This window comes from Rathayibacter tanaceti (assembly GCF_009834165.1).
GTDB classification, from domain to species: Bacteria; Actinomycetota; Actinomycetes; order Actinomycetales; family Microbacteriaceae; genus Rathayibacter; species Rathayibacter tanaceti.
The window spans coordinates 3,131,608-3,185,475 of sequence record NZ_CP047186.1 but is presented as its reverse complement, the minus strand read 5'-3'; the positions used below and the strand labels follow the sequence as shown (position 1 = coordinate 3,185,475).

The window sequence follows — 53,868 nt, the reverse complement described above, 5'->3', positions numbered from 1 at the left end:
CACGATGCACGGCCGCGGTGACCTGGCGGAGCAGTGGCGCCTCTGGGGCTACGACGGCTTCCACCTGCTGCGCAATGGCGGCAGCGCGCTGCGGCCCGTGGCCTACGCCGAGACCATCGGAGCGCTCGGCGAGGACGTGCACATCGCGCACGGCATCTACGTGGATGCGGAGGACCGGGCGACGCTGCGGCGGGCGGGCACCTCCGTCGCGCTCTGCCCGCGATCGAACGCGGTGATCGGGCTCGACGAGGCCCCGGTGGCCGACTACCTGCGTGAGGGCAATGCGATCTCGGTGGGCACGGACTCGCTCTCGTCCACTCCCTCGCTCGACCTGCTCGGAGACGTCGCCGAGCTGCACCGGATCGCACGGGCCCAGGGGTACACCGCGCGCGATCTGCACGCGCGGCTCCTGCACGCGGCGACGCTCGGCGGGGCGATCGCGATGGGCTCGGCGGACTCGTTCGGCGCTCTGACCGCAGGTTCCCTCGCGGACCTCGCGGTGCTCGATCTCGGCGGCTCGACCGCGCACGACGTGGTCGCTGCGATCGTCGAAAGCGGCGAGGGATCGGCCCTCGCCACGATCATCTCGGGGGAGGTCCGATGGACGCGAAGCTGACGGGCGGGCTGGTGGAGCGGCGGAGCGTGGACGGGCGCGTGCTCGAACGTGTGCGACGACCGGCGCTCGCCGCGGCGATGGGGCTGGAACCGCATCCGGAGGGTGGCTGGTACCGGCGCACATGGACCTCACCGGAGCGGTTGTCGCTCACGGGAGACGACGGAACGGTGCGGGAGCGGCCCGCGGCCACGCTGATCGTGTTCCTGCTTCCGGCGGGAGAGACGTCGGCCTGGCATCGGGTCGCCTCGCCCGAGACCTGGATCTGGAACGGGCTGGGCCGCGTGGCGGTGCAGTACGGCGGAGTCGGCGACCGGCCCGTGGACGCCGAGACGGTGCTGCTCGGGTCGCCGGTCGACGGCCTCGCGGTGCAGGCACTCGTGCCGGGAGACGTGTGGCAGCGGACGCTGCCGTCGGCGGAGGACGCGGTGGTGAGCTGCTTGGTGTCGCCGGGGTTCGACTTCGCGGACTTCTCGATGCCGGAGGCGTGAGGGGCTGTGGCGACGCCCCCACGACGAAGGCTGAGCGGCCCGAATCCCACCCCCTAGGGGCGGGCCGGGCCGCTCAGCCTTCGTTGCGCGGTCAGACGCCGCGGCTTGCCCAGACCGGGCGGCCGAGTCCGTCGTACTCGACCAGGTTGCCGTCGTCCTGCATCACGAGGCGGAAGGGCTGGACCTGACCGTTCGGGCCGGAGGAGAAGGTCGTCTTGGGTCCGTTGCCCCAGATGCCCTCGCCCTCGCCCGAGCCGGGCGCGTAGACGACGAGGTCGCCGAAGAGATCCAGCGCGATGACGCTGTCCGGCACCGAGGTGCCCGTGAACCAGTCGGCACCGCGGGCGCCGTAGACGACGAAGTTGCCGTCGTACTGCATCTCGGCGCGCCATGCGCCGCTGGCCGAGGTGAGCTGCTCACCCGCAACAAGGGAGTCCTCCTGCTGCAGGGTGTCGCGTCGGAGCTGACCGCTGCTGCTCCAGAGCGGCTCCGTCTGGCTCCCCCCGATGACGAGGACTCCGCGCGGGGTGAGAGTCATCTGGGCGCCGGGGTTGCCGGCCGTTCCTGACGACCACTTCACCGAGCCGTCGGCGCCGTAGATCACGGCGTTGCCGTCGCGCTGCATCTCGAGCCGGTTTCCGGCGCCCGTCGTCTCCGTCGACCACTGCGGCTGGCCGGAGGTGTAGATCACGAAGTTGCCGTCGGACTGCATCGTCGCACGGCTCGCGTCTGCGGTCAGCTGCTGCCCGGCGGTCAGCGACTGTCCGGGTTCGAGGACGACGACATCGGGTGCAGTGATGCGGCTGTTCACGCTGCTCGCCCACGCGGGCGAGCCGCTAGCGCGGTAGACGACGAGGTTGCCGTCGTCCTGGATCCGGAGAACGGAACCGGGCTCGCCGTCGGTGCCGGTCGACCAGACCGGGCGGTTCGCGGCGTCGTAGACGACGACGTTCCCGTCCGTCTGCACGACCAGGCGATCACCGCGGCCCTGCGTCCCCGTGTTCCAGCCGCCGCGGACAGCGCCGGAGGAGTAGACCACGGCGTTCCCATCGTCCTGCATGCGGAAGGTGGCCGTGGCGGACTGGATCGACTGCCCCCGCTTGAGCTCCTCGCCGCCGACCAGGACGTTCGAGGACGCCGCGGTGGGCTGAGCTGACGAGTCCTGAGCAGACGTCGTCGGAGCGATGTCCTGCGCGAACGCGCTGGGCGAGCCCAGGAGCAGGACGCCCGTCATCGCGATCGCAGCGAGCCCTGTGGCGAACGGACGGGAGGGGGGAGGTGTCATGGAGGTTCTCTTTCGAATGGTGGTGAGTCGTCATCGGGCGTCTCCGAGTGCCGATCGGCAGTCGTCTCGCCTCTCGTGGCGACCGCTGGCGATCAGCCAGGGTCACGCCCTCGAGATTTTTACCAGAACGGAGCCTGCCTCACTATTCGTTCCGATACCGATCACATCTCGAAGTGGCGGGGATCGAATCCCGTCGCCCGCCGCGGCACACCTCCTGCTCGTCGCGTAGGGAGCCCCTATGCCGTGATGCGGGCGTTCGACAGCGCGAGCAGCCTCACCGAGCGCAGGCGCGCCTCCGTCTGCAGCGATGCGTGCGCGACGATGACCTCGTCGGCATCGGCCGAGCGGGCGAAGCCGGTGACGTAGTCGGCGACCTGGTCGCCGGTGCCGACGCCGGTGTAGTGGGTCATGCTCGCGACGTGCGCGCCGATCGGGGCGCTGAGCAGGGCATCGAGCTCCTCGTCGTCGAAGGTGCGGTCGAGCGGGATCTGCCCGCTCTGGCGCAGCAGCATCATCAGGCGGGCCCGCTTCATCTGCGCGAACTGCTCGCGCGCGTCCTCCTCGGTGTCCGAGGCGATGGCGTTCACTCCGGCGATCACGTGGGGGGCGTCGAGCTGCTCGGAGGGGCGGAAGCCGCGCCGGTACTCGGCGACGGCCTGGTGCAGCGCCTCCGGGGCGAAGTGCGAGGCGAAGGCGTAGGGCAGGCCGAGCGAGGCGGCGAGCTGCGCGCCGAACAGCGACGAACCGAGGATGTACAGCGGCACGCCGGTGCCCGCGCCGGGGGTGGCGCTGACGCCGGGGACGCGCGACCGCCCGGCCAGGAACGCCTGCAGCTCGAGCACGTCCTGCGGGAAGCGGTCCGACGACTCCGGATCGCGGCGCAGCGCGCGGAAGGTGGCCTGGTCGCTTCCGGGAGCGCGGCCCAGCCCGAGATCGATGCGTCCCGGATGCAGGCTCTCGAGGGTGCCGAACTGCTCGGCGATCGTGAGCGGTGAGTGGTTCGGGAGCATGACGCCACCGGAGCCGAGGCGGATGGTCGACGTCTGCGAGGCGACGTGGGCGATCAGCACCGAGGTCGCGCTGGAGGCGATGCTGGCCATGTTGTGGTGCTCGGCGTACCAGACCCGGCGGTAGCCGGCGCGCTCCGCCTCCTGCGCCAGGGCGACCGACGCCGCGAAGCTCTCGCGGGCGGTCTCTCCGGGGGCGATGGGGGCGAGGTCGAGGATCGAGAGGGGAACGCTCATGCAGGGGTGAACGTTCGCGGAGGCCGCGGTGTTCCCGTGGCGGACGCCTTCCTCACGCTTCGGGGATGTCGCGGCCGTAGGCCTCCAGCGTGACGGCCTCGGGGTCCGGCCCGCCGCGCACGCCGGCCTCGAGGGCGTCGATGCGGGCGAGCTCCGAGCCGGAGAGCGCGAAGTCGAAGACGTCGATGTTCTCGGCGATCCGCTCGGGTCTGGTCGACTTCGGGATGACCTGGCGGCCCTCCTGCAGGTGCCAGCGCAGCATAACCTGCGCCGCCGTCTTGCCGTGTGCGGCGCCGAGCTCGAGGAGCACCGGGTCGTCGAAGCTGCGGCGAGGGGAGTCGCGGTAGGCGGTGATCCCGCCGATCGGCGACCAGGCCTGAGTGAGGATGTCGTTCTCGCAGCCGAAGCGCTCGACGCGCCGCTGCTGGAAGTACGGGTGCACCTCGAGCTGGTTCACCGCGGGGACGACGTCGGTCTCGGCGATCACTCGGGTGAGGTGCTCGACCAGGAAGTTGCTCACTCCGATCGCCCGCACCCGCCCGTCGGCGAGCAGCCGCTCGAGCGCCCGGTAGGCGTCGAGGGTGCGCTCGAAGGCGCCCGGCAGGGCCTGGTGAAGGATCAGCAGGTCGATCCGTTCGACGCCGAGCTTGCCGGCGCTCTTGTCGAAGGCGTGCAGCGTCTCGGCGTAGCCGTAGTCGCTGATCCACACCTTCGTCTCAAGGAACACGTCGTCGCGGCCGGCGATCGCCTCGCCGACCTCGCGCTCGTTTCCGTAGGCGGCCGCCGTGTCGATGTGCCGGTAGCCCGCGTCGAGCGCGGCGGTGACGGCGGCGCGGGTCTCGTCGGGCGGAGTCTGGAAGACGCCGAGTCCGAGGGCGGGGATCTCGACACCGTTGTGGAGAGTGAACGTGTTCATGGGGCCACGCTACGTCCGCGGGCGCCGAGTCGCCCGAGAATTGCGGCGGGGCTCCGGCGGCGGCCGGATCGTCCGGTCTAGCGTGACGGGATGCATCCGAAGCGGGAGTCGACGACCGTCGAGCGTTCCGCGCTCGTCCGCCATGCTCGCGGGTTCCTGGTGACCCCGCTGGAGAGCGGCCGTGGTGAGGCCTGAAGCGGGGGCCGAGTGCCCCGGCCTCGATGAGCTGGCCCGGCGCGCCCTCGCGCTGACCGGGCCGGGCCGCCGCGCGATCGTCGCGATCGCAGGCAGCCCCGGAGCCGGCAAGACCACGCTCGCCCGCGCCGTCGTCGCCCGGGCGAACGAACTCGCGGAGGAGGGGACCGCCACCGTCGTGCCGATGGACGGCTTCCACCTCGCCAACGCGATGCTGGACGAGCTCGGCCGCCGCGACCGCAAGGGCGCGCTCGACACCTTCGACGGCTGGGGCTTCCTCGCTCTGGTCCGGCGGCTCCGGATCGAGACCGACCATGTCGTCTATGCGCCGACCTTCGAGCGCACGGTCGATGAGGGAGTGGCGGGGGCGCTCGCCGTGCACCCCGCCGCCTCGCTCGTGGTGCTGGAGGGCAACTACCTCCTCGTCGATGAGGGTCCGTGGGCGCTGCTGCGCGCCGAGTTCGACGAGGCCTGGTTCTGCGCGACGCCCGAGACCGAGCGCTTCGAGCGCCTCGTCGACCGGCACGTCTCCTTCGGCCGGGCCCCGGAGGCGGCGTCCGCCTGGGCCTCCGAGGTCGACGGCGCGAACGCGGTGCTGATCGAGGCGACCCGCGGGCGGGCCGACCTGATCGTGTCGGGAACGGCGGCGGGAGTCGTCTGACGCTCGACGTCGGCTTCACGAGGGCCTCGTCCACGACGTGGAGGAGGTTTCTCATCCGATGACCTGCCCGTGCGCGCCGTGCCCCGCGGACGGTGCCCCGGGGAGCCGCCGCTGAGGACGGAATATGGTCCCGCGCTCGTCCGCTCACAACTGTCGCGTGGTGGAGTCTCGTGTGCATCGCCAGGAGCACCTCCGATTGCCCGAGTGGTTTTCTTCTCCAGCACAGTTCTTCCTGAGGTAGATAGTGCAGTCGTTCTTCAGATCTCCCGGAACTCCGCGATGTGCTCGCTCGACGGGGGATCGGAAGATCTCCAGGAGGGGAAAGGATAAGTCGATGACGCAGAGGTCGGTCGCCGGCGTTTCGAGTAAGAATGCCGCACTCATCACGCTCATCATCGCTACCTTCGTGCTCGTCGGGAGCATCTTCTTGACGACCTCGGGCGATGTCCCGCTCGGTGCCGTCGCCGCGGTGGTGGGCATAGCGCTGCTGATCGCCGGGTTCATGCAGATGTCGAGGACACGCTCCCAGCGGTAGTCGGCGCGGCGCATCCGGCTCCGGGCGCACTGATGTCTGTCGTTCTCGTGAGCGTTGGCAAGCGTTCCGCCTGCTGTTCGGCGAACCCGCGTCCACCGCGCCGGTACCGCGTGATCGCGCCGATGCTCTCCAGCCGTTCGAGAGCCAGAGAGGCGGTCGAGGTCGGCGCGCCCGCGTCGGAGGCGATGTCACCGACGTTGTTCCAACGCCGACGCCCCTCGAGCGCCTGGTCGGCCAGGGTGCGCCACGCCAGTTCGTTGCCCTTCACGCGCGGCGTCCTTCCGCAGGTTTTCCTGTACTCGAGGTTCCAGTAAATCCTGCAACCGCGATGCCAGGATGTCCTGAAGACCCCCCGCGCCCCCGGGGACAGCAGTGGCTGGAGCCTGAAAAGGGGGTCGGCGCGGGGATCGCGACGCGCGGTCCGTCGAACCGCGTCGTCGCCACCGCATCCCGATCGGTCACGAGGAGCCCTGCCACTCCGGGCGCGCTTCCTCAACCCCTCCGTGCTCCCGGCCGGAGGCCCGGGCCCGTCGCGTACCGTGATTGCCGAGTCACGACGCCCACGAGGGAGACACCATGACGGAGCAGATCGGAATCCCCGAGGCCACGGCGCTGGGGAGCGAGCAGCGGAGCATCGCGATCCTCGGGGCGGGCGGCGACCTCACCGAGCGGCTGCTGCTGCCGGGCCTGGGCCGGGTGGCCGAGCTCGCGCGTGATCTCGAGCTGACGATGATCGGGGCGGCGCGCACGCCGCAGAGCGACGAGGAGTGGCAGGGGCTCGTCCGCCGCAGCCTCGAGGAGGCGGGAGTCGCCGCGCACACGGTCGAGGCGCTCGCGTCGCGGGCGCGCTTCGTCGCCACTGACGCCTCCGACCCGGAGCAGCTGAAGGCCCTCCTCGACGCGTGCCCGTCGACTCCGGTGCTCTACGTTGCTCTGCCGCCGGCGATGGGGCACGTGGTGGCCGCGTCGCTCGCCGAGCTCGACCTGCCCGAGGAGCTGGTGGTCGCGATCGAGAAGCCGTTCGGCGAGGACCTCGACGACGCGATCGCTCTTAACGCGGCGTTCGCGAGGGTCCTCCCCGAGAGACGCCTCTGGCGCATCGACCACTTCCTCGGCAACGCGACCGTGCTGGGCATGCTGGGCCTGCGCTTCGGGAACCGCCTGCTCGAGGCGAGCTGGAGTGCCGAGCAGATCGAGAAGGTCGAGATCGTCTACGACGAGACGCTCGGGATCGAGGGGCGTGCGGCCTTCTACGAGAAGACCGGCGCGCTGCGCGACATGCTGCAGAGTCACCTCCTGATGGTGCTCGCGCTGACCGCGATGGAGCGCCCCGACGAGGTCACCCCGGAGGAGGTCCACGCGCGGATGGCCGAGGTGCTCGGCACCGTGCGGCTCTGGCGGGACGACCCCTCCTCCGCTCGCCGCGCCCGCTACACCGAGGGGCGCGTCGACGGCCGCTTCCTCCCCTCCTACGCGGACGAGCCCGATGTCGACTCCGAGACCGGCACCGAGACGCTCGCGCAGCTGCTGCTCCAGGTCGACACCCCGCGCTGGGCGGGCGTCCCGTTCGTCCTGCGCTCCGGCAAGGGGATCGGCGACCCGCGCCAGGAGGTGGCGATCCACTTCCGGGCGGCCACGCCGCCGCGCGGACTCCGCGGGGCCGAGGCGGGAACGGTCCTTCGGATCGGCCTCACCGCCGGCGACGTGCAGTTGGATGTCGTCGTGAACAGCGCCGATGAGCTGACCGACCTTGAGCGCACCACTCTGGCGGCCGAGCCCGGCGCGGCCACGCTGGACCCCTACGCGCAGGTCCTCGCCGGCCTCCTGCAGGGCGACACCCTGCTCTCGGTCCCGGGCGATGTGGCTGAGCAGTGCTGGCGCATTGTGAGTCCGGTGCTCGCGCACTGGGCCGGCGGTGATGCTCCGCTGGACGAGTATGAGGCGGGGACCGCTGGGCCGGAGGGGTGGTGAGGAGCGGTCCAGCGACGGCAGGTAGCCGGAATGTAACGGGAGTCTCGTTAGAGATGAGCATTTCCTGAGGATTTATACTCGCCTTATGGAACTGCTCGAAATATATTCGAGGTGACACTATGACCGACGACATGCACGCTGACACGACCCTTATGTGCATGATGTCCATCGTGCTCGATACGGCATCCCTGGGCCGCCATACCTACACCGGCATCGCCCAGGCCGGCGGATCAGCCACGCAGCGCCGAATCTTCGTCGACCCCCTCATCACCCGCTGGCGGTCCGAAGAAGCGGACGGCACGGTCGTCTGGGACTACGCACCCGACACTCGCACGCTGACAGGCCCCGACGGCGCCCGCGTGCTCGAGTTCGCTCCGAGACCGCGCATCCCCGAGCCGGCCGCGAGACTCGCTTTTCCCCTCGCCTTGGACATCTGGGGCCGCGCCGGCGACAGCCTCCGCCCCGTCCGTGTCGAGGACGTTCGCGAGGACGTCGCGACGGTGCTGTTGCGGCACGTCAGCGACTTCTCGCAGTTCGGATCCGTCACCATCGATATCACGCAACGCCTTATCACCGGTCTCACGACGCCGACTCAGGTCCTCCGCGCCCTCGACATCGCCCGACATCCCGCTACGTTCTGATCGGACAGTCCCTCGGTGCTGCCGCCCAGTCCGCCGCCGGGGACGATCACGCCCCGGGGACCTGTCGAGGATGTGATCGCCCGCCGCGGTGATTCAGGCCCGCGAGAACTTCGGCAAGGCCGCGGCGATCGCCTGGCTGCTGTTCCTCCTGATCGTGCTGCTCGGGCTGCTGAACTTCGCGGTCTCGCGGCGGATCGCCTCCGTCGAGAACCGCGTAGCCGCTCGCCGCTCGCCGCCGGCCCGCCTCCGCCGACACCGGCAGCTGATCGCGGGGATCAGGAGCGGAGCGGTCAAGGGCTGAGCGGAGCCCTCGGGCGGTGGGGGCGGAGGGCGGCCGATCTCCGATCCGGCGGCCCGGGAGGCGCTGCCAGCCGGCACGCCGAGCGCTCGGCTAGCCTCGGACCCACACACTCCGAGAGGCCTTCATGACTGACGACACCTCCTCGGCCGCGCCGACGCTCGAAGCCGTCGCCGCACTCGCCGGAGTCTCCCGCGCCACGGTCAGCCGAGTCGTCAACGACTCCCCCCGCGTGAAGGACGGCGCCCGTGCCGCCGTGCTCGACGCGATCGAGCAGCTCGGCTACGTGCCCAACCGTGCCGCACGTTCCCTCGCCAGCCGGCGCACCCAGACCGTGGCGCTCGTGGTCCCGGAGTCGGCGGCGAAGGTGTTCGCCGACCCGTTCCTCGCCTCGGTCGTGCAGGGCGCGGCGATGGCGCTCGCCGACACCGAGTACACGCTGACCCTCGTGATCGCGTCGGAGGCGACTCCCGAGAAGACCCGCCGCTACCTGCTCGGCGGCAACGTCGACGGCGCCCTCGTGGTCTCGCACCACAGCGGCGACCACTCCTACGCGCACCTCGGCGCCTCCCTCCCGATGGTCTTCGGCGGGCGCCCGCTGACGGAGGCGGCGGGCAGCTACGTCGTCGACGTCGACAACACCGGAGCCGCGCGCGAGGTCACCGAGCACCTGCTGGGCCTGGGGAGGCGCGCCCCGGCGATGATCGCCAGCCGCCAGGACATGCCGGCGGCCATCGACCGGCTCTCCGGCTGGCGGGCGGCGGTCGAGGCGGCCGGCCTCGACGCCTCGCTGGTGGAGTTGGGCGACTACTCGCCCGAGGACGGCGCGTCCGCAATGCGGCGCCTCCTCGACTCGGGACGCCCGATCGACGCCGTGTTCGCCTCGAACGACCAGATGGCCGCCGGCGCGCTGACCGCGCTGCGCGAGCGTGGGCTCTCGGTGCCGGGCGATGTGGCCCTCGCGGGTTTCGACGGCGACTACTTCGCGGAGGCGAGCGAGCCGCGCCTCACGACTGTGCGGCAGCCGACGAACGGCCTCGGCGAGGCGATGGTCGACGTGTTGGTGCGCCTCCTCGCCGGCGAGGAGGTCGACCGCCTGACGTTGCTGCCGACGCAGCTCCTGATCCGCGGCTCCACCGTCGCGGGAGCCTGACCGCCGCCTCGCCGTGAGGCCGGCGGAGGGTGCTCAGAACTCCTCGTAGTCGTACGGCTCAGGGTCCTCGTCGAAGAGGGGGCGGGCGATGGTGGCACGGTTGCTCTTGATGCGCGAGCGGATGTCCTCGACGGCGGCATCGACGGCGTCGGTCGTCGACTCCTCGTCCTTGATCGCGACCTCGACGGGCACGGCCACCAGCTCGCTGCTCGCGTCGAGGGTCATCTTCGCCTCGATGAGCTCGCCGTCCTCGGTGAAGGCCGGGACCGTCACCGCCTCGGAGTGATCCTGGCGGTCGATCGCGGTGACCAGGTCGAGGAGCGCCTCGGTCACGGCATCGGTCGTCACGAAGCTCTTCGAGGCGTAGGTCAGCTGCTGCATGCCCTCCACTCTCGCGAACCGCGGCGACGGATTCGCGGGCTTGCGCGGCGGGCGAGGAGCGCCTAGCTGTACTGAGCCGTGACGTCGGTGGCGCTTCGGGTCGTGTGACGCGGTCAGGCCTCCTGGCTTCATGGAGCGGTCTCGTTCAACCACCGCCAGGAGGCCTCGATGTCCCACGCTAACGCGCGATTGACGGTTCACGGGAGGCTGCTGCTCGTCTCGCGTGTGCTCGACGACCGCCGGCCGGTCGCTCACGTCGCGAAGGAGCCCGGGGTGTCGAAGGAGTTCGGGGTGTCCCCTTTCTTCGTGGATGGTCAGAAGGGTCCGGCCTCTTCGCGCTCCTGCCGTGGATCTAGACTTCGTGCAACACCTACCGATGGGAAGAGAGGCAGATCCTCTGCTGGAATTCGTCTCCCGCCTCGAGAGAGTGCGGTCGTGGAACGCCGACACTTCTTACGGGGTCATGGCTGCCCGGTCTCTGACAGATCTCACAGAGGTGAGCCTTGCTTCGGTGGGGTTCGTGGAGAGTCCCTATCCGGAGGGCCTGGCCGGTCAAGAAGTTCTCGAATCCGGTGTTGATCCAGAGGTTGTAGACGAGTATGCGGCCCTTCCCGCTGTTCTGACTGTCCTCGACGGACATGTCGAGGGACTCCGAACAAGCGGTGGATATCAGCGCCACCTGTCGCAGCGGCGCAATCCGTCGGAGTTCGAAGCACACGACATGGACTCGACAAGGTGGGGCAACAAACCGAGGGGTGCGATAGTCACCTCGACGGCCGATGATCATTTTCCCGGCATGTGGTTCGCGCATCGTGCTGCACGGGACACTCTCGATGGCGTCGACGCATGGCGGGTAGAAGCGGACATCGGCCCTGGATTGGTTATCGGCTCCGCCGTGGAATGGTGTGATTGTTCGATTCGATTTGCGGCGGAGGACGGTGGGATTCGCTGGCAGAACGTGGCCCACGAATACTCGCGAGTGTCTGTGACGGCTCTCGCTGTAGCCAGAATCGATTGTTGTGAGTTCTCGTACCGCGGAGCGGTCGTATCACCGGGGTTCTGGGGGGGGTGGAGACGACGGTGTGGCTTCGAGCGGGTGTCGCCCTGAAACGCGAACGGACCACCTCCTAAGAGGTGATCCGTTCACGTAGCGTCGCTGCGGGTCGGCATCAGTGCTCGGCGCGGCCCGAGTCCTCGACGAGGCGGACCTTCACGTTCACGGCGAAGGGGCCAGGGACCGTGGGATCCGCGGCGAGCAGCGCGTGCATCCGCTCGCCCACGAGGCGGAGGGTCTCGGGCGCGGGCAGGGCGGCGGAAGCGGCGATGTGCGCGGTCACGGTGGTGAACCCCTCTGACCGGTCGATGTCGACCAGGACGTCGGGCAGACGCAGGGCCAGCGACACCGCGACCGCGTCGGCGGCCGCCTCGACGATCGGCTGCGCGGGGTAGACGCCGGTCACTCCCTCGGTGTCGCGGATCTCGTCGGTCAGCCGCCGCGAGAGCGCGGTGTCGTCGGTCACTTCTGCTCCTCCCGCCGGGGGTAGACGTCGTCCACGGTCACGTCGATCGCGCCGATGGTGAGCTCGGTGTGGCGTTCGAGGGCGTAGCGGATGCGCTCGCGCAGGCGATCGGCCGCGGCGTCGACCGGCAGGCCGAACTCGAGAGCGCAGGTCACGTCGATCCGCACCACGGCACCCGGAGTCGAGACGTCGCCGTCGAGCGTGCACCGGCCCATGATGACGCCGCCCATGGTGTCGCCGGCCCGGCGGACCATCCCGCGCACGGCCGCCTCCGTCAGGGCCAGGCGGAGGGTCGGGTCGGGGTGCTGGACCGGGATGTCGCGGCCTGAGCGCACCTCGGAGCGGATCGCCTCGAGGAGCCCGGCGATCCAGATCTCGTCGCGGTCCGGCTCGCGATCGGCCTCGCGGCGCAGTGCACGCGCCGAGACCTCGGCGAGCCGGGTCAGGTTCGCGAGCGCGAGTCGGCAGGCGGCCGAGCCCTCGATCGAGGGGTCGTAGGGCTCGCGGCCGCGGTCGAGGTACTCGCTCAGCTCCTCGAGGGTGTGGCCGTCGAGGTCGTCCGCGGGCACAGTGTCGTCGACGGTCATCGCCATGCCTCCAATTCGTGGAGCAGGAATCGTCGTGCCCGGGCGAGGAGCCCGCGGACCGTCGAGACGGGGAGTTCGAGAGCGTCGGCGATCTCCTGGTAGCTGTAGCCTGCGGTCTCGCGGAGTAGCCAACAGCGTCGCTGATCGGCAGGCAATCGGTCCAGCGCCTGCCAGACGGCGTCCAGTTGGAGGCGCGCTTCGACGATGCGCTCGGGCGAGCGTTCCGGAGGCGCGGGAGGGTCCCAGTCGTCGATGTCGTCGTGGCGGCGGCGGACGCGGATCCGGTCGATCGCCTTGTTCGAGACGATGCGCATCAGCCAGTTGCGGATGTGCGCGGGGCTGTCGAGGTCGGCGAGGCGGCGCCAGCCGGTGAGGAACGCCTCCTGCACCACATCCTCCGACTCGGCCTCCGAGCCGAGGAGCTTCGCCGCATAGACCCGCATCAGCGCGCCGTGCCGGCGGGCGAGCTGCTCGAACGCCTGCACGTCGCCGTCGACCGCTCGGGAGGCGAGGGTCGCGTCGGACGCGCTCAGCAGCGGGTTGTCGTCGATGAGCGCCTCCTCCGCTGCTCGGGCGCGCGTCGGGACGCGCACAGTGCCCTCAGTGTGGGCGCCGCCCGGCATGACTACCAGCCTTGACAACCGGCCGCCGAATCCGGTGGCCGGATTCCGAGTGCCGCCGATCTGTGACGATCCGCCGCTCCGACCCGTCTTGATGACGTACGAACCTGTCGCGCGACCTGCGTGGCTCCCGATCCGGAAGAAGAACCGCCATGCACTGCTCCCTCCGTCGTCGCCCCGGGCGGATGTCATGAGCGAGTCGACCTTCACCCTCGGCAGTCCCTTCGTCGGTGACGAGCGCGCCGACCGGCGCTACGAGGTCTCGGGGGACGACCCGGCCGCCGCCTCCGCGGTCTACGCCCAGGCGTACGGGGGAGGCGAGTTCCGCGTTGCGCCGGCGCAACGCGCCTTCTCGTACCGCTACGCCGTCCGCGGAAGCGAACGGGTGACCCTGCGGACCTCCGACTGCGCGGGCGCGCTCACCGGTCACGTCCCGCACCTGAAGGAGTACGTGGTCGGCTGGTTCCGCGCCGGCGGCGGTCGACTGGACGTGCCGCCGTTCACCCGGACCGGCTCGCTCTCGAAGCCGTTCCTCTTCCCGGCGGAGCGGCACTTCGGGCTCGAGTTCGAGCCGCACCGGCAGAACCTCATCCACTTCGCCCCGGGGTTCCTCGAGGACGTCGCAACCGAGACCCACTCCGGCCCCCGGCAGCCCGTGTCGTTCGACCACGGGGCCGACGCCGACCCCGGCGTCCTCGCGCGCTGGCGGGCCGCAGTGACGGAGGCGAGCGCCGCACTCGCGACGGCCGCGATCACTCCGCTCGTGCGCTTCACCGCCGAGCTGGACCTCGCCCGCGCGCTGCTGCTGCTGTTCCCGTGGCGCGCGTGGGACGTGCCCGCCGTGCTGCGCCGCCCGTCCGCCTCCCGCACCCGGGTGGCGCTCGACTTCCTCCAGCACCACGCTCACGAGCCGATCACCCCGGCCGACGCGGCCCGCGCGGCCGGCCTGCACACCCGCACGCTGCAGCAGGCGACCAAGCGGCACCTCGGCGTGTCTCCGTCGGTCTACCTGCGCGACGTGCGCCTGGACCGCGCCCGCTCGGACCTGGTCGCCGGCGACCCCTGCTCCACCACCGTCGCGGCCGTCGCCCGCGAGTGGGGCTTCGGCAACCTCGGCCGGTTCGCGAGCGCCTACCAGGTGCGCTTCGACGAGAAGCCGAGCCATACGCTGCGGCGGTGACACGCGGAGTCCGTCCGCTGGCGCACCCGCACGTCCTGCTCGTCACGCCGCACACCACGGCGTCCTTCTTCACGGCCGACCGGCGTCTCCGCGGTCACACCCAGCGCACCCCGCTGCCGGGATCGAGCCCGGCCCGTTCGTCGGCCGCTGCGTCCTCGACGCCTCCGCCGGTCGGGTCCGAGACATCGTCTGTGAAGGCGATGTCGGCGAGCCGTTCGGGTGAGGAGCCGACGTCGAACAGGGCCGCATAGTCCTGAAGGCGGTAGCGGCGCCCCACCACGGGACCGCCGGGGCTCTCGCGGTAGAGGATGACCGCGTCGCCGTCCGCGTTCTCCACCCCACGGACCCACACGAGCTGCGCCGAGCGGGGATCGAGGTTGTCCTCGACTCGCGAACGCAGATGTCTGACGAAGCGGGCGACTGCTGTGGAGTCCATGCCCTCCTCCTCCTCATGTCGACACGTCAGGCCCGAGGCGAGTAGCTCATGTCTGCTGTGGTGGTAGTCGCGGATTCGCCGTCGAGAGAATTCGTCGACGAGCTCGTCTCGGCGAAGGCCAGATCTACCCAATCGGGACAGTCGCCCGCCCGATCGTCCGAGATGCAGTAGCTGGTTTTCACTCCGAGCGTACCGTTGATGTCAACGCCGTAGTACGTGGTCACGTACTCGAAGGCCATGACGAGTCTGACGGGAATGCTCTCCGTATATGTACACTTCCCGTCTGTGCACACCTTCTTATTGGCGTAAGCACTCATACAGTGCATCAGACCCTTGAAAGATCGCGCCCTTCGGGTTGTTCGAGATGAAGCGGAGGGTTTCGAACTTGTGGATGTTGTGCTTGGTTTGAATCTTCACCCAGCCGAAGCCCTTATTGCCGTTCCATGCACCTGATCGAACAAAAAGGTTTCGTTTCTCTGAATTCTTCCACTGAAAGACTATTGTGCTTCCGTCGCCTGTAGAGGCCGTCGCGGGTGGCGCGATGCAGCCCGTCACAATTGAGAGTAGTAAGGAGACGAGAAGAACTCCGTACCTCACACTTTTGGAGTTATTCTGTGCCACTTCGAAGCCTCCATTTCATGAGCAGTGCTCGTCTTCTACGAGAGGGACTCCAGGGGTCACCTCCCCGAATTGGCGCAAAACTTCTTCTAGGAGGCGTCTTCGACTCTGATCGCCGGGGATCTGTGGTCGAATGCGGCCGCGCGCGAGCGGGGCTGGGCGACCCGACCGTTTCGCGAGCGCCTACCAGGTGCGCTTCGACGAGAAGTCGAGCCATACGCTGCGGCGGTGACGGGAGGGGCGGGCGGGTGTCGAGTTAAAGGCGAAACCGCCGTGATCGATGATCTACGGCGGTTTCCGAAACCCGCTACGGCCTCTGCCGGGGGAATATGAGCACGACTGTACCCTTACCGGTGTGATTCCACAACTCAGCCCCGCCGAGCAGGCCGCCTTGATCCACAGCCTCGCGAAGCAGCGGTTGCGGCGCTTCCGCGCGGCCACAGCGGGGGACCGAGACGCTATCGCCCTGTACCTTCTCGACTCGGAACTCGCGGCGAACCTCCACGCTGCGGTGCGTTTCGCCGAAGTCGCCCTTCGTGAGGCCATCCACCGCTCCCTCGCGGCCACGTACGGCGAGCGCTGGTTCCAGACCCATCGAAACCGGCTCATCGCATTTGACGGTGTAGCCGTACGGGTGTGAGGTTGGCGCGTCGGAGTCGGAAACGAGGTCGAGGTCTTCCCAAGATGGAAGTTCTCACACTCACCGTCCGGAAGACCTCGACATGCCCCACGCTACCTTCACTGACCCTGACCTCACGACCTTTTGCCGCCTCGACGAGCTTGGTCTGCGTGCTGTTGGCCAGCGCCTGGAACCCGACCGGGCGGTGCTGGAGTGCCGCGTCGTCGACGCCGATCGGTGGTGTCAGAAGTGCGGCGCGCTGGGCGTCGCGCGTGACACGGTCACGCGGCGTCTCGCGCACGAGCCGCTCGGTTGGCGTCCCACGATCCTGCTGATCCGCGTGCGCCGCTACCGCTGCACCGGCTGCGACCGGATCTGGCGGCAAGACACCACCGCGGCGGCAGAACCTCGAGCGAAGATCTCCCGCCGCGGGCTGCGGTGGGCGTTGGAGGGCCTCGTCGTTGGCCACCTCACCGTCGCCCGCGTCGCAGCCGGGCTTGGAGTGTCCTGGCACACCGCGAACGACGCCATCCTCACCGAAGGGCGACGGATCCTGATCGATGACCCGACCCGGTTCGATGGGGTCACCACGATCGGGGTCGACGAGCATGTCTGGCGTCACACCCGCCACGGTGAGAAGTACGTCACCGTGATCATCGATCTCACCCCGATCCGCGCCGAGTCGGGCCCAGCCAGGCTGTTGGACATGGTCGAGGGGCGTTCGAAGGCCGTGTTCAAGCGGTGGCTCTCTGACCGTGCGGACACCTGGCGCGCCGGAGTGGAGGTCGTCGCGATGGACGGCTTCACCGGCTTCAAGACCGCCGCCGCGGAAGAGCTGCCCGACGCAGTCCCCGTGATGGATCCCTTCCACGTCGTCCGGCTCGCCGGCGACGCCCTGGACCGCTGCCGGCAACGCATCCAACAAGCCACGATGGGGCACCGCGGCCGCTCCGGCGACCCGCTTTACTCCGCCCGGCGCACCCTGCACACCGGCGCGAACCTCCTCACCGACAAAAAACGCGCCCGCCTCGAAGCAGTCTTCGCCGCCGACGACCACGTTGAGGTCGAAGCGACCTGGGGGATCTACCAACGCATGATCGCGGCCTACCGCGACCCCGACCGGGCCAGCGGTAAAACCGCAATGCAAACCCTGATCGACTCAATCAGCAGCGGCGTCCCACGGGCCCTGAAAGAGCTCGTCACCCTCGGCCGGACGATGAAAGCCCGCACTGCGGATGTTCTCGCCTACTTCGACCGCCCTGGCACCAGCAACGGGCCGACCGAAGCGATCAACGGCCGCCTCGAACACCTCCGCGGCTCCGCCCTGGGCTTTCGCAACCTGACCAACTACATCACCCGATCACTGCTCGAAGCCGGCGGCTTCAGGCCCCGGCTACACCCTGGATTGCGATGAGCCTCGAAACCTCTTGGACAACGAGGCTTATGCAAAACCCTCAGCACACCCCACGAAAGGCCTGGTCGGGGGCGCCATCCGGGTCGACAAATCGGAGTTTTGCATAAGCCTCAACAAAGCGAACGAGGCGTTCGCGAATGCAGAGGGGGCTGTAGGAATCGGAGCTCCCGCCGGGAAGATCGTGGCTCAAGTCATGCTCGGGACATGGGTGAACCTTCTCGGGAAAGGTGGGGAGAGGTTCGACGGCACTCGATCCTCTTACGTCGCCGACCTCTGGGAGCCGGCGTTGAAGCAGTGCTTCTCTGCGCCACGGAAGGACGTCGCCCGGCTCGCACAAAGGATGAATTGGGCGCGCAATCGGATCAGTCACTGCGAACCGGTCGTCTTCGGCCTGCCGATGCCCGGGCTGGGAACGCCTGTCATTCAAGTCCGGCGAGCTCCGCAGCTCATCTTCGAGGACACTCAAGAGCTGCTGCGGGTCGTTTCCCCGCTCTTGGCCAGTTGGCTCGACCGGTGGGGTGGCACCCGGGCACTCTGCGCACACCGTCTCGCTCTGCGGGCCCTGGACCACATCGCCCAGGACGCGACAATTCAGCTCGACCGTTGATCGCCCCTGGATTCGTTCTTCTTTGCGAGCGATCGTGCGAATCGGGTCTACCGGCCCGCCTGCTCCCGCGCGACGGGCGCTGCCGCGACCTCGGACGTTTCGAGAGCGCCGGCGCGATTTTCGCACGGTGAGGCATCGGTGCCGCGGTGCTGACCGCAGCTGCACGGCAGCTCCTCCGACCCTGTGCACACCTCTGGCCGCGAAACGCATCCGTGCGCGGTGTTCCCTGCACCTTGGCTGAACCAGCGGGACGTCCGGGCCCCGGGCCACGTCTTCATCATGTGCCACGGATCGTGAGCACCGCGGCCGAAGGGCCGCGACCACTGCCCTCAGGAGAAGACCATGACCACCGTCACCCCCACCAGCATCGCCAACGGCTCCTCCGCCAAGCACGGCACCGCCACCTCGGCCGGCAAGAACACCATCGCCGACGGCGTCGTCGAGAAGGTCGCCGGCATCGCCGCCCGCGAGGTCCCCGGCGTGCACGACCTCGGCAACGGAGCGGCCCGCGCGATCGGCGCGATCCGCAGCGCGATCAACGCGCAGGACCGCGGCCAGGGCATCTCGGTCGAGGTCGGCGAGAAGCAGGTCGCCGCCGACATCACCGTCGTCGCCGAGTACCCCGTCGCGCTCCAGAAGCTCGCTGACAGCATCCGCTCCGCCGTGTCCGAGGCCATCTCCTCGGTCGTCGGCATGGAGGTCACCGAGGTGAACGTCACCGTCTCCGACGTGTACATCCCCTCGGACGACAAGGACAAGGACGACGAGACCGAGAGCCGCGTCAAGTGACTCCGTCCCACCTCGGCCTGGTCCTCGGCGCTGTCCTCGCGCTGACGGCCCTCGTCTTCGGCTTCTGGGCGCTCCTGTGGGTCGCCCTCGCGATGGCGATCGGCTACGGCGTCGGGAGGGTCGTCGAGGGCAAGCTCGATCTGCGCTCGCTCGGCGACACCCTCCGCGGGCGGCGGTCGTCATGACCGCGGCGGTGATGGCCGACGACGCCCGCCGCGGCCGCACGACGATCAGCTCGCGCGCTGTGCGCCGGGTCGTCTCGGTCGTCACCGCGGAGGCGCTGGACGTGGCCGCGTCCGATGTCGCGGTCGAGCTCGACGACGACGGAGGACGCCTCCACGTCCTCGCGCAGGCACCCATCCGCGTCACGCCGCTCGGTGAGACGGGCCGCCGCTCCTCCGGGACGCTGCTCGAGCGCCTCAGCACGGCGCAGACGACCATCCGCTCGCGGTGCCTCGCACTCACGGGCTCCACGATCGGCCGCGTCGACCTCCGGATCACCGGTGCCGACCTCCGAGAACGAAGGAGAGTGTCGTGACGACTCCCAGCACTGCCGGCCGGGCGCTCTACCCGCGCCTGGTGCGGCGCGAGACCCACTCGTCCCGCTCCGGATCGGCGATCGTCCTCGCCGTCCTGCTCATCCTCCTGTTCGCGTGGCTCGGCACGGAGGCGGTCCTCGCCGTCCTCGCCCAGCCGGCGCTGCTGGTGGCTCCGCAGGACGGAGCGTCGGCGCTGCTCACCGCGGCATCCGCTCCCATCGCGCTCACCGCGGCGGCGGGCGCCGTGCTCGCGCTGATCGGGCTCGCCCTGGTCGTCGTGTCGTTCGCCCCCGGCCGTCGCGGCCGTCGCGCGGTCGGCATCGACCGCACGGCCGCTGTGGTCGACGACCGCGTGATCGCCCAGGCCGTCGCCAGGACGGCGAGCCACGCCGGCGACATCGACCCCGATCAGGTGTCGGTGTCGGTGGGCGCCCGCACCGTGGGAGTCACCGTGTCGCGCACCTCCGGCCGCAGCACCGACGTCGGCAGCATCCGCGAGGCCGTCGACGCCGAGCTCGCCACCTACGACTGCACCCCGCGCCTGCGCTCGCGGGTGCGCCTGTCCGAGAAGGGGACCGTCCGCTGATGACCACCACGAACCGATTCCTGAACCGGCTGCTCCTGTTCGTCGTGGGCCTCGTGCTCCTGGTCGCCGGTGGTGCCGTCGCTGCGGGGTCGCTGCTCCCGCAGATCCAGGAGTCCGTCTCCGCTGCCGCGCAGGACGCCGTCGATCCCACCGGCGAGGCCCTCTCGGGCGGCGCACCGTGGATCCTCTGGGGGATCGCGGCCGCCGCGATCGTCCTGATCCTGCTGCTGGTGCGCTTCATCGTCCGTCAGGGACGGGGCCGCACCGGGACGCTGATCCGCGTCGGCTCTGGTGAGGGAGCGGGGACGCCCACGGGCGGCTCCGTGAGCATCGACGCGGCCGTCGCCGAGCAGGTCCTCGAGGAGGCGCTCGCGCACGATCCGGCGATCGTCGCGGTCGACGTGACCGCGTTCGACATCCGCCACCAGAAGGTGCTGCGTGTCACCGCGCACACCCGCCGTGGCGCCTCCCCGGTCCGCGCCCGGAAGACGGTCGACGAGGCCGTCCGCCGCTGGGACGCCCTGCTCGGTCAGGAGATCCCCGTCGTCATCCAGATCGTCAGCGGTCTGCGCACCAGGATGAGCGGCACCGCCCGCGTGCAGTAGCCGCGGCACCACCGTTCGGCCCTCTCGATCGGGAGGGCCGGAGAGCGCCCGCCCCGGCGGGTCGACAGCTGAAGGAGCATCCCATGTCCGATCCGATCCAGCTCGGCACCGTCGAGCGCACCCGTCCCCGGGGCGAGTCCACCGAGCCCGAGTCGACCGAGCTCCGCGTGGCCACGGCCGCCGCCGAGAGCGCTGCCCGCGTCGAGGGCGTCCACCAGCTCGGCGGCGCCGTCGCCCGGGGCCTCGACCGCGCCTCCCGCCGGGTGCTGGGCACCAGCACGCGCCCCGGCGTCACGGTCTCGACGCCCGACGGCGTGCTCACCGTCGACATCGACCTCGTCATCGAGTACCCGCACCCGGTCCGCGCGGTGCTGGACGCCGTGCGCGAGCAGGTGCAGCGTGTCGCCGAGCCGGTCGCCGGGGGTCACGTGGTCGTGAACGTCGCGGCGACCGACGTGCTCGGTCCATTCGACCCGGTCGAATCGGAGGAGGACGAAGCCGAGCCGCTGATCGACACCGCGAGGAGAGCGGCGGCCGATGCGCGCGACTCCGCGTCGGAGGCGGTCGCCTCGGCCCGCTATCGGGTCTCGGGAACGGTCGCCTCGGCCCGCGGAACGCTCGCGGACGCCGCGGACGACGCCGCGGACGCGCTGGATCGCGCGGCGGACGAGCGCGTCGAGCGTGCCGCTGACCGCGAGGAGGAGCGGGAGCACGACGGCGTTGACGAGGCCGAGGACGGCGGGCCGAGGCGCTCCGTCCCGGTGCCGGCCGCCGTCGAGACGACCGAGTTCGTCGTCCGGGTGAAGGTCGAGCCCGTCGACCAGGAGGCGGACCCGCGCACGACCAGCGTCGAGATCGCGCCAGCGGAGGATGCCGGCGACTCGAACGCCGCCGCCGATTCGCAGGAGGGCGACCTGGACGACGCCGACGCTCGCGCCGATCGACCCGCCCCGGCCCCCGCCTCCGGTCGGGAGTAGCGCCGTGCGCACCCGCTCGTCCGGCGGTGCGCGACGCAGGCCGCGCGCCGCCTGGGCCGCGCTCGCCACGGGTGTCGTGCTCTGCGTCGTGGTCGTCGTCGCCGTCCTCCTGCCCGTGCTCGGACTGATCGGCGCGGCCGACGGCAGCACGGCGGGCGCGCTCGACGTCCCGGTCGGCGCGATCGTCTTCTCCATCGTCGTCGGCTACGCCGTCGGCCTGGCCTTCCTCGGTCTCGCGCTCCTCTCGCGGAACGCGCCCCTCGCCTGGGTGTTCGCGGTCGCCGCGGTCGTCGCCACACTCGTCGGCTCCGTCTGGCCGCTGTTCGCGACCGCCTTCGCGAGCGTCGACCAGGCGCGGGACGCGATCCCCTTCATCCAGGATCTGATCGCCCGCGTGACAGGTTGACCGCCTCCCGCTAGCCTGTGCCGGATGAGCACCGACGGCCTCCGGGCGATCGACTACCTCCGCGCCTACGACGAGCAACTGCGGTCCGACGCCGAGACCCCGAGCGCCGTCTCCGTGACGCGCGAGGGGCCTCTGCGTCTGGTGACCTTCGCGGGCGGCCGCGGCTTCGTCACCTACCGCGACCTCGGCGGAGCCTGCACCGCGCGCGTCACCGAGCTGGTCGCCGCCGCCCGCGCCCACTTCGAGGCCGACCCGGGCATCCTCAAGGTGGAGTGGAAGACCCGCGGCCACGACGTCGCTCCCGGCCTGCACGACGCGCTCGTGGCCTGCGGCTTCGCCCCGGAGGAGCCCGAATCGATCATGATCGGGCCGGTCGAGGCACTCCTCTCTGACCACCCGGTCCCGGAGGGGGTCGAGCTGCGACGGGTCGTCGACGAGCCGGACGTCCGGGCCTTCAGCGCCATGATCGACGACGCCTTCGAGGAGGAGGTCGACGTGGCGATCGCCGATTCCCTCGTCGCCCGTCTGGCGCGCGGCGACGGTATGGAGCTGTGGGTCGCCGAGGTCGACGGCCGCATGGTTTCTGGTGGCCGGCTTGAGCCGGTCCCCGGCACCGACTTCGCGGGCATCTGGGGCGGAGCGACGCTGCCGGCCTTCCGCGGACGCGGGCTCTACGGCCTGGTCACCGCCGCACGCGCCGCCTCCGCCCAGAGCATGGGGAAAACCCTCGTGCACAGCGACTCGACCGAGTACTCGCGGCCCATCCTTGAGCGCGCCGGCCTGGTCCGCGTCTCGACCACGACCCCGTACCGTTGGCGCCGCCTGCACAACGAAGGCTGAGAGCCTGGATGCGCGTCTTTCCGGCGCCTGGCGGTCCCTCAGCCTTCGTTGTGACGGCCGATCAGCTCGGCGACGTGATCTCGAGCGCGATGTTGTCGGGGTCGCGGAACTCCAGGATGCTCGCGCCGCCCGTGTCCTTGATCGGCTCGTGCTCGATGCCGAGGTCGTCGAGGACGGCTGCGGCCGCCTTCAGCGCATCGAGGTCGGGGACCGCGAAGCTGACGTGATCGAGTCCGATGCGGTCCTCGTCGAAGTGGTCTCCACCCTCGGCGACGGGGCGCAGGCCGAGCAGCCCGCCCGGGAACTCGTAGATCACTCCACCGAAGACGAAGGCCAGCTTCTCCTTCTCCTCCTGAGGCGCATCCGCGGCCGGCGCCTCGAAGGCGACGTCGAAACCGAAGACGGAGTCGTAGAAGGGTCGCGAGACGGCGATGTCGCGGACGGTGAGCCGGATGTGGTTGTAGTCGACAGCGGGGATGGGCACGGGGTTCCTCTCGGAGGGACGGGCGGAAAGTGCCCGTCATCAATGATTCGGAGGCGGTGGTCGGCCGGTTCGGGGCTGGCGCTGCTCCCGCTGGTCGGCTAGTGCCCGCAGGCCGGCTCACGCTCGCCCCGATCGGCTCACGCCCGCCCGGGTCGCCCGTCCCTCACTCGAGCTCAGCGGCCCGCGCCGGCTCCGCCAGCAGCGCGCGCGCTGCCATCCCGATGACCGCGCTGTACGTCGGGTACGCGAAGCGGACGTTCGCGAGGGTCGCGAGGTCGACTCCCGCGGCCATCGCGGTGGTCACCGACTGCACCACCTCGATCGCGTTCTCACCGACGGCGTGCGCACCGAGCAGCAGTTCGCGGCGGCGGTCCGCGATGAGCGTGAGGAAGCCGCTCTCGCGGTCGTCGATCACAGCGCGGTCGAGGTGCGAGAACGGCACGGAGGCGACGACGCAGAGCGGATCGCGCTCGCGCGCCTGCTCCTGCGTGAAGCCGACGCCGGCGTAGTCCGGATCGGTGAAGCCTCCGGCGGGGAGCAGGTGCTGCGGGGTGCGCCGGTTCGCGCCGAGCACGGCGTTCTCGGCCGCCGCCTCCGCCTCGAACTGCGCCGCCTGCACGAGCATGTCGCGTCCGTTCGCGTCGCCGACCGCGAAGATGTGCGGCACGACCGTGCGGAAGTACTGGTCGGCGGGGATGGCCGAGCGGACGACCTCGATGCCCGCGTTCTCGAGCCCGAGGTCCTCGACGTCGGCGGGCCAGCCGGTCGCCATGATCACGGCGTCGACCTCAGTGCGCTGTTGCTCACCGCCGTCGCGCCAGGTCAGCCCGAGCGAGCCGTCGTCCTGCCGCTCGATGCCCGACACCGTCTCGATCCCGGTGCGCACGCGGACGCCCTGGCGGTCGAAGGCCTCTGCCACGTGCTTCGACACGCTGGAGTCGGAGGTCATCAGGATGCGCGGCGCCACGTCGAGCAGCGTCACCTCCGAGCCGAACGCGTTGAACACGGTGACGAGCTGCGCGCCCGTGTTGCCGCCTCCGATCACGGCGACTCGGCGGGGCAGCTCGGCCAGCCCGAGCACGTCCTCGGGCACTGTCGCGAGCTCGGCCCCGGGGATCGGCAGCCGGCGTGAGTGCCCGCCGACGCAGATCAGGATCGAGCGGGCTCGGATCCTGCGGTCGCTGTCGAGCACCAGGGTGCTCTCGTCGACGAAGCGTGCGCGCCCCTCGTGGATCAGGTCGACCCCCGCCTCCTCGAAGCGCTGTGCCTCGCGCTTGATCGAGCGCACCAGGTCGACGCGCTCGTGCACGTGCCGCACCGTGGCGGTCCAGTCGAGGGAGGGCGTGCCCACGTCGATCCCGTAGTCGCCGGCGGAGCGGGTCTCGCGCATCATCCGCGCGGTCTTCGCGAGCACGCGGGTGGGCACGCAGCCGGTGTTGACGCAGGTGCCGCCGACCCGAGCCGCCTCGAGCACGACGACGCGGGCCCCGAGTTCGGCGGCGCGCAGGGCCGCCGCCGTCCCCGCCGGTCCCGCGCCGATGATGGCGACGTCGTAGTCGAGCTGCTCTGGGGTGCTGACGGGCACGGGATCCTCCGGTGATCGATGTCCCTGCATCCTGCCGGGCGGGGCCGGGCTCCGCTCGGAGGCGCCCCGGCCGTGGCGCGCGAGTGGGCCCCGTGCTCGCGCCTCCGTCGCTGACGATCGGCCGATGGTGCTTGCCCCGCGGGTCCGCGGCGCGATGGGATGACCGGGTGGGCTGCAGCGCGACCGGGCGACGACTCCTCCGACGAGGGACGGGGCGCTGATCGTGCGCACGTTCGGGGTCGAGGAGGAGTACCTCCTGGTCGACGCCTCGACGTTCGTCCCCTCGCCCGTCGCGCCGCTGCTGCTCCGGTCGGCGCGCGCCTCGGCGGCGGTGACTCTGGCCGCCGAGCTGAAGGTCGAGCAGATCGAGGCCGTGGGTGCTCCGGCCACGACCCACGACGAGCTGCTGGCGGGTCTGGTCGACGGGAGGAGGCTGGCCGACGACTCCGCGGGTGCGGCGGGCGCCCGCGCCGTCGCCGTCGGCACGAGCCCCGCCGCCTTCGTGCCGCACCTCTCGGCCGACGAGCGCTACACCCGCATCGCCGAGCGCTTCGGCCTGGTGGCGCGCGAGCAGTTCACCTGTGGGCTGCACGTGCACGTCGGAGTCACGTCGCCGGAGGAGGGGATCGCGGTACTCGATCGCCTCCGCGGCTGGCTGCCCGCCCTGCTCGCCCTCAGCGCCAACTCCCCGTTCTGCGCCGGAGCCGACACCGGCTTCCAGAGCTGGCGCTACCAGTCGTGGGGGCGCTGGCCCACCGCGGGACCGGCCGAGGTCTGGGGCGACGTCGACCGCTACCGCAGCGTCGTCGCTGCTCTCACCTCGTGCGGCGTCCTGCTCGACGAGGGGATGCTCTACTTCGACGCGCGGCTCTCGAGGGCCCACCCCACCGTCGAGGTGCGGATCGCGGACGTGCCACTGCACGCCGAGGACGCCGCGCTGATCGCGGTGCTCACCCGGGCGCTCGCTGAGACCGCGGTCCGTGACCAGAGCGTGGGAGTCGCGCCGGCGCCGCTGCCGACGCCGGTCATCGCCGCCTCCTCCTGGCTCGCCAGCCGCCACGGGACGACCGGGGATCTCGTCGACCCGCTCGACGGCCGCCCGGCGCCGGCGCGGGCGGTGCTGGCGCGCCTCCTCGACCACGCGGGCGATGCACTGGAGGAGGCGGGGGATCGCGACGTCGCCGTGCTCGGCATCGAGCGGGTGCTGTCCCGCGGGACCGGCGCCGAGCGGCAGCGTGCGGTCTGGGAGCGCACGGGCGAGGTGGCCGCGGTGCTCGCCGACGCGGCGCAGGCCACCCGCGCGTGAGGCCGCTGCTCGCGGCCGCCGGTCGGAGCTGCCGCGACAGCGCGTCGGAGCGGGTGAGCGCATCCAGTCGACGCTGCCCCCGTCCTCGGTCGCCTCACCGCGCCGTCGTCACGGCTCTCCGTTCGTCGGGACGACCTGGTACCCGCCCTCGATCGAGCCGTCGGGGTGGAGCGTGATCTGCGTGTACACGGGCGAGCCGTCGACGAGCGCGGTGCCGCTGACCCGCAGAGGCTCTCCTGCCCAGAAGGCGTCCGCGCCCGTGCATCCGGCGATGAAGGTCGCGTCCGGGCGCTGCACCGCGAGGCAGACCTGCGTCTGGTCGGGCGCGGTGATCAAGAGGCGGTCGTCCTGCGCGGTGTCGAAGCCGGATGCGTAGACAGGAGCATCGCCCGCGAGGAGGGCGAGGCCGGCCGGGACATCGGTCGTCGGCTCCCAGGTCTCGACGAGGGCCGCGAAACGGTCGGCGGGAGAGGCGGAGGGAGAGGCGGAGGGGGCCGTGACCGGGTCAGCGGTCGGCGGGAGGAGGAGGGCGGTGGCGGCGAGGGCGCCGAGCGCGACGCCTCCGACAGCGGCGAGGGCGATCACGGGAGTCCGGCGTCGGCGAGACGGAGGCGTCTGCGCTGCGGCGGGCGGGCCGGCCTGCACAGGAGCGGCCCGCGTCGGAGCTGCCTCTGGGGGACTGACCGGCGCGGGAGCGTCCTCGCCGTCGGCTGCGGTGCCGGCGGGGGCCTCGTCCAGGTCGCGGAGCCGTCGCAGGGCCCTGCGCCGCTCCTCCCGGTCGTCGCCGTCGTCGCGGGGCCGGGCCGACAGGATCCGCTCGAGGTCCCTGCGCTCGTCGTCCTCGGCCTGCACTCCGCCAGTATGGCGGCGCCGGACACGGGAACGGCCCACCGCCTCCCGAGACGCCGCGGTCTCAGCGGCGTCCCGGCAGCAGCGGGCCGTTCTGTGGCCGGGCTCAGCCCGACGGGTTCTCGACCGGGTCGCCCTCGGGGTCGGTGGCCGTCTCGGGATCCACGTGCTCGGGATCGGTGGTCTGCGGGTCCTCGGGAGTGTTCTTCTCGGTCATCAGATCCTCCTTGTCGCTGGATGCGGAACGTGCGGACGTCTCCCACGCTACGACCCCCGGCCGGCGGCCGCGCCCGGTTGACTCCGCCGCCCGCACCGCCCCACCCAGCCGGCCACCTGCCAGGACGGCGTGGTCACCGCAAGGCCTGGCAGCGGTCGCGCCCGGTTCGTAGGGTGAGCGCACCGAGCCGAGGAGCCGCAGCGCCACATGATCCGCACCACTGTCACCATCGAAGGGAAGACCTACGGCCTGTCCCAGGGGACCGACGTCGACGATCTGAAGCAGTCGGCGACCCGGGCCACTCAGGCCGGAGGCGGTCTGATCGACTTCGTCATCGTCGGGAACCGCCAGGTCAGCGTGCTGATCTCGTCCGGCGTCCCCGTGATTTTCGAGGAACTCGAGGTCCTGGACGACGACCGCGATACCGGCGATGTCCACCGGCCGTGGGACGATATCGACTACCTCGACTGAGTGGTCTTCCCGTCGGCGCTCTCGCGTGGACGGGGCGCAGACGCCTGAGGGACGCCGCCGGCTGGACCCGGCGTCTCTCGGGCACCTTCTCCGACGCGAACGGGAGGCAGGCCAGAAGGCTGGCCCGCCTCGCCCGCGACGAGGGCGCGCGCCGTGGCGGAGAGGGCCGAGCGCACCTGCTCGTGGCGCCGATGCGTGCGCAGGGAGATCTCGCCCTCCAGGAGCGTCGGGGGGAGGAGAAGCGCTCTCACTCCCGGGCGGAGAGGATGCAGAACTCGTTGCCCTCCGGGTCGGCCAGCACGACCCACGAGCGCTCGCCCTGACCCACGTCGACCCGCGTCGCCCCGAGGCCGACCAGCCGCGCCACCTCCGCCTCCTGGTCGTCCGGCACGAAGTCGAGGTGCAGCCGGTTCTTCAGCGTCTTGCGCTCGGGGACGTCGAGGAACAGCAGGCTCGGGCCGCGGCCGGAGGGAGCGAGTAGCTCGATCCCGTCGTCGTCCTCGTCCACGACGTCCCAGCCGAGCGCCTCCTGCCACCAGTGGCCGACGGTGCGGAAGTCGATGCAGTCGACGATGATCTCTTCGAGTCGGAGGCCCATGTGCCGACGCTAACCGGCGCGAGCGGCGCTGGGGAAGTGGCTCCGTGCCGGAACGGCACGATCAGTGGCGTGCCGGCCGATCGAGCGGCATCCTCGACGCGGGCGCCGTCCCGCCCGAGACGAGGAACCGCATGAGCACCGCACGCGAGCATTGGGAGGCGCGCTACTCGGACGCCGACCGGATCTGGTCGGGCCGCCCCAACGCCACCCTGGTCGACCTGGTCGGCGAGCTGCCGCCTGCCAGTGCCCTCGACCTCGGCGCGGGCGAGGGCGCCGATGCGCTCTGGCTCGCCTCGCGCGGCTGGCGGGTGACGGGCCTCGACCTCTCCGAGACGGCCCTGGGTCGGGCCAGGGCGGCGGCCGCCGAGCAGAACGCCGACATGGCCTTCGTGCAGGCCGACCTCGCCGACCCATGGCCGATCGAGGGCGGGTTCGAGCTGGTCACGGCCGGCTTCCTGCACTCGATGGTCGAGTTCCCGCGGATCGACGTGCTGCGTCGCGCTGCCGGAGTCGTCGTGCCGGGCGGGCACCTGGCCATCGTCTCGCACGTCGCCCCTCCGCCCTGGGCGAGCGGCGAGGAGCACCGCCACGGCGCGGTGCGCCTGCTCGGCCCGGAGGAGGAGTTCGAGGCCCTCGCGCTGGACCCGGCCGAGTGGCTCCCCCGCATCGTCGAGACGCGGGAGCGCTCGGTGACCGCGCCCGACGGAGGTGCGGCGACGCTCCTGGACGGCGTGCTGCTGCTCCAGCGCACCGCCTGATCGGAGGTGTCCGCTTCAGACGCTGCGGCTCGCCGAGAGGCCGGCCGCGACGTCGAGCAGGGAGTCGCCGGTTCGGGCCGCGTAGGCCTGCATCGCGAGCAGTGACTCGGCCTGCGACAGTCCGGTGAGGCGCGCGAGCGTCTCGGCTCCCTCGTGCACCCGGTGGGGCGCCGCGACCGGGTCGCGCCCCTCGGCGTGCCGGGCGAGGATCGAGCGCGACACCAGCACGGCGAGGTCGGCGGCCAGCCGCAGGTGGTCCTCGTCGAACGCGGCGTCGCTGCTGCGATAGACCGTGAGCGCGCCGATCTCGAGCGGTCCGAACCGCAGGGGCAGCGCCGCGACGACCGCGATGCCCTCCTCCCGCAGTGGCGCCGCGAGGAGGGGCCAGCGGAGCCGGTCGGCCGCACGCGCGGCCCGCAGTTGCACCGGCAGGGCGGTCTCGAACGCGTCCCAGCTCGGGCCCTGGCCGAGCCGCACCTGCTCCGCATCGAGACGGGAGGCGGCCGGACTGCTCGCCGCGACCGACTCCTCGCCGAAGAGGCCGCCGAGGCTGGCGACCGCGGCTCCTTCGGCGTCGATCAGGCGCGGGAGCAGCCGGAGGAGGGACGCGAGGTCCTGGTGAGGCGCCTGCGGTCGCAGGAGGGCCGGAGGTCGCACTGTCACCTTCGGAGCGGTCGGCCCCGGTGGGCGCGGGCAGATGGTCGGTGGAGTGAGCATGGCTGGGCCGTTCTCGGGAGGCGGCGGAGCGCGGACGCCGGCGGGCGACGGAGCAGCGTTCGGCGAGGACGGGAGGCGGGTGCGGTCGAACGCACCGGCCGTGGGTGGGCGGCACCCGTCGGTCGGGCACCGACGCGGCTCAGCGGGCCTGGACCGACCGGGTGCGGTCGTTCATGGCGGCGCCCACGAATCCGGTGCTGCCGGCGTAGCCGAAGCTGGCGCCGCTGAAATTCGTGTTCTCCCAGATCTTGACCGTGCAGCCGCCGAAGGTGGCGAACGAGCTGACCCGCCCGTACCAGCTGGAGCCGATGTCACCGACCGACTTCACGGTGCTGCCGTTGCAGGGCGTGCCGCTCGTGACCTCGTAGGAGCTGCCGCCCTGGTTCAGGTCGTCGTACAGTCGCGTGATCACGTAGGTCGCCTGCGTGGTCAGGGCGGCTCTGCTCACCGAGCGCGCGGCCGGCTGCTCGACGACCCGCAGGCCCGTCTCCTCGAGGACCTTCTGGTGCAGGTCCTCCTGCACCGGAGCGCAGAGCTCGCGATCGAGCTCGATGATGCGGATGCAGTTCTCGGCGCCGCCCTCCTCCGCCGCGGCAGGAGGAGCGACGGCGCCGCTCACGAGAAGGACCGCGATACCGGCGGCGACCGCGAAGCGGCGCGCTGAAAACATCTCTATCGTGAACATGAGTCATCTCCCCAGATGAGTGCGGACGTCTGACAACGCGCGCAGGGTCAGCTTGGCCAGGCCCGGGGGAGGTGTCAAGGAAGTGTTCCGACGATCTGCTGCGGATAGTGAGACGATCCGCCTCCTCCGGACACCACTAAGCATGGACTCACCAGCGGATGCGATGTCGGCGACAGAGGCGCCCGCCGCTTCCGCCGACGGTGATGCCGCTCTGCTCGAGGCCGCGCGGCGCGGCGATCGGGCGGCCTTCGGGCGCCTCTACGATCGGCACGCGCCCACCACCTACCGCTACGCCCTCAGCATCGTGCGCGAACCGATCGATGCCGAGGACGTCGTCCAGGACGTGTTCCTCACGACCTGGACCCGGATCGCCGACGCCACCGTGGTCGACGCCTCCGCCCTGCCGTGGCTGCTGACGACCGCACGCTTCACGGCGCTCAACCTGGTCCGCAGCAGGACGCGGGCGCGCAACCGCACCGACGACGCCGATCTGTCCCTCCACCCCGATCACCGCGAGAGTCCGGAGGGCGAAGTCGAGAGACGCCTCCTGGTCGCGGCCATCGAGGACGCGGTCTCCGAGCTCTCTGAGACCGATCAAGCGCTCTACTACCTGTGCATCGAGCAGGGCAGCAGCTACGCCGACGCCGCCAGTGCGCTCGGAGCCTCGCACGGCGCGGTCCGCAACCGCCTGAGCAGACTCCGCGCGACGCTCCGCGCCGCACTGCGCCCCCTCGATCTGCACCCCTCCGAAGGGGAGAACCGATGACCATCGACCTCGGGCCCACGCCCGAACAGCTCGCCCGCATGCGCCACGCCGTCTTCACCGGGATCGCTCTGCGGCAGCGCGTGGCCAGGCGCCGGCGCCTCGCCGGCCTCGGCGTCGCCGCCGTCGTCGCGATCGGCACCAGTGCCGCGGCGATCGCGGTGACCCAGGCCACGAACGACGAGGCGAACACCCGCTTCGACTGCTACTCCGCCCCCGATCTGCGGGCCGAGCGCATCACGACCGCGCTCGCCGACGACGACCGTGACGCGTTCGCCCTCCTGCCGCTCGACGCCCGCGTGGACGCGGCGCTCGACACGTGCCGGGCGAGCTGGAGCGCGGTGCCGGACGGAGCCGTCTCGGGCGGAGCACCGATCGAGGTCGAGAACCCGACCGTCTGCGTGCTCCCTGACTCCCGCCTCGGCGTCTTCCCCAATCCGGAGGACACCGACACCGACCTGTTCTGCGAAGGCCTGGGTGCTACGGCGCCGGCCGACGGAGGACGCACAGACTGATCCGGCGAACGGAGGGGTGCGGAGGAAGGGGAACGCCGCATCCGTCCAAGGGAAAGGGACGGCACCCGTCGCGTACTGGGCTCTGGGGAGAGTGACCCGCGGCGGGTGCCGGACCACTGGCCCCGTGTGTCAGCACGGGAAAGCCGCCAGCGTCGCGCTCAGACTCGCACGAAGGGGCGTCGGGCGACAGCCCGACGATTCGTCGGTTGCGGCCGTCCCTGGTCAGGCCCGGTCGTGCAGCGTCACGTGATAGCCGTCGGGGTCGGCGAAGGTGAACGTGCGGCCGAAGGGGCCGTCGATCGGAGCGGCGACGATCTCGTGCCCGTCGGCGGTGAGGGCGTCGTGGATGTCCTGTACGTCCGTGGCGTGGAGCCAGATCGCGGCTCCGATGCCCGGGCGGGCGGCGGAGTCGAGATCGGTGCCGGGAGCCGGGTCGCGGAGGGCGAAGGGGATCGGGGTCGTGTCGAAGACGACGGCGCGCGGCGGCCCGGCGGGCGAGCGCACAAGGCCGAGATACTGCTCGTAGAACGCCCGGGAGGCGTCGAGGTCACGACGCCCACCCCACTGCGTTCTTCGTGGGATTGCGTCTTCTCGCCGAGGAGTCCAGCCCGTCGATCGAACCCTGCGTTCGCCTTCGCGCCCGGCACAGAGCGGGACCGCTCCCGGCCGGTCCGCACGCCGGGCGCTGAGCCCGGTGCTCAGGCCACCAGGTGTTGCGTGATGCGGCCGCGCCCCTCCGACAGCACGACCTCGGCGAGGGCGCCGTTCACCAGCGGTGCCTGCGGAGGCACGTGCCCCGTGTCGACGTCGAGGATCACCGGGAGGCCGAGATCGCCGAGTGCGCGCCGCACCGCGTCCTCCTGACTCAGCCCGGCGGCCTCCGGGCCTGAGGTGCGCCCGATGAGGATTCCTGTGGCTGCGTCGAACCAGCCGGCCAGCCGGAGGGACCGCAGCAGGCGCAGCACCGAGACCGAATCGGACCCGGACGCCTCGAGATACACGATCGTCCCCTCCGGAGCACAGCGGCGTGCGAACTCCGGCACGTCGCCGAACGGCGAGCCGGCGAGCAGCGAGACCGTCTCGAGGCAACCGCCGATCAGCCGACCGCTCATCCAGGTTCGCGCCGTGCAGCGTGGCCAGTCCGGTCAGGAGCGTCAGGGGCAGGAGCAGGGTCGAGATGTCCGACCAGCCGACGAACCAGGCCCGAGACGCGGCGAGCTCCTCCCAGTCGAGCAGCTCGAGCAGCTCGACGGCCAGCTCGCCTCCCCACGGCGGTACGACGGCGTCGGCGCCCCGGAAGGCGGCCTCGAGGTCCTGAGCCCGCTCGGCCGCCGGTGCAGGGGTCAGGCCCTCAAGCGTCGCGTGCGGACGCAGGTGGACGTCGAATCCGCGGCCGGTCAGCGCGGCCACGGCTGCGTGCAACCGCTCGTGCAGCTGCTCCGGAACCCCCATCGACGGCGCGGGCACCTCGATGCGCCCGCCGCGCAGGAGCGGTCGTGGATACGTGATGCCGACCATCCGACGACGCTAGCAAGGCCTCGTGACGCACGTGCGCCCGGCTCCGCCCGGACTCACACCGAGGGGGCGAAGAACTCCTCGATCACCCGCGTCAGGGCCGCGAGATCGTCGATGTGCGCGAGCTCGCGCGCCGAGTGCATCGAGAGTAGCGGCACGCCCACATCGACGGTCGCGATCCCGAGCCGGGTCGCGGTGAGCGGCCCGATCGTGGATCCGCAGGGGACGGTGTTGTTCGAGACGAACTCCTGGTAATCGACGCCAGCCCGCGCGCAGAGGCCCGCCCACAGTGCGGCCCCTCGCGCATCCGTCGCGTAACGCTGCGTCGCGTTGATCTTGAGCAGCGGCCCCTTCCCCGCGACGGGCTGGTTCGCCGGATCGTGCTTCTCGGAGTAGTTGGGGTGCACGGAGTGGCCCGCGTCGGCCGAGAGGCACCAGGAGGAGGCGATCGCCCGGGCGCGCTCGTCGACGCCGGCGCCGAGGGCCGTGCCGATGCGCGAGAGGACGTCCTCGAGGAACGGGCCGCTCGCTCCGGACCGGCTCGCGGAGCCGAGCTCCTCGTGGTCGAAGGCCGCGAGCACGCTGATGTGCGCGGGCGACGTCTGCGGCCCGGCGCTCGCCGCGAGGAGCGCGACGAGGCCGGCGTGCACCGAGCTGAGGTCGTCCATCCGACCGGCGGCCAGGAACACCTCGTCGAGGCCGAAGCGGCGGGGCTGCTGCGTGTCGGCGGTGACCAGGTCGTAGCCGGCGATCTCGGAGGCGTCGTCGAGCCCGGCGTGCGCGGCGAGCAGCCCGAGCAGGTCGACCTCGGCGGCGTCGCCGACGCCGAACACCGGGACCGTGTGCTTCTGCCGATCGAGGGTGAGCGCGTCGTTCGCCGAACGGTCGAGGTGGATCGCGAGCTGAGGGATGCGGAGGAACGGCCCGGTCCGCAGCAGCCGGGTCTCGCCGCCGCGCGTGACCACGCGGCCGGCCAGCTCGAGCTCGCGGTCGAGCCATGAGTTGAGCAGCGGTCCGCCGTAGATCTCGACGCCGGCCTGGAGCCAGCCCTTCGAGCCGATCGTCGGCTGCGGCTTGAGCATGAAGCCGGGCGAGTCGGTGTGCGCGCCCAGGATGCGGAACGGCGTGACCGCGCCGGCTCCTTCGGGCAGGTGCCAAGCGATGATCGCGCCGTCGCGGACGACGTAGTAGCGCCCGGGCGCCGCGGGCCACGCGTGCGTCTCGTCCAGCCCCGTGAATCCTGCCTCCTCGAGTCTGCGTGCCGCCTCGGCCGCCGCGTGGAAGGAGGAGGGGGAGGCGTTCAGGAACTCGGCGAAGTCGGCGATGTGGTCGTCACGCGTGGTCATCCGTCCAGTGAAGCACGCGGCGTGCGACGCCTGCCCCGCGCCTGCCCACCTCGCGTCGAGACGTCGGCGGGCGCGCCGAGACACCGCAGCGGGGGCGGCGCCTCGCCGCGCGAGCGGCGCCTCGAAGCGTAGCTTCGACGGGCTCCCAGGGATGCCGTGTGAGCGGGCGTGCCGTTTCCTGGATAGCTGATCTGAGTGCCTGTACCGGGTGTTTCCAGCAGATCCATACTTTCTCGTTGCCGCGCGGATGAGAGCGCGATCACGTTTTCCCCGCGCACTCTCACTCTTGCGTTCGCGGAATCCGGAGCGTACACCAGCGGGTGAGACAGTGGTCGAGGCGCCCTGCTTGGATTGCACAGTGAACTCCAACAATTCGGGGGTCTTTTCATGCTGAAATCAAGAGTTCTGATGGCCATGGGTGTTTGTATGGCGACACTGCTTGTCGGCGCGATTGCCGGGGCTCCAACCGCCGTGGCTGCTGATTCGAAGGCGTCCGTTCGTTACTATCTGCCAAGTGCTCCTGAGACTTCTTCCGCGGAAAACGACTCCCTCGGGACCAGCCTCTTGGATCCTGGGACAATCGGTCTTTGCAATGCTGGTTTCGGAGACGTGAGCGTCAAGTCGTGGGACGACACTGTCCTGGGGTATGTCGACCTGTTCTGTGGCGACAGCGCCAGTGGCTACATCCACATCCGTGACGGGGATGGGTCGCTCAACGATGTGGGCCACGAAGCAGATTGGCAGGATGTCGTCGACTCGTTCGGTGGAGGATTGTGGGACGACTTCATGCTCTACGCCACAGGCGAGGCCATCGTCGACGACAAGGCGCCAGACGACCACGGAAACGACAAGCTCTGCTTCACGACTTCCATCGATATCTACAAGTCTGACGGCACCTACATCACCACCTATCAGCCCACCGTTATCGTCTCCGCGAACAACAAGAGCGTCATAACGAGTTACCCGACTCACTACCAGTCGGACTGCTGATGATGGCGTCCCGATGGTACGTCGACGGGCCGGTGCCCGCTCGTGGTGAGCCGGAGGGCAGACTCACCCTGCGCCTCCGCGTCGACTATGGGCAGCGGTGGCCGCTGAACGATCACATCGGGGCGACGCCCGCCGACCCGATCGACTGGCGCAGCATCCTCTCGCCCCAGCTGTACGACCGCCTGGTCGCCTGGGCGGCGTTCTTCAACAAGTACGCCGACCATCGCACCGGCCTCTACGGCAGCGAGGAGCGCCGCAAGTGGTTCGATCAGGAGGGTCGCCGGCTGCTCATCGACCTGCGGCGCGAAGCCGGAGACCGGTTCGACTTCACGCTGCACCTCTGGTTCTGAGACGCCGGGAGGCCCGCCGCACCGGTGAGGTGCGACGGGCTCCCCGTGCTCAGCGTCAGCAGCTGCGCGTGGTGTACCGCGCGGTGGCCGCGGCCGTGACGACCGTGCCGCCGACCGTGGCTGTGCCCGTGACCGTCGCCTGGCCCGCGGCGAGCTGCGTCGAGCGCACCGTGTAGGCGGCGGACGCGGACGCGCCCGGCTTCACTCCGGAGAACGTCTTCACGCCCTCCGAGGTGCTGACCGAGACGTCCATCGGCACGGTGTCGCCGTTCTTGGCGACGACCGTCAGCACAACCTTGCCGGCGAGGCAGCGCGACGAGGCCGTCGCACTGACCTTCAGCGAGGACTGCACGGTGACGGTGACCTGGACCGGCATCCGCGAGGCGTCCTGTGCGACTCCCGAGACCGTGAAGGTCCCGGCCGCGGCGTAGGCGGCGGGGGCGACCGCCTCCCACGCCACGTCGGCGGTGCTGGTGGCACCGGCCGCGGTCGTGATGGTGGCGCGGGGCAGCACGGGCGCGGTGCCCGCCGTGGTCGTCGCGGTCAGCGGAGCGACCGAGGCGACGGCCAGGCCCGGGGCGTAGCCCTCGAGCACCTTCTGGTACTCGGCGCGGGTCACCGGGACGACCGTGCCGTGGCGCGGCTTGCCGCCGTCGGCGTTCTGCGGCAGGCCGGCGCGCAGCTTCGCTCCGAGCGGCTGCCAGGAGTCGCCGTTCGCGAGGTCGTCGGTGCCGAACGGGATGTAGTGGTTCGGCCCGTCGTGGTAGTTCGGCTGGTCGATGAAGAGGAACCAGTCGAGGCCGTTCACGTCGCCCTCGTTGGCGGGGAAGACGTTCGGGCCCTCACCGCTGGTGAAGGTCTTGCCGGGCTCGCCATTGGGCAGGCCCGAGGCGACCCGCTCCTTGACCAGAGACCACTCGTCCGCGGGTCCGCCGGCGCCGGGTAGCGAGCCCGTGATGGTGGCCAGGAGGTCGGTGCTCTTCTCCTCCCGGAGCGTCATCGAGGCTTCGTCCTTGGTGAAGCGGTAGTAGGTGTCGCCGTCCTTCGCGACGGTGGAGTCGATGGTCCCGCGTCCGGTGCCGCGCTTGACGTCGATCCACGGCGTCGCCTCCGAGAAGGTGACGAAGTCGTCGGTCGTCGCGTACATCATCTGGTTGTAGGTGACGGCGGTGCGGTCGGCTGCGTTCGTGGTCGGGTACATGTTCGAGGCCCAGAACACCACGTAGGTGTCGAGCTCCTCGTCCCAGAACGCCTCGGGGGCCCAGGTGTTGCCGGCGAAGTCGGTGGACACCTTCACGTGGCGCTGCTCCGACCAGTTCACCAGGTCGGTCGACTCCCACACCTCGATGTAGGTCGAGCCGGACTTCTGGGCGGTGTCGAAGCCGCCGGGGAGTCCGTCGATCTTCAGGTCGGTGGCGAGCATGAAGAACTTGTCGCCCTCGGGGGAGCGGATGATGAACGGGTCGCGCAGGCCCTTCGTCCCCAGGTTCGAGGTGAAGACCGGCTTGCCGTCGTTGAGCGTGTTCCAGCTCAGCGCGTCGTCGCCCTTCGAGGCGGCGAGGCTGATGCGCTCGGCGCCGTCGCCCTCTCCGGTGAAGAACGCCCAGACGTAGGCCTCGGTGTCGTCGGCGCCGGCGGGGAGCGGCTGCACGCGGAGGGTGACGTCGCGGGTGCGGGTGGCGGCTCCGCTCGTGGCCGTCGCGCGGACGACCACGTCGATGGCGGGGCTGCCTGCTGCGGGGCGGTCCACGTCGAGCGTGCGGGTGCCGGCGGCGCTGCCGTCGCGGACGGTCGCTCCGCTCGGGCTGACGACGCTCCACTCGATGCTCGAGCCGAGCGCACCGGTGGAGGGGACCGAGACGTTCGTGCGGATGTCGCCGACGTTCGGGATCGCGATCGCGGCGAGGTCGCGCTGGACCCTGGTGGCGTCGTCGAGCTGTGCGGCGACCGTCACCACGTAGTCGACCGAGCGGGAGTCGGAGCCGACCGTGTACGTCGCGGTCAGGGTCGCGGAGGCGTCCGGCTGCCCCGCGGCCGGCCGCGTGACGGTCGCGGTGCCACCGGTGATCGCGACGGCCGGGCTGCTCGAGCGCCAGGTGATGCCGACCCCGCTGGCGGTGGTGGGCACCGTGAATCCGGCGGTCGCCTCCGTGGGCACCGTGACCGACGCGACGGCGCGGTCGAGGGCCTGCGAGGAGTAGAGCGCTTGCACGGCCGTGCTGCTGAGGGCGCTGTCGTAGACGGCGAAGTCGTCCATCTCGCCGTTCCAGCCCGGATCGTTGTACGTCGAGCGCGCGATGTACGCGACGAGGGACGAGCCGAAGGAGGAGACGTCGCGGGCGATGGTGCTCTGCGAGATCTGCGCGCCGTTGACGTAGACGGTGAGCTTCCCGGTGGTGCCGTCGATCACGGTCGTGTAGAGCGAGAGGCCGGAGGGGGTGCGGGCGCCGAGGGTCGGGGTGCCCGTGGCTCCGGCGCCGACCTCGGTGCTGTAGGGGGCGCTCGCGTTGACGGAGTTGGTGACGACGGACTTCGTGTAGCCGGAGAGGTTGCTCGGGTTGAGCAGCCAGTAGCCGGAGGAGAACTGCGCCCCGGCGGCGACGGGCGCCCCGACGAACGCGGCGGCGACGTTGCCGGTGCCGCCCTTGTTCGCGAGCCAGGTCGAGAAGGTGAGGTTCTTCTTGCCGACGAGGCCGGCGGTGGGGATCTCGAGGGAGGGGGCGGCCGAGGCGGACCCGCCGGGGAGGCTGATCAGTCCGTTGCGGAACTGGGCTCCGGAGCCGCGCAGCGTCGCGCTGTAGCCGTTGCCGCTGCTGTCGGCGACCGTGGTGCCGGAGGGGGCGGTGTCGAAGGTGTAGTGGAGGAGCGGGGTCTCGGTGGCTCCGAAGGCGGAGCTCGGAATCGTGGCGCCGAGCAGCGCCGTGGCGGCGACGGTCGCGACAGCCAGGGCGGTCCTCACCGCCGTTCGTGATCGTCTCATGCGGATGGCCCTCGTGGTCGGTGCGGCGTCGAGGCACGATCCGCAGGGCCGCGGAGGTGTGCGTCTTCGCACGGAATGTGAACGTGAACACTCTATGCGCGGGAGTGCTTTCCTGACCAGGGGCTGTGCGTGTGTTCAGGCCCGCGACGGGGCCCGGCGCTGGCACGATGTCCGCATGGCCTCCGATCGCCCTGTCCTGCTCGTCGTCGACGTCGCCGACGGCGGCCGTGACGATCCGGAGTACGAGATCGAGCTGCAGCTGCTCACCGCGAGCGTCGTCTCGGCCGCCACCGCCGCCGGCTTCGTCGTCGACCGCGTCCCCGCCGCGCAGGCCGGGGCGCCCGAGCTCGAGCGGCGGCTCGCCGCGGCCGATGCCGTCGTCGTCACCGGCGGCGAGGATGTCGATCCGCAGTTCTACGGCGGCCGGCCGGACGACCCGCACCGCGGCCAGTCCTTCCCCGAGGCCGACCGCGCGCAGATCGCGCTCGTCCGCCGGGCTGTCGAGACCCGCACCCCGCTGGTCGGCATCTGCCGGGGCATGCAGCTGGTGAACGTCGCGCTCGGCGGCGACCTGCTGCAGCATCTCGGCGGACACGTCGGCCGCTCGGTGCCGGGCGAGCACCTGTCCGCGATGGTCGAGCACCGTGTAGCCCTCGATCCCGCGAGCGCCCTTGCCCGCATCCTCGGCGCCGTCGAGCTCGATGTGCGCAGCGCTCACCACCAGGCCGTCGACCGCCCGGGCGAGGGGCTCGTGGTGGTCGCCCGTGCCGACGACGGCACCGTCGAGGCCCTCGAGCACGAGTCCGCGCCGCTCTGGTGCGTGCAGTGGCACCCGGAGGAGGCGGGCTCGCGCGGCACCGTGCTCACCGACCTGCTCGGAGCGGCGCTCGCCGCGGTCCGCTGACGTCGCGTTCCGACCGGACCGGCGGCAGAGGCCCCGGGCGGTGACAGTCGAGGCGCGTCTCAGGAGGGCAGGTCGGGAGCCGGGTAGCCGTCCCAGCCGCCGTCGATACCGCCCTCGCTCGACTCTGCGGCGATGCGGCGGCGGATGTAAGCGCCGAGGTAGGGGAGCGAGAACTGCACGTACCCGTGGCCGGCGGGATGCACGTAACCCGAGTCGATGAGCCGCTTCTTGTAGACCTGCACGTAGGCGTCGGACACCCCCATCCGACGCACGATGTCCGCGACTCTGCTCCGATCCTCGTCCTCGGCCATCGCGCTCATGAACTTCTGGTCGACATCCGAGAGGTCCCCGTACACGCGACTGATGACCCGGCTCTCGACGGCGCGGATGGCTCGATCGTGCGCGACGGTGGCGTCGGCGAGCGTGATCGACGGGGCGGTGCTGTCGTTGCGCCAGGCGTAGTCGCCCGCAAGCTGGACGAGGTAGGGATAGCCCTGGGAGAGGGAGACGAGGGTACGCAGCGCTTCCTTGTCGATGCTGCGCCCGCCCAGACGCGCTGTCTCGACGAAGACGCGCTGCGTCTCGGAGGCGGAGAGGCGTTCGAACTGCACCTCGCGGGAGCGTCGGAGGAAGGTGGTGTGCTCGGCCGCGAGGAGGGCATCGAGGCTGACCCTCACCCCTGCGAAGACGATCATGACCGGGGCGCCGTCCTCGAGGGCGTGCGAGACCTGCAGGGCGAAGGAGCTGAGCTCGCGCAGGCGGACCTTGCCGGAGGAGACCTCGTCGATGGTGATGAGAATGCCGCCGCTGCCGGCGAGCGCCGAGGACAGGGCGACGAGGTCCGTCCGGAGTTGCGGCTTGACCGTCCGCTGGCGATCGACGTACTGGACCTCGGCGTTGAACTGCCAGACGCCCAGCGTGGTGAGTCTCGCCCGGGTGGCGGGAGCCATCCCGTTGATGAGAGTGGGGATGGCGGAGTCCATGATCCGCCCGGTGAGGCCTGCGCTGGCGTCGTCGCTGATGACCACCCAGCCCGCGTCGCGAGCGGCGTCCTGCAGTGTGGTGAGGAACGAGGTCTTTCCCGCTCCGCGGAGTCCGGAGACGAGCACCGAGTGGTTCTCGCCGAAGTCGAGGGTCTCGAACACCGACTGGAGTTCGCGGAGCTCTTCCCCGTGACCGCCGAAGACGGCAGGCTTCTTCCCGTACCCGGGTGTGAAGGGGCTGGGCGCGCTGTCGGTCATGAAGGCCTCCAAATCGTATTCATTTTATTCTATTCTGCGCCGCGCAGCCCCGCGGGAGTCGGCGGGGACGGCCGCTCGCCGCCCCCCGCCCCGCCTACTTGATCGACCCGCGCATCACTCCGCTGACCACCCAGCGCTGGGCGAACAGGTACACGATCAGCAGCGGCGCCATCGCCATCAGGTAGGACGCGAAGGCGACGGTGTAGTTCGTGTTGAACTGCCCCTGGAAGACGTACTCGGCCAGCGGCAGGGTGCGCGCGGAGGGATCCGAGAGCACCACGAGCGGCAGGATGAAGTCGTTCCACGCCCACACGCAGGTCAGGATGCCGACGGTGGCGTTCATCGGGCCGAGCAGCGGGAAGATCACCTGCCAGTAGGTGCGCCAGGTCGAGGCGCCGTCGGTGCGGGCCGCCTCCTCGAGTTCGATCGGGATCGAGCGGATGAACGCGGTGTAGATGAACGTGTTGATCGAGAGGCCGAACACGGCGTAGAGCAGGATCAACCCGGCCTGGTTGTCCAGGCCCAGCAGCGCCGTCTCCTTCACCACCGGCAGCATGATGATGGGGAACGGCACGAAGACCGCCGCGAGCAGGTAGAAGTAGACGCCCTTGAAGAACGGCTTGTGCATGTTGCGGGCGACCGCGTACGCGACCATCGAGTTCGAGAACAGCGTCAGCACGACGGCTCCGACCGTGATCAGCGCCGTGTTCACGAACGCCTGAGGGAAGCGGGTCGCCGTCCACGCCTCGGCGAAATTGCCCCACGAGATCGAGGTCGGCAGCTCGAAGCCGGTCCCGCCGAGCTGGTCGGGCGTCTTGAGCGCCGTCACGACGGCGAAGTAGAGCGGCAGGAGGATCGTCAGCGAGCAGACGGCGATGAGCGCGGTCGCCCACCAGTTGATCCGGTGCGTGTCGCGTGAGGGTCGGCGCCTGCCCTCGGGCTCGCCGAGGGCGATGGCGGTTGTGGGAGTGGTGGTCGATGTCATCAGAACGAGGCCTCTCTGCGGCTGAGGACTCGGAACTGGATCAGCGAGACCACGATGATGATGAGGAAGTAGAGGACGGCGTTGGCCGTCTGATACGCGTATTCGCCGCCCTGGAATCCGCCGCGGTAGATCAGCAGCGTGATCGACTCCGTCGAGGTGCCGGGGCCGCCGTTGGTGAGGGCGATGATGTGGTCGAACACCTGGAGGAAGTTCTTCATCGAGATGACCATGTTGATCGTGAAGAACGAGGCGATCAGTGGGAACGTGATCGAGGTGAACTGCCGCCACTTCCCCGCCCCGTCGAGGGATGTCGCCTCGTAGAGCTCGCCCGGGATCGTCTGCAGCCCCGCGAGGTAGATGATGATCGAGAAGGCCGAGGCCTGCCAGACCGCCAGCACGACGATCGCGACCCACGCCCAGTCCGCGTTCGCCAGGATGTTCTCGCCGATCACCGGGATCGAGCCGAGGATCTGCGGCAGCGAGTTCGCGAACAGGTACTGGAACACGTAGCCGATGACGAGGGTCGAGAGCACGTAGGGGATGAAGTAGATCCCCCGGAAGGCCGTCTGGAACCTGATCTTCGCGTTCAGCGCCACGGCGATGGCGAGCGAGATCACGTTCACCAGCACGGTGGCCACGATCGCGAAGCCGAAGGTGAACCCGTAGGCCTTCCAGACCCGGTCGTCCTGGAGGAGCGCCAGATAGTTGGAGGCGCCGATCAGGTCCCAGGAGCCGTAGCCGGCGTAATCCGTGAAGCTGAAGAAGACGCCGGTGAGCACCGGCACGGTGTGCAGCGCGAAGAAGAGCAGGACGGCGGGGACCGTCATCCAGTAGAACGTCGTGGAGGTGCGCCCGATGGTGCGCTTCCTCCGAGGCGGCGGAGGCGTCGTCGCCGCCTGCGCGGGGGCCGTCGTGGTCGTGGTCATGGGGGTCACTTCCTGGTCGTGCGTGCCGCGACTTTGCGCCACTCACTGTCGAGGGTCCGGAGCGCCGCGTCGGCGTCTCCGCTGGCGAGGAACGCCTGGAGGGTGGGGTTGAGCGGGATGCTCGCCGGGATCTGGTGGTCGACGAAGCCGATCAGCCGCCCCTGCTCGAAGTAAGGCTGCAGCTCGGCCAGCGTCGGATCCGCGTTGGGCGCGGCGTCGACCAGCGGCGAGAAGGCGGCCTGGCTCTCGACGTACGGCTCGACGACTCCGGGGGTCAACAGGTAGTCGACGAACCGGCGGGCGGCCTCGAGCTTCGGGGTGCCGCGGCCGATGGCGACGGCCACGTCGACGCCCGAGGTGACCCGGGTGTCCGCCGGGTCGTCGAGGACCGGGTAGGGGAAGACTCCGAGATCGATGTCGGGGTTGTTGGTGCGCACCGGGTTGACCGCCCAGATGCCCTGCGGGTACATCGCCGCCTCGCCCGCGGCGAAGGCCTGGTTGCCGTCGTCGTAGCCGCGGCCGAATGAGCCCTCCTGGGTGTACGAGAAGAGCTGCCCGAGTCGTTCCATCACCACGGCGTAGTCCTTCGAGAACGAGACGGGCGAGTCGGGCCCGAGGGCCGCGCCCTCCTCGCGCAGCGCCTCGAAGAAGCCTTCCGGCTGCAACTGGCCGCCCAGCGCGTTGAACGCCGGCGCACCAGTCCAGTTGTCGAGCAAGGCGCCGTAGAACGGAGTGACGCCCGCGGCGACCAGCGCGTCGCAGACCGCGATCAGCTCGTCCCAGGTGGTGGGCACCTCGATCCCGTTGTCGGCGAAGATCCTGCGGTTGTAGAGGATGCCGTCGGCGTTGTTCGCGAAGGCGAGGGCGTTCACCTCCTCGTCGTTGTAGCTGCCGAGGTCGGCGATGATCTCGAGCGCCGCCGGATTCACGCGCTCGACCAGCTCATCGCCGGTGAAGTCGTGGAACACCCCCGCCTTGGCGAGGTCGGCGTAGTAGCCGCTGCCGTTCAGAGTGAGCACGTCGGGCACCTTGTCCTTGACGAGCAGGGTGCGGATCGCCGTGTCCGGGTCGGGCACGTTGTTGGCGATCACCCGGATGTCCGGGTTCGCCGCCTCGAAATCGCGGATGATCCGTGCGAAGTCGTCGACCGCCTCCGCCTTGAACTGGAAGAAGTCGAGCGTGGTCACGCCGTCGGCTGCGCCGGGGGAGGCGCAGGAGGCGAGGGCCGCGGCGGACGCTGCGGCGAGCGGCACCGAGAGGAAGACCCGCCGGGAGAATCCGGGGGGAGGGGGATGGGGGGACATGGAGGCGCCTCCTTGCGCGTGGGGAGCAGGATTTCGGGCGCGCTCGACCGCGGTGGGGGCGGTGCGAGTGCAGAAGCGGCGACCCGTCGCCGGCGGAGCGACGGGTCGGGAGGGCGGGTCAGATGGCGGTGAGGACGAGCATCACGAGCTGCTCGGGATCGAGGACGGGGGCCTGGAGCCCCACGGTCGCGAGCACGCGCCCGCTGAGCACGGTCTCCCGCTCGGTCCAGGCGAGCGGTGACTGCCCGGGCCCGCCGAGCGGCGTGGTCACCGGCGCGAGCCGCACCGAGTAGGCGGTCTCGGGGTTGAGGCCCGGGAGGGTGATCCGGCCGGGCGGGTAGCTCTCGCCGGTGCGCAGCTGAGCGAAGGTGAACAGGGCGCTGGAGCGGTCGGCGGCGACGACCCCCGAGAGCGAGGCCGCGTCGTCGGCCAGATCGGCTCGAACGGCGGTGCCGGTGTGCAGCAGCGCGCGGTGCTCGCGGTGGAAGGCGACCCAGGCGGTCAGCTCCTCCTCGACGGCGGGGTCGAGCCTGGAGATGTCCCACTCGATGCCGAGGTGGCCGGGCAGGGCAGTGCCGGCTCGGAACGCGAGCGAGTGGGTCCGTTTCGTCGAGTGCGACTGCGGGCCGCCGATGTGCTGGCCCATCAGCTCGGGCGGGACGACGAGCTGGGTGAAGGGCTGGATGGTCTGGCGTTCGAGCGGGTCGATGCAGTCGCTGGTCCAGATGCGGTCGGTGCGGGCGAGGATCCCGAGGTCGACTCTGGCGCCCCCGGAGGCGCACGACTCGATCTCGACGCCGGGGTGCCTCGCCCGCAGCTCGTCGAGCAGCCGGTAGAGCGCGAGCACGTTCTCGTGCACCGCGGCGCGGCCGGTGATGGGCGAGACCGCCTCGATCACGTCGCGGTTGTGGTCCCACTTGAGGTACGAGATCGGGTACTCCGTGAGCAGCGCGTCGAGCGCGCCGAGGATGTGGTCGAACGCTCCCTGCTGCGAGAGATCGAGCACCTGCTGCTGCCGCCCTGAAGGGGGGAGGTGCCCGCCCGGCCCGAGGATCCACTCCGGGTGCGCGCGGGCCAGCTCGGACTCCGGGCTGATCATCTCGGGCTCCACCCAGAGGCCGAACTGCATCCCGAGTCCGGTGACGACATCGGTCAGCGGCGAGAGGCCCTCGGGCCACACGGTGGGATCAACGCTCCAGTCGCCGAGCGCCGTGGTGTCGTCGCGACGGCCGAGGAACCAGCCGTCGTCGAGCACGAAGCGCTCGACGCCGATCCGCGCGGCCCGCTCGGCGAGGGCCGTGAGCCGGGTCAGGTCGTGGTCGAAGTAGACCGCCTCCCAGGTGTTGAGGGTGACGGGCCGTGGAGTCGCGGGATGCTGCGGCCGAGCGCGGACCGCGGCGTGGAAGCGCGCCTGCAGTTCCGTGAGACCGTCGCCCCAGGACCCGTACGCGACCGGCGTCTCGTAGCTCTCGCCCTGCGCCAGCTCGATCTCGGCGGGGCGCAGCAGCTCGCCGACGGCGAGGAACGCGACCCCCTCGACCGTGCGTTCCGCGCGCACCGCCGCGTCGCCGCTCCAGCCCAGGTGCACGCCGTGCACGAGGCCCCGCTCCCAGCCGAAGCCGGGAGTGCCGGCGGCGAGGAGGAGGGTCGCATCGGCTCCCGGGCGCCCGCGCCGTGTGCTGCGCGAGTGCTCGCCGATCGTCAGCGCATGTCGCTGGGGGTGGCGCTCGCGGAGGTGGTGGCCGGTGGTGTCGAGGATCTCGCGTGCCACCGCCGGCAGCGGGAAGCCGAGTTCGAAGCGCTCGAGCCGGAAGGGGCGGGCGTCGAGGTTCTCGACCCGCGCCCGCTGACTGAGCAGTCCGGCCGAGTCGAGTTCGAGGTCGACGGTGAGGCGTACGCCGGCGCCGACGGCGACGACACGGAGGGCCGTGCCGACCGCCTCCGCGCTCTGCACCTCGAAGCGCGCGGAGGCCGCGCTTCGCTCGTGGGTGCCCGCGAAGCTCGGTGCGTGCTGCCAGCCGTCGGCTTCGACGGCGACGAGCCCGAGCGGGGCGAAGGCGTCGAGCCCGCCCGAGACGCGCTGCGGCAGCGCGGCGTCGGCGAGGGCGGATAGTTCGGCCGTGGAAAGATCTCCGAGCGCGGCGCCCCAGTGGACGATCGCGGGGAAAGTGGCCAGTCGAGCGTCGACGACGACGCTCGTCCCGCCGTCCTGGAGGTGGAACAGCGGCGACTCCCGGCCGGAGAGGGTCTGCGGATCGTTCGTCGAGGCGATGCTGCGATGCATGAGTTCTTTCTAGGGTAGAAGTAATAGGGGTGTCAAGAGCAATCAGTATCGGCCGGGGTTCTCCTCCGTGCCGGGTCAGCCGATAGCTTCGTACCAGCCCGGAAAGAAGGAGCGCTGTGACCGACGCCGTCGTCGCCGAGGATGCGTCGGGGAGCTCCTCCGAACTCCTCGCCCGCGAAGTCCTCATCCATGGCCCCCTCTCGCGCTCCGAGCTCGGCCGCCGCCTCGGCCTGTCCCCGGCCAGCCTCACCCGCCTCGCGCGCCCCTTCCTCGACGGCGGGCTCGTCGTCGAGGGCGCCGAGCAGAGCACCGGAGTCGGCCGTCCCGCCCGCCCGCTCGACATCCGGGCGGAGGCGCTGCGCTTCGCCGGCGTGAAGATCACCGGCACCGAGATCCTCGCGGTCCGCACCGATCTCCGCGCGCAGACCGAGCTCGAGATCGTGCGCGCCCTGCCAGGGACGCAGCCCTCCGAGGTCGTCCGCGCGATCGTTGCCGTCGTCGACGAGCTCGGCGGCGCCTCCGCCTTCGCCGGCCTCGGCGTGACCCTCGGCGGCAGTATCGGTGCCGACGGGCGGGTCAGCCGCGCGCCCTTCCTCGGCTGGCGCGACGTCGACCTCGCCCGTCCACTCTCCTCGGCCCTCGACCTCCCCGTCGCCCTCGAGAACGACGTCGTCGCACTGACCGGCGCTGAGCACTGGTTCGGGAGGGGCCGCGGCATCCCGCACTTCGCCGTTCTGACGGTCGGTGCGGGCGTCGGCTACGGCCTCGTCGTGCACGACCGTGTGGTGGCGCCACCGTCGGCGGGCCTCGGGCTCGGTGGGCACTACCCGCTCGATCCCGCCGGCCCGGTCTGCGAGTCCGGCCACCGCGGCTGCTCCACGGCGATGCTCAGCCTGCCCTCGCTCACCCGGCAGCTGTACGTGGCCACCGGCCACCAGATGACGCTGGCCGAGGGCTTCGCGGCCGCCCGCGCCGGTGACGCCGGAGCGGCCCGCGTGCTCGGCGACTCCGCCCGCGCACTGGGCACGATGATCGCTGCGATCGCCAACCTGTCGATGGCGGGCACGGTGATCCTCGCCGGCGAGGGAGTCGCGCTCTACTCCGAGCAGGCGGGCGTGGTCGAGGCGGCGATCGCGAGCACGCGCGACCCCGATGCGCCCGCGCTGGAGCTGCTGGTCGACGACGGCGGTCTCGTCGAGTGGGCGCGCGGAGCCGCCGCCACGGCGATCCAGCGCCTGCTGCCCCGCATAGCGCTCGGCACGCTGCCCTGACCACGGCACGCTGCCCTGACCACGGACGCTGCCCTGACCACGAGTGCTTCTGCCGAGTCGCCGCCGACGGAGCGGTCTGATCAGCCGGTGAGGCTCGGCTCGCCGCCTACGCCCGCCGGACGGAGACGGCCGTCGAAAGGATCGACGCAAGGACCAGTTCGCTCGCGCGCAACGCGTCTGCCGAGTGGGAGACGGCCGGATCTGCGCCGATCAGCGCGTTCGCCAGCACCCGCGCCGGCCCCCAAACCGAGGGGGCGGCCGTGACCGAGCTACCGACGGCCGCCCACATCTCGGGGGTGGTGAGCATCGACGACCGGAACCGCCAGGCGTAGTGGGCGGTCGGCCGGGTGACCTCGACTGTCATCGGCAACGCGCCGTCCAGCACGAGAAGGCGTCCGGTTGAGAAGCCGGTGGTGACGTTGCCCTGGTGCACCACGCCGGAGCCCTCGACGACCAGCATCGCGCAGATGCTGTCCGGCACGACGTCGCCGTCGTACGTCCCGACCGGCGAGAGCACCCGCCCGAACTGGTAGTCGGGCGCGCACACGCCCTCGGGCGAGGAGCCGGTGGGACCGGCGGGCTCGCGATGCACGGTGAACTGCTCTGTCACGACCTGACTCCTCACGGGCGAGTGGTACTTGCAGACGTTCTTCGGAGACGCGAGGCACGCCGGATCGCCACACCGAGGAGGTGCGCTGGTGTGGCGAGGTCGCGGTCAGCCGAGCCGCGCGGCCGGTACCGTCTCGAGGTGACGCAGATCGCGACGCAGTCGCTGCGAGCGGACGTAGCTGCTCAGCGCGTGCTCGGGGGCCGGGGGCGCGTCGCTTCCGCCCAGGAGCGCACGCGCGGTCGTGAGGCGGGCGCGGCGGATCTCGTCGAACACAGTGGTCCCGTTGCGGGCGAAGGTGCGCTGGAGGGTGCGCTTGGGCACGCCCAGGCGCTCGCAGATCTCCTGCACCGAGAGGCGGGAGTCGGCGGACATCGCGGCGATCAGGGCGAGCGCGCGCGTGTAGACGTCCTCGCTGCTCTCGCGCGGGAGCGAGGTGGCGAGCACGGCTCCGGCGAGCTGCTCGACCGCCGCGCGCACCAGGGGGAACGCGGGCGAGTCGGCGTCGAGCGTCGAGCCGAACGTCGAGTTGACGGTCGAGAGGAGGATGCCGCGGCTGGCCGGCTCTGCCTCCGTGACGACCGCGCCCCGGTCGCTCGAATCGACCAGGCCCAGCAGCGGCCGGTCGAGAGCGATCTCGGTGCGCGCGCTCGGGGTGTCGGTGACCAGGGTGAACGACGAGTCGCACTGGAGGAACGCGATGTCTCCAGGGCCGAGCTGGACCTCGAGCGCCGACGGGTCGTCGGGCTGGATCACGAGCACGCCCTCGAGCGGGATGATCAGGCGGATGCCGGCACCCGCGCGGGCGGTGCGGTGCAGGCGGCCCGGGGTGTGCCAGATCCGCAGGACCTCGACGCCGTCGCTCCGGAGCGTATCCGCGACGATGCGGAAAGCCCCGGTCGCGCGGACATCCACCCCGCCTTCAGCGAGCCAGGCGGCGGCGGCCGTGTCGCGACGCGACACCCCGCGATCGACGGTCGGTCGGCTGCCTTCTGCAATACCCATCACGGCGGAGTCCTTTCTCTAGCGCGTCCTTCGGGAGACGCGACACCCCTAGCCTGACTGATGAGGGGCCTTGATGAGAAGTCTTCAGGCGGATGATCCGTCGATCACCGCCAGCGGAGGGTCCCGGACCCCGCGATCGAGGGGGTGAACCGGACTTCGGGGGTGCGCCTCGGATCGAGTCGGACCTCGAGCGATGCGGCGTCGGTGAAGGTCCGCCCCTCTCCTGTCCTGCCCCGGAGGACGACCGAGTGCCGCAGCGTCCTGGGCGCGCGGAGCGGCGCCGCGGTGTAATGCGCGACGGCGACGAAGCCGGCCCCCGGGGCGACCCGCTCCGGCCTGCCGACCACGGTCGTCGGCGCCTCGTCGTACTCGAGCTCGGTTCCCGAGCCGTCGGTGAACGAGCCGCAGTGCAGGGCCAGATCGTGCAGTGCAGCCGGGCCGGCGTTGTGGAACTGCATCCAGAACGTGATCACGGCGACGTGCTGGCGCTCCGAGAGCAGGTGCGACGCGGTGCCGTCGAGGACGAGGTGCGGGAAGGTCGAGGGCGCCGGGCGCCGGAGGATCACCCGTGCCTCCGAACGCTCTGTCCGGGAGGCGTCGCGGGGCCTCGAACCCGGCCGGCGAGTTGCAGGAGGCTGCATGCTGCGAGCACTCCGACGAGAGCTGCCGCCCAGCTCAGATCGCGGTGGTCGAAGAGGCCGAGGTGCGCCGGGACGCCCGTGAATCCGAGGATCCCCTGTGCTGCGGCGGCCGTCGCGAAGGCGAGCAGAGCGGCGGCCGCGGCGACCGTCGCGGGGGTCTGCGCCTCCTCTTCGGGGGCCTGGGCGAAGGCGCGGAGGGCCCCCAGGAGAGCGAGTGCACAGAGCAGCGCGGCGACCAGGGCGGCAGCCGTGTACGTGGGTCCGGAGCTGACCAGGAGGAGCGCGCCGGCCGCGATCCGCAGTGCGGCGAGAGCGATGGCCGGACCCCGCGCGAGGCCGGCGTCCCCGAGTCCGGCGGCCAGAACGGAGCGGGCACGGGCTGCGCTCGTGCCACGCGGGGAGGTGCCCCGCTCGGAGCCGCGCAGGACGCTCCGGACGGTGATGATCCCCGAGACGAGCAGGGCCGCACCGACGAGAAGGGGGAACACGAGGGCGGCGGCGGGAAGGATCGCCTCGGGTGCGGCGGGGGTCATTGTGAGGTCTCCTTGAGAGGCAGGGGGCAGCGCGGAGCACCTTGATGATCGGGTCTGTCGAGACTCTCTCGACCCCCTCGGCGCGAACGCTTCGGAGGCAGGCGCGCGCATCCGTCAGAACGCGCCGCCGAATGCGCCAAATAAGACCGAAAAACGCGCCACGCTCTTCGCGCGGGAGGGCGCCGTGGCGAAGATGACAGAGCTTCGGATCATCGACGTCAGCACGTCGCCGGTCCGGCCGAGCGCCGTTACCCCCCTGCGCCGGCCGACCAGTACGAAGCACGCTGTCGCGCCATCCCGACCGACGGCACCGCACCATTCGAATGCGAGCCACCCATGACGGCACCCGTGCGCCCACGGACCCCCACCCTCACCGAACGGATCGATCGCTCCCTCCTCTCGCTCCATGCAGAACCGGGCCTCGACGCCCGCGTCGTTGCGCGCACCCTGGGCGTGCCGGCGCTGGCGGTCACAGCGAACCTCTGGCTGCACCGCCGTAGCTCTGTGCGTTCCGCGCTCGCACGGATCCGCGTCGACGTCGCCCAGCGGATCATCCGAGAGCATGCGGCGTCGGCGCCGATCGTGCTCGTCCGGCGCCGCGCGGCGGAACGGGCCGGCTTCCGCTCGCTCGACGAGATGGACCGTGCCTTCCTCCGCTACCGCCGCCGCACGAGCTTCGACGTGCTGCTGACCAGCCGCGCGACGGTGGCGCGGCCGGTCTGAACGATCGGTCGGTCGCCTTCCGACGCGCGCGCCACTCGGTGACGCGGGAGCCGGAAGGCCTACCGGTCCGCTATAAGGGCGGAGAGCCGACTGATGCCCGACGGTCGGCCGACCGTCGGACTGATGTCGTCAGTGCGGTGACGGGCCGTTCCGCAGTACGGTCGTACGGGGATGACGAGGTCCCCCGTATCACTGGAGACATTCGATGACCAGTACCTCCGCGAAGCAGCCGATGGGGCGACGCGCCCTGTTCCAGAGTGCGCTCGGCGCCGGGATCGCCGGCGTGCTCGCCGTCGCCTCCGCGCCGCCAGCCTTCGCGGCCGTGAACTACTACGGCCTCACCACCGACGAGTGGAAGTCGCTGCAGCGCCTGTTTAGGGACAACGGCATCTCACCGGGAGCGATCGACGGAGTCCCGGGCACGAACACGTGGAAGGCGATGCAGCGGTTCCTCATCCTGCGCGGGCAGAACCCCGGCGTCGTCGACGGCCAGCCTGGCCCCAACACCTGGCGCGCCATCCAGCGCTTCCTCACCCAGTTCCCGTGGTACTCGGTCGGCCCGGTCGACGGCATCCCCGGGCCGCAGACCCGGGCGGCTCTGAAGCAGTGGGCCAACCTGGCCGCCTGACGGCTGTCGCGGCGGAGGGCGGCCGTCAGAGCCGGTCGGCCCGCCACTCCGTCGCGATCTCGACTCCGGTGCGGAACGCCTCCTCCTCGCGCTCGCGCAGCTCGACGCGGCGGATCTTGCCCGAGATCGTCTTGGGCAGCGGATGGAACTCCAGGCGGCGCACCCGCTCGAACGATGACAGCAGCTCGCGGGCGTGCGCGAAGATCGCGGCGGCGGTCTCGGCGGTCGGTTCCCAGCCATCGGCGAGCTCGACGTACGCCTTGACCGCGCTGTGGCGCAGCGCATCCGGAGCCGGCACCACAGCCGACTCGGCGACCGCCGGATGCTGGAGCAGCACGCTCTCGACCTCGAACGGCGAGATCGTGAAGTCGGACGACTTGAAGACGTCGTCGGTGCGTCCGACGAACGTGATGGTGCCGTCGAGGGCCCTCGCGGCGACGTCTCCGGTGTGGAACCAGCCGTCGGCGCGCGAGAGCGCGGTGCGCTCGTCATCGCCGAGGTACCCGGACATCAGGTTCACGGGCTCGGCGGAGAGGTCGAGGCAGATCTCGCCGGTGGCCGCCGGCTCGCCAGTCAGCGGGTCGATCAGCGCGACCGCGACGCCCGGCAGGGCGCGTCCCATGGCTCCGGGCACGATCGGGGCGCCGGGCGGGTTGCCGATCATCGCGGTGGTCTCGGTCTGGCCGTAGCCGTCGCGCACGGTGAGGCCCCACTCCCGCTCGATCGTCGCGATCACCTCGGGGTTCAGCGGCTCCCCGGCCGAGAGGATCTCGGCGAGTGCGCGTGGTCTCGCGCCGAGCTCCGACTGGATCAGCATCCGCCAGACCGTCGGTGGGGCGCAGAACGTGGTCACCTCGGCACGGTCGAGTTGCCGGTGCAGCGCGGCGGGCGAGAAGCGGCTGTAGTTGTAGACGAAGACGGTCGCCTCGGCGTTCCACGGCGCGAAGAAGCAGCTCCACGCGTGCTTGCCCCAGCCGGGCGAGCTGATCGCCATGTGCACGTCGCCGGGGCGGACGCCGAGCCAGTACATCGTGGTGAGGTGGCCCACGGGATACGACTGGTGGGTGTGCACGACCATCTTGGGCTGCGAGGTGGTTCCCGAGGTGAAGTAGATCAGGCACGGGTCGGAGCTCTCGACGACCACCGTCGGGCTGATCCCGAAGGGCTCGAGGGAGTCGTCGTAGTCGAGCCAGCCCTCCACCGGACCGCCCACGGCGATGAGCCCGACGTCGCCCGCGATCCCGTCGAACTTCGCGGTCTCGGCGGCGTCCGCGATGACGTGCGCAACCCGGCCGCGCTCGAGCCGCCCGGCCAGGTCGGTCGGCGAGAGGAGGGTCGTCGTGGGCAGGATCACGGCGCCGAGCTTCATGATCGCGAGCATCGACTCCCACAGCTCAAGCCGGTTGCCGAGCATCAGCATCACGTGGTCGCCCTGCTCGACGCCGACCGAGTGCAGCCAGGCCGCGACCTCGTCCGAGCGCCAGCGCATCCGGTCGAAGGAGTACTGCTGCTCGGAGCCGTCCTCCTCGACGATCCAGAGGGCGGTGCGCTCGTTGCCGATCGCGATCGCGTCGAACCAGTCGACCGCCCAGTTGAAGCGGGGGCCGACGTCGGGCCACTGGAAGGCCTCGTTCGCGGCCGCCGCGTCGGTGCGGTGCTGCAGGAGGGTGTCGCGGGCGGCGCGGAAGCTCCCGGTGGGGTTCATGCATGTCTCCGTAGCGGTCGAGGTCCGGCCGCTGGCAGGACGTCCCCATTCTCCTCCCGCGAGGATGCCGAAGGCCCGCGCGGCCGGGACTGGGGGTTCCCGCGGAGTGCCGGCTGCGCGCCGATGCGGGATCATGTCACGGGACCGGAGAAGGGCTGCATCCGTTCGCGCGGAGGGCGGGTCGGTGACAGCGCACGCAGCGGGGAGCACGAATGCCGACACGGATCGCTCGCATCGGCTCGGGCGCCTCCGTCC

61 protein-coding genes and 3 pseudogenes (2 of these 64 cut by a window edge) are annotated in these 53,868 nt (G+C 70.9%); 33 read left to right on the top strand and 31 right to left on the bottom strand.

Going from position 1 to position 53,868, the window contains the following annotated elements; genetic code table 11:
• Both GSU10_RS15090 and GSU10_RS15085 read left to right on the top strand, forming a co-directional pair.
• On the top strand, positions 1-616 hold the 3' end of the coding sequence (locus GSU10_RS15090; protein ID WP_236713598.1) for an amidohydrolase family protein. Its footprint begins 659 nt before the window's first position; 616 of the gene's 1,275 nt are visible here — the last part of the coding sequence; its start codon lies off the left edge, out of view; it ends in the stop codon at positions 614-616.
• The gene (locus GSU10_RS15085) at positions 601-1,104 is read left to right on the top strand and encodes a cupin domain-containing protein (protein ID WP_082845101.1); all 504 of its coding nucleotides are present in this window, start codon (positions 601-603) and stop codon (positions 1,102-1,104) included. The genes GSU10_RS15090 and GSU10_RS15085 overlap by 16 nt, the downstream gene beginning before the upstream one ends.
• Before the next feature lie 91 nt (positions 1,105-1,195).
• On the opposite strand, the gene GSU10_RS15080 is transcribed toward GSU10_RS15085, so the two are convergent.
• From GSU10_RS15080 to GSU10_RS15070, 3 genes are all read right to left on the bottom strand, one after another.
• Positions 1,196-2,389, bottom strand: a complete 1,194-nt coding sequence (locus tag GSU10_RS15080; protein ID WP_068210651.1) for a hypothetical protein — start codon at positions 2,387-2,389, stop codon at positions 1,196-1,198.
• A gap of 236 nt (positions 2,390-2,625) precedes the next feature.
• Positions 2,626-3,633 (bottom strand): LLM class flavin-dependent oxidoreductase, encoded by a 1,008-nt coding sequence (locus GSU10_RS15075; RefSeq protein WP_068210649.1) that lies wholly within the window; start codon positions 3,631-3,633, stop codon positions 2,626-2,628.
• 52 nt (positions 3,634-3,685) lie between these two features.
• Positions 3,686-4,549 (bottom strand): aldo/keto reductase, encoded by an 864-nt coding sequence (locus GSU10_RS15070; RefSeq protein ID WP_068210646.1) that lies wholly within the window; start codon positions 4,547-4,549, stop codon positions 3,686-3,688.
• A 181-nt stretch (positions 4,550-4,730) separates the two neighbouring features.
• On the opposite strand from GSU10_RS15070, the gene GSU10_RS15065 reads away from it, so the two are divergent.
• Together GSU10_RS15065 and GSU10_RS15060 are read left to right on the top strand one after the other, a co-directional pair.
• Positions 4,731-5,405: a nucleoside/nucleotide kinase family protein gene (locus GSU10_RS15065; protein WP_068210643.1), complete on the top strand. Its 675-nt coding sequence runs from the start codon at positions 4,731-4,733 to the stop codon at positions 5,403-5,405.
• 334 nt (positions 5,406-5,739) lie between these two features.
• Complete coding sequence (locus tag GSU10_RS15060) at positions 5,740-5,940, top strand: hypothetical protein (protein WP_068210640.1); 201 nt, start codon at positions 5,740-5,742, stop codon at positions 5,938-5,940.
• On the opposite strand, the gene GSU10_RS15055 is transcribed toward GSU10_RS15060, so the two are convergent.
• Positions 5,906-6,208 (bottom strand): hypothetical protein, encoded by a 303-nt coding sequence (locus GSU10_RS15055; RefSeq protein ID WP_132504591.1) that lies wholly within the window; start codon positions 6,206-6,208, stop codon positions 5,906-5,908. The two genes, GSU10_RS15060 and GSU10_RS15055, sit on opposite strands and share 35 nt — an antisense overlap.
• Positions 6,209-6,516: 308 nt before the next feature.
• Between GSU10_RS15055 and GSU10_RS15050 the strand changes: the two genes are divergently transcribed.
• The 4 genes and pseudogenes from GSU10_RS15050 to GSU10_RS15035 all read left to right on the top strand — a co-directional run bounded on the left by GSU10_RS15050 (position 6,517) and on the right by GSU10_RS15035 (position 10,003).
• Positions 6,517-7,911, top strand: coding sequence for a glucose-6-phosphate dehydrogenase (locus GSU10_RS15050; RefSeq protein WP_082845100.1), 1,395 nt, complete (start codon positions 6,517-6,519; stop codon positions 7,909-7,911).
• Positions 7,912-8,030: 119 nt separating this feature from the next.
• Positions 8,031-8,552, top strand: a complete 522-nt coding sequence (locus tag GSU10_RS15045) for a hypothetical protein (protein ID WP_068210633.1) — start codon at positions 8,031-8,033, stop codon at positions 8,550-8,552.
• A gap of 100 nt (positions 8,553-8,652) precedes the next feature.
• Positions 8,653-8,853: pseudogene (locus tag GSU10_RS15040) on the top strand (sugar ABC transporter permease); the annotation flags it as partial.
• A gap of 124 nt (positions 8,854-8,977) precedes the next feature.
• A complete protein-coding gene (locus GSU10_RS15035; RefSeq protein ID WP_068210627.1) occupies positions 8,978-10,003 on the top strand; it encodes a LacI family DNA-binding transcriptional regulator in 1,026 nt (341 codons plus the stop codon).
• 33 nt (positions 10,004-10,036) lie between these two features.
• Here GSU10_RS15035 and GSU10_RS15030 read toward each other — a convergent pair whose 3' ends face one another.
• Positions 10,037-10,384, bottom strand: coding sequence for a hypothetical protein (locus GSU10_RS15030; protein ID WP_068210624.1), 348 nt, complete (start codon positions 10,382-10,384; stop codon positions 10,037-10,039).
• 168 nt (positions 10,385-10,552) lie between these two features.
• Between GSU10_RS15030 and GSU10_RS15625 the strand changes: the two are divergent.
• Positions 10,553-10,831, top strand: a pseudogene (locus tag GSU10_RS15625) (hypothetical protein); the annotation flags it as partial.
• A complete protein-coding gene (locus GSU10_RS15760; protein ID WP_166971869.1) occupies positions 10,731-11,492 on the top strand; it encodes a hypothetical protein in 762 nt (253 codons plus the stop codon). The pseudogene GSU10_RS15625 and the gene GSU10_RS15760, both read left to right, overlap by 101 nt.
• A gap of 61 nt (positions 11,493-11,553) precedes the next feature.
• On the opposite strand, the gene GSU10_RS15020 is transcribed toward GSU10_RS15760, so the two are convergent.
• From GSU10_RS15020 to GSU10_RS15010, 3 genes are read right to left on the bottom strand one after another with little or no spacing between them, the layout of a single operon-like run.
• Entirely contained in the window at positions 11,554-11,904 is a 351-nt protein-coding gene (locus GSU10_RS15020) for a hypothetical protein (protein WP_068210621.1), read from the bottom strand.
• Positions 11,901-12,491 (bottom strand): Asp23/Gls24 family envelope stress response protein, encoded by a 591-nt coding sequence (locus GSU10_RS15015; RefSeq protein WP_132504590.1) that lies wholly within the window; start codon positions 12,489-12,491, stop codon positions 11,901-11,903. The genes GSU10_RS15020 and GSU10_RS15015 overlap by 4 nt, the downstream gene beginning before the upstream one ends.
• The gene (locus GSU10_RS15010) at positions 12,488-13,084 is read right to left on the bottom strand and encodes an RNA polymerase sigma factor (protein ID WP_330220142.1); all 597 of its coding nucleotides are present in this window, start codon (positions 13,082-13,084) and stop codon (positions 12,488-12,490) included. The genes GSU10_RS15015 and GSU10_RS15010 overlap by 4 nt, the downstream gene beginning before the upstream one ends.
• A 217-nt stretch (positions 13,085-13,301) precedes the next feature.
• Here GSU10_RS15010 and GSU10_RS15005 point away from each other — a divergent pair, with 217 nt between their 5' ends.
• Positions 13,302-14,291 carry a helix-turn-helix transcriptional regulator gene (locus GSU10_RS15005; RefSeq protein ID WP_132504588.1) on the top strand — a complete coding sequence of 330 codons (990 nt, stop codon included), beginning with the start codon at positions 13,302-13,304 and terminating at the stop codon, positions 14,289-14,291.
• A 94-nt stretch (positions 14,292-14,385) separates the two neighbouring features.
• Here GSU10_RS15005 and GSU10_RS15000 read toward each other — a convergent pair whose 3' ends face one another.
• Together GSU10_RS15000 and GSU10_RS14995 are read right to left on the bottom strand one after the other, a co-directional pair.
• On the bottom strand, positions 14,386-14,727 hold the full coding sequence (locus GSU10_RS15000; RefSeq protein WP_082845096.1) for a hypothetical protein: 342 nt from the start codon (positions 14,725-14,727) through the stop codon (positions 14,386-14,388).
• Positions 14,728-14,753: 26 nt separating this feature from the next.
• A complete protein-coding gene (locus GSU10_RS14995; RefSeq protein WP_068210612.1) occupies positions 14,754-14,966 on the bottom strand; it encodes a hypothetical protein in 213 nt (70 codons plus the stop codon).
• A 734-nt stretch (positions 14,967-15,700) separates the two neighbouring features.
• Here GSU10_RS14995 and GSU10_RS14990 point away from each other — a divergent pair.
• From GSU10_RS14990 to GSU10_RS14945, 10 genes are all read left to right on the top strand, one after another.
• Positions 15,701-15,985: an Abi family protein gene (locus GSU10_RS14990; protein ID WP_132504586.1), complete on the top strand. Its 285-nt coding sequence runs from the start codon at positions 15,701-15,703 to the stop codon at positions 15,983-15,985.
• A gap of 82 nt (positions 15,986-16,067) precedes the next feature.
• On the top strand, positions 16,068-17,378 hold the full coding sequence (locus tag GSU10_RS14985) for an ISL3 family transposase (RefSeq protein WP_068213761.1): 1,311 nt from the start codon (positions 16,068-16,070) through the stop codon (positions 17,376-17,378).
• Positions 17,379-18,327: 949 nt separating this feature from the next.
• Complete coding sequence (locus GSU10_RS14980; protein WP_068212504.1) at positions 18,328-18,774, top strand: Asp23/Gls24 family envelope stress response protein; 447 nt, start codon at positions 18,328-18,330, stop codon at positions 18,772-18,774.
• Positions 18,771-18,959, top strand: coding sequence for a DUF2273 domain-containing protein (locus GSU10_RS14975; RefSeq protein ID WP_068212505.1), 189 nt, complete (start codon positions 18,771-18,773; stop codon positions 18,957-18,959). The genes GSU10_RS14980 and GSU10_RS14975 overlap by 4 nt, the downstream gene beginning before the upstream one ends.
• Positions 18,956-19,312, top strand: coding sequence for a hypothetical protein (locus GSU10_RS14970; RefSeq protein WP_068212506.1), 357 nt, complete (start codon positions 18,956-18,958; stop codon positions 19,310-19,312). The genes GSU10_RS14975 and GSU10_RS14970 overlap by 4 nt, the downstream gene beginning before the upstream one ends.
• A complete protein-coding gene (locus tag GSU10_RS14965; protein WP_068212507.1) occupies positions 19,309-19,899 on the top strand; it encodes an Asp23/Gls24 family envelope stress response protein in 591 nt (196 codons plus the stop codon). The genes GSU10_RS14970 and GSU10_RS14965 overlap by 4 nt, the downstream gene beginning before the upstream one ends.
• Positions 19,899-20,504, top strand: coding sequence for a hypothetical protein (locus GSU10_RS14960; protein ID WP_068212508.1), 606 nt, complete (start codon positions 19,899-19,901; stop codon positions 20,502-20,504). Before GSU10_RS14965 ends, GSU10_RS14960 begins: the two co-directional genes overlap by 1 nt.
• Positions 20,505-20,587: 83 nt before the next feature.
• Positions 20,588-21,481 carry an Asp23/Gls24 family envelope stress response protein gene (locus GSU10_RS14955; RefSeq protein WP_068212511.1) on the top strand — a complete coding sequence of 298 codons (894 nt, stop codon included), beginning with the start codon at positions 20,588-20,590 and terminating at the stop codon, positions 21,479-21,481.
• Between the two features lie 4 nt (positions 21,482-21,485).
• A complete protein-coding gene (locus GSU10_RS14950; protein ID WP_068212513.1) occupies positions 21,486-21,887 on the top strand; it encodes a hypothetical protein in 402 nt (133 codons plus the stop codon).
• A gap of 24 nt (positions 21,888-21,911) precedes the next feature.
• Positions 21,912-22,727, top strand: a complete 816-nt coding sequence (locus GSU10_RS14945; protein WP_068212520.1) for a GNAT family N-acetyltransferase — start codon at positions 21,912-21,914, stop codon at positions 22,725-22,727.
• Between the two features lie 61 nt (positions 22,728-22,788).
• On the opposite strand, the gene GSU10_RS14940 is transcribed toward GSU10_RS14945, so the two are convergent.
• Both GSU10_RS14940 and GSU10_RS14935 read right to left on the bottom strand, forming a co-directional pair.
• Complete coding sequence (locus GSU10_RS14940) at positions 22,789-23,211, bottom strand: VOC family protein (RefSeq protein ID WP_068212522.1); 423 nt, start codon at positions 23,209-23,211, stop codon at positions 22,789-22,791.
• 163 nt (positions 23,212-23,374) lie between these two features.
• Positions 23,375-24,796 carry a dihydrolipoyl dehydrogenase family protein gene (locus tag GSU10_RS14935; RefSeq protein WP_236713677.1) on the bottom strand — a complete coding sequence of 474 codons (1,422 nt, stop codon included), beginning with the start codon at positions 24,794-24,796 and terminating at the stop codon, positions 23,375-23,377.
• Between the two features lie 223 nt (positions 24,797-25,019).
• Between GSU10_RS14935 and GSU10_RS14930 the strand changes: the two genes are divergently transcribed.
• On the top strand, positions 25,020-26,102 hold the full coding sequence (locus GSU10_RS14930) for a carboxylate-amine ligase (RefSeq protein ID WP_241972937.1): 1,083 nt from the start codon (positions 25,020-25,022) through the stop codon (positions 26,100-26,102).
• Between the two features lie 108 nt (positions 26,103-26,210).
• On the opposite strand, the gene GSU10_RS14925 is transcribed toward GSU10_RS14930, so the two are convergent.
• Positions 26,211-26,954: a hypothetical protein gene (locus GSU10_RS14925; RefSeq protein WP_068208864.1), complete on the bottom strand. Its 744-nt coding sequence runs from the start codon at positions 26,952-26,954 to the stop codon at positions 26,211-26,213.
• A gap of 421 nt (positions 26,955-27,375) precedes the next feature.
• Between GSU10_RS14925 and GSU10_RS14920 the strand changes: the two genes are divergently transcribed.
• Positions 27,376-27,639, top strand: coding sequence for a hypothetical protein (locus GSU10_RS14920; protein WP_068208867.1), 264 nt, complete (start codon positions 27,376-27,378; stop codon positions 27,637-27,639).
• 247 nt (positions 27,640-27,886) lie between these two features.
• On the opposite strand, the gene GSU10_RS14915 is transcribed toward GSU10_RS14920, so the two are convergent.
• Complete coding sequence (locus GSU10_RS14915; RefSeq protein ID WP_068208869.1) at positions 27,887-28,237, bottom strand: VOC family protein; 351 nt, start codon at positions 28,235-28,237, stop codon at positions 27,887-27,889.
• Between the two features lie 131 nt (positions 28,238-28,368).
• Between GSU10_RS14915 and GSU10_RS14910 the strand changes: the two genes are divergently transcribed.
• Positions 28,369-28,995, top strand: a complete 627-nt coding sequence (locus GSU10_RS14910) for a class I SAM-dependent methyltransferase (protein ID WP_068208942.1) — start codon at positions 28,369-28,371, stop codon at positions 28,993-28,995.
• 15 nt (positions 28,996-29,010) lie between these two features.
• Here GSU10_RS14910 and GSU10_RS14905 read toward each other — a convergent pair whose 3' ends face one another.
• On the bottom strand, positions 29,011-29,658 hold the full coding sequence (locus tag GSU10_RS14905) for a GAF domain-containing protein (RefSeq protein ID WP_158286139.1): 648 nt from the start codon (positions 29,656-29,658) through the stop codon (positions 29,011-29,013).
• Between the two features lie 193 nt (positions 29,659-29,851).
• Positions 29,852-30,382 carry a peptidase inhibitor family I36 protein gene (locus GSU10_RS14900; RefSeq protein WP_068208872.1) on the bottom strand — a complete coding sequence of 177 codons (531 nt, stop codon included), beginning with the start codon at positions 30,380-30,382 and terminating at the stop codon, positions 29,852-29,854.
• A gap of 157 nt (positions 30,383-30,539) precedes the next feature.
• Here GSU10_RS14900 and GSU10_RS14895 point away from each other — a divergent pair, with 157 nt between their 5' ends.
• Together GSU10_RS14895 and GSU10_RS14890 are read left to right on the top strand one after the other, a co-directional pair.
• The gene (locus GSU10_RS14895; protein WP_199220901.1) at positions 30,540-31,163 is read left to right on the top strand and encodes an RNA polymerase sigma factor; all 624 of its coding nucleotides are present in this window, start codon (positions 30,540-30,542) and stop codon (positions 31,161-31,163) included.
• Positions 31,160-31,675 (top strand): hypothetical protein, encoded by a 516-nt coding sequence (locus tag GSU10_RS14890; protein WP_132505858.1) that lies wholly within the window; start codon positions 31,160-31,162, stop codon positions 31,673-31,675. The genes GSU10_RS14895 and GSU10_RS14890 overlap by 4 nt, the downstream gene beginning before the upstream one ends.
• A gap of 222 nt (positions 31,676-31,897) precedes the next feature.
• On the opposite strand, the gene GSU10_RS14885 is transcribed toward GSU10_RS14890, so the two are convergent.
• The 4 genes and pseudogenes from GSU10_RS14885 to GSU10_RS14875 all read right to left on the bottom strand — a co-directional run bounded on the left by GSU10_RS14885 (position 31,898) and on the right by GSU10_RS14875 (position 34,536).
• The gene (locus GSU10_RS14885; protein WP_068208945.1) at positions 31,898-32,257 is read right to left on the bottom strand and encodes a VOC family protein; all 360 of its coding nucleotides are present in this window, start codon (positions 32,255-32,257) and stop codon (positions 31,898-31,900) included.
• Between the two features lie 116 nt (positions 32,258-32,373).
• Positions 32,374-32,787, bottom strand: coding sequence for a S66 peptidase family protein (locus GSU10_RS15565; protein ID WP_236713532.1), 414 nt, complete (start codon positions 32,785-32,787; stop codon positions 32,374-32,376).
• 70 nt (positions 32,788-32,857) lie between these two features.
• Positions 32,858-33,127: pseudogene (locus tag GSU10_RS15560) on the bottom strand (LD-carboxypeptidase); the annotation flags it as partial.
• 119 nt (positions 33,128-33,246) lie between these two features.
• A complete protein-coding gene (locus GSU10_RS14875; protein ID WP_068208882.1) occupies positions 33,247-34,536 on the bottom strand; it encodes a M18 family aminopeptidase in 1,290 nt (429 codons plus the stop codon).
• Positions 34,537-34,923: 387 nt separating this feature from the next.
• Between GSU10_RS14875 and GSU10_RS14870 the strand changes: the two genes are divergently transcribed.
• A complete protein-coding gene (locus tag GSU10_RS14870; RefSeq protein ID WP_132505855.1) occupies positions 34,924-35,526 on the top strand; it encodes a hypothetical protein in 603 nt (200 codons plus the stop codon).
• The gene (locus tag GSU10_RS14865; protein ID WP_132505852.1) at positions 35,526-35,876 is read left to right on the top strand and encodes a hypothetical protein; all 351 of its coding nucleotides are present in this window, start codon (positions 35,526-35,528) and stop codon (positions 35,874-35,876) included. Before GSU10_RS14870 ends, GSU10_RS14865 begins: the two co-directional genes overlap by 1 nt.
• 55 nt (positions 35,877-35,931) lie before the next feature.
• Here GSU10_RS14865 and GSU10_RS14860 read toward each other — a convergent pair whose 3' ends face one another.
• Positions 35,932-38,856 carry an immunoglobulin-like domain-containing protein gene (locus GSU10_RS14860; RefSeq protein ID WP_082845004.1) on the bottom strand — a complete coding sequence of 975 codons (2,925 nt, stop codon included), beginning with the start codon at positions 38,854-38,856 and terminating at the stop codon, positions 35,932-35,934.
• Between the two features lie 175 nt (positions 38,857-39,031).
• Here GSU10_RS14860 and GSU10_RS14855 point away from each other — a divergent pair, with 175 nt between their 5' ends.
• A complete protein-coding gene (locus GSU10_RS14855) occupies positions 39,032-39,760 on the top strand; it encodes a gamma-glutamyl-gamma-aminobutyrate hydrolase family protein (RefSeq protein WP_068208900.1) in 729 nt (242 codons plus the stop codon).
• Between the two features lie 59 nt (positions 39,761-39,819).
• Here the strand turns inward: GSU10_RS14855 and GSU10_RS14850 are convergent, their stop codons facing one another.
• The 5 genes from GSU10_RS14850 to GSU10_RS14830 form a co-directional block, all read right to left on the bottom strand.
• Complete coding sequence (locus GSU10_RS14850; RefSeq protein ID WP_068208901.1) at positions 39,820-41,001, bottom strand: ATP-binding protein; 1,182 nt, start codon at positions 40,999-41,001, stop codon at positions 39,820-39,822.
• Positions 41,002-41,095: 94 nt separating this feature from the next.
• Positions 41,096-41,986 carry a carbohydrate ABC transporter permease gene (locus tag GSU10_RS14845; RefSeq protein ID WP_068208902.1) on the bottom strand — a complete coding sequence of 297 codons (891 nt, stop codon included), beginning with the start codon at positions 41,984-41,986 and terminating at the stop codon, positions 41,096-41,098.
• A complete protein-coding gene (locus GSU10_RS14840; RefSeq protein ID WP_068208903.1) occupies positions 41,986-42,912 on the bottom strand; it encodes a carbohydrate ABC transporter permease in 927 nt (308 codons plus the stop codon). The genes GSU10_RS14845 and GSU10_RS14840 overlap by 1 nt, the downstream gene beginning before the upstream one ends.
• A 5-nt stretch (positions 42,913-42,917) precedes the next feature.
• Complete coding sequence (locus tag GSU10_RS14835) at positions 42,918-44,216, bottom strand: ABC transporter substrate-binding protein (RefSeq protein WP_068208904.1); 1,299 nt, start codon at positions 44,214-44,216, stop codon at positions 42,918-42,920.
• 118 nt (positions 44,217-44,334) lie between these two features.
• Positions 44,335-46,500 carry an alpha-galactosidase gene (locus tag GSU10_RS14830; RefSeq protein WP_068208907.1) on the bottom strand — a complete coding sequence of 722 codons (2,166 nt, stop codon included), beginning with the start codon at positions 46,498-46,500 and terminating at the stop codon, positions 44,335-44,337.
• A 116-nt stretch (positions 46,501-46,616) separates the two neighbouring features.
• Here GSU10_RS14830 and GSU10_RS14825 point away from each other — a divergent pair, with 116 nt between their 5' ends.
• Positions 46,617-47,771, top strand: a complete 1,155-nt coding sequence (locus GSU10_RS14825) for an ROK family transcriptional regulator (protein WP_068208910.1) — start codon at positions 46,617-46,619, stop codon at positions 47,769-47,771.
• 106 nt (positions 47,772-47,877) lie between these two features.
• On the opposite strand, the gene GSU10_RS14820 is transcribed toward GSU10_RS14825, so the two are convergent.
• The 4 genes from GSU10_RS14820 to GSU10_RS14805 form a co-directional block, all read right to left on the bottom strand.
• A complete protein-coding gene (locus GSU10_RS14820; protein ID WP_132505849.1) occupies positions 47,878-48,381 on the bottom strand; it encodes a hypothetical protein in 504 nt (167 codons plus the stop codon).
• A gap of 105 nt (positions 48,382-48,486) precedes the next feature.
• Positions 48,487-49,383 carry an AraC-like ligand-binding domain-containing protein gene (locus GSU10_RS14815; protein ID WP_082845006.1) on the bottom strand — a complete coding sequence of 299 codons (897 nt, stop codon included), beginning with the start codon at positions 49,381-49,383 and terminating at the stop codon, positions 48,487-48,489.
• A 104-nt stretch (positions 49,384-49,487) separates the two neighbouring features.
• A complete protein-coding gene (locus GSU10_RS14810; RefSeq protein ID WP_068208919.1) occupies positions 49,488-49,949 on the bottom strand; it encodes a hypothetical protein in 462 nt (153 codons plus the stop codon).
• Positions 49,946-50,557, bottom strand: a complete 612-nt coding sequence (locus GSU10_RS14805) for a hypothetical protein (protein WP_068208922.1) — start codon at positions 50,555-50,557, stop codon at positions 49,946-49,948. Before GSU10_RS14805 ends, GSU10_RS14810 begins: the two co-directional genes overlap by 4 nt.
• Positions 50,558-50,893: 336 nt before the next feature.
• Here GSU10_RS14805 and GSU10_RS14800 point away from each other — a divergent pair, with 336 nt between their 5' ends.
• Both GSU10_RS14800 and GSU10_RS14795 read left to right on the top strand, forming a co-directional pair.
• Positions 50,894-51,280: a hypothetical protein gene (locus GSU10_RS14800; protein WP_068208925.1), complete on the top strand. Its 387-nt coding sequence runs from the start codon at positions 50,894-50,896 to the stop codon at positions 51,278-51,280.
• 205 nt (positions 51,281-51,485) lie between these two features.
• On the top strand, positions 51,486-51,908 hold the full coding sequence (locus tag GSU10_RS14795; protein WP_068208928.1) for a peptidoglycan-binding domain-containing protein: 423 nt from the start codon (positions 51,486-51,488) through the stop codon (positions 51,906-51,908).
• Between the two features lie 25 nt (positions 51,909-51,933).
• Here GSU10_RS14795 and GSU10_RS14790 read toward each other — a convergent pair whose 3' ends face one another.
• Positions 51,934-53,613, bottom strand: a complete 1,680-nt coding sequence (locus GSU10_RS14790) for an AMP-binding protein (RefSeq protein WP_068208931.1) — start codon at positions 53,611-53,613, stop codon at positions 51,934-51,936.
• Between the two features lie 212 nt (positions 53,614-53,825).
• Between GSU10_RS14790 and GSU10_RS14785 the strand changes: the two genes are divergently transcribed.
• Positions 53,826-53,868 carry the beginning of a hypothetical protein gene (locus tag GSU10_RS14785; RefSeq protein ID WP_068208933.1) on the top strand. It continues 401 nt past the right edge of the window, so the window shows 43 of its 444 coding nt (coding positions 1-43); the start codon lies at positions 53,826-53,828; the stop codon falls past the right edge of the window.

Coding starts and splice junctions, on each gene's coding strand:
- GSU10_RS15085 (WP_082845101.1), top strand. CDS start 601: ATGGACGCGAAGCTGACGGGCGGGCTGGTGGAGCGGCGGAGCGTGGAC.
- GSU10_RS15080 (WP_068210651.1), bottom strand. CDS start 2,389: ATGACACCTCCCCCCTCCCGTCCGTTCGCCACAGGGCTCGCTGCGATC.
- GSU10_RS15075 (WP_068210649.1), bottom strand. CDS start 3,633: ATGAGCGTTCCCCTCTCGATCCTCGACCTCGCCCCCATCGCCCCCGGA.
- GSU10_RS15070 (WP_068210646.1), bottom strand. CDS start 4,549: ATGAACACGTTCACTCTCCACAACGGTGTCGAGATCCCCGCCCTCGGA.
- GSU10_RS15060 (WP_068210640.1), top strand. CDS start 5,740: ATGACGCAGAGGTCGGTCGCCGGCGTTTCGAGTAAGAATGCCGCACTC.
- GSU10_RS15050 (WP_082845100.1), top strand. CDS start 6,517: ATGACGGAGCAGATCGGAATCCCCGAGGCCACGGCGCTGGGGAGCGAG.
- GSU10_RS15045 (WP_068210633.1), top strand. CDS start 8,031: ATGACCGACGACATGCACGCTGACACGACCCTTATGTGCATGATGTCC.
- GSU10_RS15035 (WP_068210627.1), top strand. CDS start 8,978: ATGACTGACGACACCTCCTCGGCCGCGCCGACGCTCGAAGCCGTCGCC.
- GSU10_RS15030 (WP_068210624.1), bottom strand. CDS start 10,384: ATGCAGCAGCTGACCTACGCCTCGAAGAGCTTCGTGACGACCGATGCC.
- GSU10_RS15015 (WP_132504590.1), bottom strand. CDS start 12,491: ATGACCGTCGACGACACTGTGCCCGCGGACGACCTCGACGGCCACACC.
- GSU10_RS15005 (WP_132504588.1), top strand. CDS start 13,302: ATGAGCGAGTCGACCTTCACCCTCGGCAGTCCCTTCGTCGGTGACGAG.
- GSU10_RS15000 (WP_082845096.1), bottom strand. CDS start 14,727: ATGGACTCCACAGCAGTCGCCCGCTTCGTCAGACATCTGCGTTCGCGA.
- GSU10_RS14995 (WP_068210612.1), bottom strand. CDS start 14,966: ATGGCCTTCGAGTACGTGACCACGTACTACGGCGTTGACATCAACGGT.
- GSU10_RS14985 (WP_068213761.1), top strand. CDS start 16,068: ATGCCCCACGCTACCTTCACTGACCCTGACCTCACGACCTTTTGCCGC.
- GSU10_RS14980 (WP_068212504.1), top strand. CDS start 18,328: ATGACCACCGTCACCCCCACCAGCATCGCCAACGGCTCCTCCGCCAAG.
- GSU10_RS14970 (WP_068212506.1), top strand. CDS start 18,956: ATGACCGCGGCGGTGATGGCCGACGACGCCCGCCGCGGCCGCACGACG.
- GSU10_RS14960 (WP_068212508.1), top strand. CDS start 19,899: ATGACCACCACGAACCGATTCCTGAACCGGCTGCTCCTGTTCGTCGTG.
- GSU10_RS14955 (WP_068212511.1), top strand. CDS start 20,588: ATGTCCGATCCGATCCAGCTCGGCACCGTCGAGCGCACCCGTCCCCGG.
- GSU10_RS14945 (WP_068212520.1), top strand. CDS start 21,912: ATGAGCACCGACGGCCTCCGGGCGATCGACTACCTCCGCGCCTACGAC.
- GSU10_RS14920 (WP_068208867.1), top strand. CDS start 27,376: ATGATCCGCACCACTGTCACCATCGAAGGGAAGACCTACGGCCTGTCC.
- GSU10_RS14915 (WP_068208869.1), bottom strand. CDS start 28,237: ATGGGCCTCCGACTCGAAGAGATCATCGTCGACTGCATCGACTTCCGC.
- GSU10_RS14910 (WP_068208942.1), top strand. CDS start 28,369: ATGAGCACCGCACGCGAGCATTGGGAGGCGCGCTACTCGGACGCCGAC.
- GSU10_RS14900 (WP_068208872.1), bottom strand. CDS start 30,382: ATGTTTTCAGCGCGCCGCTTCGCGGTCGCCGCCGGTATCGCGGTCCTT.
- GSU10_RS14895 (WP_199220901.1), top strand. CDS start 30,540: ATGGACTCACCAGCGGATGCGATGTCGGCGACAGAGGCGCCCGCCGCT.
- GSU10_RS14890 (WP_132505858.1), top strand. CDS start 31,160: ATGACCATCGACCTCGGGCCCACGCCCGAACAGCTCGCCCGCATGCGC.
- GSU10_RS15565 (WP_236713532.1), bottom strand. CDS start 32,787: ATGAGCGGTCGGCTGATCGGCGGTTGCCTCGAGACGGTCTCGCTGCTC.
- GSU10_RS14875 (WP_068208882.1), bottom strand. CDS start 34,536: ATGACCACGCGTGACGACCACATCGCCGACTTCGCCGAGTTCCTGAAC.
- GSU10_RS14870 (WP_132505855.1), top strand. CDS start 34,924: ATGCTGAAATCAAGAGTTCTGATGGCCATGGGTGTTTGTATGGCGACA.
- GSU10_RS14865 (WP_132505852.1), top strand. CDS start 35,526: ATGATGGCGTCCCGATGGTACGTCGACGGGCCGGTGCCCGCTCGTGGT.
- GSU10_RS14860 (WP_082845004.1), bottom strand. CDS start 38,856: ATGAGACGATCACGAACGGCGGTGAGGACCGCCCTGGCTGTCGCGACC.
- GSU10_RS14855 (WP_068208900.1), top strand. CDS start 39,032: ATGGCCTCCGATCGCCCTGTCCTGCTCGTCGTCGACGTCGCCGACGGC.
- GSU10_RS14850 (WP_068208901.1), bottom strand. CDS start 41,001: ATGACCGACAGCGCGCCCAGCCCCTTCACACCCGGGTACGGGAAGAAG.
- GSU10_RS14845 (WP_068208902.1), bottom strand. CDS start 41,986: ATGACATCGACCACCACTCCCACAACCGCCATCGCCCTCGGCGAGCCC.
- GSU10_RS14840 (WP_068208903.1), bottom strand. CDS start 42,912: ATGACCACGACCACGACGGCCCCCGCGCAGGCGGCGACGACGCCTCCG.
- GSU10_RS14835 (WP_068208904.1), bottom strand. CDS start 44,216: ATGTCCCCCCATCCCCCTCCCCCCGGATTCTCCCGGCGGGTCTTCCTC.
- GSU10_RS14830 (WP_068208907.1), bottom strand. CDS start 46,500: ATGCATCGCAGCATCGCCTCGACGAACGATCCGCAGACCCTCTCCGGC.
- GSU10_RS14815 (WP_082845006.1), bottom strand. CDS start 49,383: ATGGGTATTGCAGAAGGCAGCCGACCGACCGTCGATCGCGGGGTGTCG.
- GSU10_RS14805 (WP_068208922.1), bottom strand. CDS start 50,557: ATGACCCCCGCCGCACCCGAGGCGATCCTTCCCGCCGCCGCCCTCGTG.
- GSU10_RS14800 (WP_068208925.1), top strand. CDS start 50,894: ATGACGGCACCCGTGCGCCCACGGACCCCCACCCTCACCGAACGGATC.
- GSU10_RS14795 (WP_068208928.1), top strand. CDS start 51,486: ATGACCAGTACCTCCGCGAAGCAGCCGATGGGGCGACGCGCCCTGTTC.
- GSU10_RS14790 (WP_068208931.1), bottom strand. CDS start 53,613: ATGAACCCCACCGGGAGCTTCCGCGCCGCCCGCGACACCCTCCTGCAG.